54 protein-coding genes are annotated in these 52438 nt (G+C 73.0%); 36 read left to right on the top strand and 18 right to left on the bottom strand.

Annotated features, from left to right (window positions below):
- Positions 1-143 precede the first annotated feature (143 nt).
- On the bottom strand, positions 144-503 hold the full coding sequence (locus QYM41_RS15700) for a hypothetical protein (RefSeq protein ID WP_368800721.1): 360 nt from the start codon (positions 501-503) through the stop codon (positions 144-146).
- A gap of 175 nt (positions 504-678) precedes the next feature.
- Here QYM41_RS15700 and QYM41_RS15695 point away from each other — a divergent pair, with 175 nt between their 5' ends.
- The 3 genes from QYM41_RS15695 (at position 679) to QYM41_RS15685 (ending at position 1958) form a co-directional block, all read left to right on the top strand.
- Positions 679-828, top strand: a complete 150-nt coding sequence (locus QYM41_RS15695; protein WP_368800720.1) for a hypothetical protein — start codon at positions 679-681, stop codon at positions 826-828.
- A gap of 133 nt (positions 829-961) precedes the next feature.
- Entirely contained in the window at positions 962-1261 is a 300-nt protein-coding gene (locus tag QYM41_RS15690) for a hypothetical protein (protein ID WP_368800718.1), read from the top strand.
- A 133-nt stretch (positions 1262-1394) separates the two neighbouring features.
- Positions 1395-1958, top strand: a complete 564-nt coding sequence (locus QYM41_RS15685; RefSeq protein WP_368800717.1) for a DinB family protein — start codon at positions 1395-1397, stop codon at positions 1956-1958.
- A gap of 230 nt (positions 1959-2188) precedes the next feature.
- Here QYM41_RS15685 and QYM41_RS15680 read toward each other — a convergent pair whose 3' ends face one another.
- Both QYM41_RS15680 and QYM41_RS15675 read right to left on the bottom strand, forming a co-directional pair.
- Positions 2189-2386, bottom strand: a complete 198-nt coding sequence (locus QYM41_RS15680) for a hypothetical protein (RefSeq protein ID WP_368800716.1) — start codon at positions 2384-2386, stop codon at positions 2189-2191.
- Between the two features lie 117 nt (positions 2387-2503).
- Positions 2504-3235, bottom strand: coding sequence for a DUF72 domain-containing protein (locus QYM41_RS15675; RefSeq protein ID WP_368800715.1), 732 nt, complete (start codon positions 3233-3235; stop codon positions 2504-2506).
- 161 nt (positions 3236-3396) lie between these two features.
- On the opposite strand from QYM41_RS15675, the gene QYM41_RS15670 reads away from it, so the two are divergent.
- Positions 3397-3987, top strand: coding sequence for a thymidine kinase (locus QYM41_RS15670; RefSeq protein ID WP_368800714.1), 591 nt, complete (start codon positions 3397-3399; stop codon positions 3985-3987).
- A 32-nt stretch (positions 3988-4019) separates the two neighbouring features.
- On the opposite strand, the gene QYM41_RS15665 is transcribed toward QYM41_RS15670, so the two are convergent.
- The 3 genes from QYM41_RS15665 to QYM41_RS15655 all read right to left on the bottom strand — a co-directional run bounded on the left by QYM41_RS15665 (position 4020) and on the right by QYM41_RS15655 (position 7423).
- A complete protein-coding gene (locus tag QYM41_RS15665; protein ID WP_368800713.1) occupies positions 4020-4511 on the bottom strand; it encodes a hypothetical protein in 492 nt (163 codons plus the stop codon).
- A gap of 438 nt (positions 4512-4949) precedes the next feature.
- Positions 4950-6662, bottom strand: a complete 1713-nt coding sequence (locus tag QYM41_RS15660) for an MDR family MFS transporter (protein WP_368800712.1) — start codon at positions 6660-6662, stop codon at positions 4950-4952.
- Positions 6659-7423: a TetR/AcrR family transcriptional regulator gene (locus QYM41_RS15655; protein ID WP_368800711.1), complete on the bottom strand. Its 765-nt coding sequence runs from the start codon at positions 7421-7423 to the stop codon at positions 6659-6661. The genes QYM41_RS15660 and QYM41_RS15655 overlap by 4 nt, the downstream gene beginning before the upstream one ends.
- Before the next feature lie 101 nt (positions 7424-7524).
- Between QYM41_RS15655 and QYM41_RS15650 the strand changes: the two genes are divergently transcribed.
- Positions 7525-8136: a deoxynucleotide monophosphate kinase family protein gene (locus QYM41_RS15650; RefSeq protein WP_368800710.1), complete on the top strand. Its 612-nt coding sequence runs from the start codon at positions 7525-7527 to the stop codon at positions 8134-8136.
- On the opposite strand, the gene QYM41_RS15645 is transcribed toward QYM41_RS15650, so the two are convergent.
- A complete protein-coding gene (locus tag QYM41_RS15645) occupies positions 8111-9031 on the bottom strand; it encodes an SDR family NAD(P)-dependent oxidoreductase (protein ID WP_368800709.1) in 921 nt (306 codons plus the stop codon). The two genes, QYM41_RS15650 and QYM41_RS15645, sit on opposite strands and share 26 nt — an antisense overlap.
- Before the next feature lie 196 nt (positions 9032-9227).
- Between QYM41_RS15645 and QYM41_RS15640 the strand changes: the two genes are divergently transcribed.
- Complete coding sequence (locus QYM41_RS15640; RefSeq protein ID WP_368800708.1) at positions 9228-9926, top strand: type 1 glutamine amidotransferase domain-containing protein; 699 nt, start codon at positions 9228-9230, stop codon at positions 9924-9926.
- Positions 9927-9970: 44 nt separating this feature from the next.
- On the opposite strand, the gene QYM41_RS15635 is transcribed toward QYM41_RS15640, so the two are convergent.
- Positions 9971-10174: a hypothetical protein gene (locus QYM41_RS15635; protein WP_368800706.1), complete on the bottom strand. Its 204-nt coding sequence runs from the start codon at positions 10172-10174 to the stop codon at positions 9971-9973.
- Positions 10175-10360: 186 nt separating this feature from the next.
- Between QYM41_RS15635 and QYM41_RS15630 the strand changes: the two genes are divergently transcribed.
- Together QYM41_RS15630 and QYM41_RS15625 are read left to right on the top strand one after the other, a co-directional pair.
- Positions 10361-11104: an MBL fold metallo-hydrolase gene (locus QYM41_RS15630; RefSeq protein WP_368800705.1), complete on the top strand. Its 744-nt coding sequence runs from the start codon at positions 10361-10363 to the stop codon at positions 11102-11104.
- A 145-nt stretch (positions 11105-11249) separates the two neighbouring features.
- Positions 11250-12257: a zinc-dependent alcohol dehydrogenase family protein gene (locus tag QYM41_RS15625; protein ID WP_368800704.1), complete on the top strand. Its 1008-nt coding sequence runs from the start codon at positions 11250-11252 to the stop codon at positions 12255-12257.
- 41 nt (positions 12258-12298) lie between these two features.
- On the opposite strand, the gene QYM41_RS15620 is transcribed toward QYM41_RS15625, so the two are convergent.
- A complete protein-coding gene (locus tag QYM41_RS15620; protein ID WP_368800703.1) occupies positions 12299-13477 on the bottom strand; it encodes a CAP domain-containing protein in 1179 nt (392 codons plus the stop codon).
- A 425-nt stretch (positions 13478-13902) separates the two neighbouring features.
- Between QYM41_RS15620 and QYM41_RS15615 the strand changes: the two genes are divergently transcribed.
- Entirely contained in the window at positions 13903-14340 is a 438-nt protein-coding gene (locus tag QYM41_RS15615; protein ID WP_368800702.1) for a hypothetical protein, read from the top strand.
- A gap of 44 nt (positions 14341-14384) precedes the next feature.
- A complete protein-coding gene (locus QYM41_RS15610; RefSeq protein ID WP_368800701.1) occupies positions 14385-15719 on the top strand; it encodes a M20/M25/M40 family metallo-hydrolase in 1335 nt (444 codons plus the stop codon).
- Between the two features lie 36 nt (positions 15720-15755).
- On the opposite strand, the gene QYM41_RS15605 is transcribed toward QYM41_RS15610, so the two are convergent.
- Positions 15756-15989 carry a DUF5703 family protein gene (locus QYM41_RS15605; RefSeq protein WP_298590098.1) on the bottom strand — a complete coding sequence of 78 codons (234 nt, stop codon included), beginning with the start codon at positions 15987-15989 and terminating at the stop codon, positions 15756-15758.
- Positions 15990-16029: 40 nt separating this feature from the next.
- Between QYM41_RS15605 and QYM41_RS15600 the strand changes: the two genes are divergently transcribed.
- The 3 genes from QYM41_RS15600 (at position 16030) to mshC (ending at position 18726) form a co-directional block, all read left to right on the top strand.
- The gene (locus QYM41_RS15600; RefSeq protein ID WP_368800700.1) at positions 16030-16392 is read left to right on the top strand and encodes a primosomal protein; all 363 of its coding nucleotides are present in this window, start codon (positions 16030-16032) and stop codon (positions 16390-16392) included.
- A 105-nt stretch (positions 16393-16497) separates the two neighbouring features.
- Positions 16498-17328: an undecaprenyl-diphosphate phosphatase gene (locus tag QYM41_RS15595; protein WP_368800699.1), complete on the top strand. Its 831-nt coding sequence runs from the start codon at positions 16498-16500 to the stop codon at positions 17326-17328.
- Between the two features lie 114 nt (positions 17329-17442).
- On the top strand, positions 17443-18726 hold the full coding sequence (gene mshC / locus QYM41_RS15590) for a cysteine--1-D-myo-inosityl 2-amino-2-deoxy-alpha-D-glucopyranoside ligase (RefSeq protein WP_368800698.1): 1284 nt from the start codon (positions 17443-17445) through the stop codon (positions 18724-18726).
- 94 nt (positions 18727-18820) lie between these two features.
- Here the strand turns inward: mshC and QYM41_RS15585 are convergent, their stop codons facing one another.
- A complete protein-coding gene (locus tag QYM41_RS15585) occupies positions 18821-19720 on the bottom strand; it encodes a PAC2 family protein (protein WP_438612607.1) in 900 nt (299 codons plus the stop codon).
- Between the two features lie 83 nt (positions 19721-19803).
- On the opposite strand from QYM41_RS15585, the gene QYM41_RS15580 reads away from it, so the two are divergent.
- From QYM41_RS15580 to QYM41_RS15505, 16 genes are all read left to right on the top strand, one after another.
- Positions 19804-20514 carry an HAD family hydrolase gene (locus tag QYM41_RS15580; RefSeq protein ID WP_368800697.1) on the top strand — a complete coding sequence of 237 codons (711 nt, stop codon included), beginning with the start codon at positions 19804-19806 and terminating at the stop codon, positions 20512-20514.
- On the top strand, positions 20511-21638 hold the full coding sequence (locus QYM41_RS15575; protein WP_368800696.1) for a site-2 protease family protein: 1128 nt from the start codon (positions 20511-20513) through the stop codon (positions 21636-21638). Before QYM41_RS15580 ends, QYM41_RS15575 begins: the two co-directional genes overlap by 4 nt.
- 130 nt (positions 21639-21768) lie before the next feature.
- Entirely contained in the window at positions 21769-22926 is a 1158-nt protein-coding gene (locus QYM41_RS15570) for a tRNA (adenine-N1)-methyltransferase (protein WP_368800695.1), read from the top strand.
- Complete coding sequence (arc, locus tag QYM41_RS15565) at positions 22923-24704, top strand: proteasome ATPase (RefSeq protein WP_438612606.1); 1782 nt, start codon at positions 22923-22925, stop codon at positions 24702-24704. Before QYM41_RS15570 ends, arc begins: the two co-directional genes overlap by 4 nt.
- On the top strand, positions 24701-26338 hold the full coding sequence (gene dop, locus QYM41_RS15560) for a depupylase/deamidase Dop (protein ID WP_368800694.1): 1638 nt from the start codon (positions 24701-24703) through the stop codon (positions 26336-26338). Before arc ends, dop begins: the two co-directional genes overlap by 4 nt.
- Before the next feature lie 34 nt (positions 26339-26372).
- The gene (locus QYM41_RS15555; protein ID WP_368800693.1) at positions 26373-26582 is read left to right on the top strand and encodes a ubiquitin-like protein Pup; all 210 of its coding nucleotides are present in this window, start codon (positions 26373-26375) and stop codon (positions 26580-26582) included.
- A 5-nt stretch (positions 26583-26587) separates the two neighbouring features.
- The gene (pafA, locus tag QYM41_RS15550) at positions 26588-28033 is read left to right on the top strand and encodes a Pup--protein ligase (RefSeq protein WP_368800692.1); all 1446 of its coding nucleotides are present in this window, start codon (positions 26588-26590) and stop codon (positions 28031-28033) included.
- A gap of 114 nt (positions 28034-28147) precedes the next feature.
- Positions 28148-29107 (top strand): FKBP-type peptidyl-prolyl cis-trans isomerase, encoded by a 960-nt coding sequence (locus QYM41_RS15545; protein WP_368800691.1) that lies wholly within the window; start codon positions 28148-28150, stop codon positions 29105-29107.
- A 106-nt stretch (positions 29108-29213) separates the two neighbouring features.
- Entirely contained in the window at positions 29214-29609 is a 396-nt protein-coding gene (locus QYM41_RS15540; RefSeq protein ID WP_368800690.1) for an FKBP-type peptidyl-prolyl cis-trans isomerase, read from the top strand.
- An 11-nt stretch (positions 29610-29620) separates the two neighbouring features.
- Positions 29621-31690: a WYL domain-containing transcriptional regulator gene (locus QYM41_RS15535; protein WP_368800689.1), complete on the top strand. Its 2070-nt coding sequence runs from the start codon at positions 29621-29623 to the stop codon at positions 31688-31690.
- Between the two features lie 23 nt (positions 31691-31713).
- On the top strand, positions 31714-32082 hold the full coding sequence (locus QYM41_RS15530) for a hypothetical protein (protein ID WP_368800688.1): 369 nt from the start codon (positions 31714-31716) through the stop codon (positions 32080-32082).
- Positions 32075-32371, top strand: a complete 297-nt coding sequence (tatA, locus tag QYM41_RS15525) for a Sec-independent protein translocase subunit TatA (RefSeq protein ID WP_368800687.1) — start codon at positions 32075-32077, stop codon at positions 32369-32371. Before QYM41_RS15530 ends, tatA begins: the two co-directional genes overlap by 8 nt.
- Positions 32372-32487: 116 nt before the next feature.
- Positions 32488-33381 carry a twin-arginine translocase subunit TatC gene (gene tatC, locus QYM41_RS15520; RefSeq protein ID WP_368800686.1) on the top strand — a complete coding sequence of 298 codons (894 nt, stop codon included), beginning with the start codon at positions 32488-32490 and terminating at the stop codon, positions 33379-33381.
- A gap of 71 nt (positions 33382-33452) precedes the next feature.
- A complete protein-coding gene (locus tag QYM41_RS15515) occupies positions 33453-36290 on the top strand; it encodes a DEAD/DEAH box helicase (protein WP_368800685.1) in 2838 nt (945 codons plus the stop codon).
- 84 nt (positions 36291-36374) lie between these two features.
- Complete coding sequence (locus QYM41_RS15510) at positions 36375-38063, top strand: amidohydrolase (RefSeq protein ID WP_368800684.1); 1689 nt, start codon at positions 36375-36377, stop codon at positions 38061-38063.
- Between the two features lie 195 nt (positions 38064-38258).
- Positions 38259-38996: a polyprenol monophosphomannose synthase gene (locus QYM41_RS15505; RefSeq protein WP_368800683.1), complete on the top strand. Its 738-nt coding sequence runs from the start codon at positions 38259-38261 to the stop codon at positions 38994-38996.
- An 87-nt stretch (positions 38997-39083) separates the two neighbouring features.
- On the opposite strand, the gene QYM41_RS15500 is transcribed toward QYM41_RS15505, so the two are convergent.
- The 3 genes from QYM41_RS15500 to QYM41_RS15490 all read right to left on the bottom strand — a co-directional run bounded on the left by QYM41_RS15500 (position 39084) and on the right by QYM41_RS15490 (position 41359).
- Positions 39084-39419, bottom strand: a complete 336-nt coding sequence (locus QYM41_RS15500; RefSeq protein ID WP_368800682.1) for an RNA polymerase-binding protein RbpA — start codon at positions 39417-39419, stop codon at positions 39084-39086.
- A gap of 134 nt (positions 39420-39553) precedes the next feature.
- Complete coding sequence (locus QYM41_RS15495; RefSeq protein ID WP_368800681.1) at positions 39554-40678, bottom strand: SPFH domain-containing protein; 1125 nt, start codon at positions 40676-40678, stop codon at positions 39554-39556.
- A 189-nt stretch (positions 40679-40867) separates the two neighbouring features.
- Positions 40868-41359, bottom strand: coding sequence for an NfeD family protein (locus QYM41_RS15490; RefSeq protein ID WP_368800680.1), 492 nt, complete (start codon positions 41357-41359; stop codon positions 40868-40870).
- Between the two features lie 261 nt (positions 41360-41620).
- Here QYM41_RS15490 and QYM41_RS15485 point away from each other — a divergent pair, with 261 nt between their 5' ends.
- Entirely contained in the window at positions 41621-41995 is a 375-nt protein-coding gene (locus QYM41_RS15485; protein WP_368800679.1) for a hypothetical protein, read from the top strand.
- Between the two features lie 11 nt (positions 41996-42006).
- Here the strand turns inward: QYM41_RS15485 and QYM41_RS15480 are convergent, their stop codons facing one another.
- Both QYM41_RS15480 and QYM41_RS15475 read right to left on the bottom strand, forming a co-directional pair.
- Entirely contained in the window at positions 42007-43452 is a 1446-nt protein-coding gene (locus tag QYM41_RS15480) for an alanine racemase (protein WP_368800678.1), read from the bottom strand.
- Between the two features lie 255 nt (positions 43453-43707).
- Complete coding sequence (locus QYM41_RS15475) at positions 43708-43863, bottom strand: hypothetical protein (RefSeq protein ID WP_368800677.1); 156 nt, start codon at positions 43861-43863, stop codon at positions 43708-43710.
- 473 nt (positions 43864-44336) lie between these two features.
- On the opposite strand from QYM41_RS15475, the gene QYM41_RS15470 reads away from it, so the two are divergent.
- Together QYM41_RS15470 and QYM41_RS15465 are read left to right on the top strand one after the other, a co-directional pair.
- The gene (locus tag QYM41_RS15470; protein ID WP_368800676.1) at positions 44337-44753 is read left to right on the top strand and encodes a DUF3054 domain-containing protein; all 417 of its coding nucleotides are present in this window, start codon (positions 44337-44339) and stop codon (positions 44751-44753) included.
- 63 nt (positions 44754-44816) lie between these two features.
- Positions 44817-45095, top strand: a complete 279-nt coding sequence (locus QYM41_RS15465; RefSeq protein WP_017833527.1) for an Lrp/AsnC family transcriptional regulator — start codon at positions 44817-44819, stop codon at positions 45093-45095.
- Positions 45096-45196: 101 nt separating this feature from the next.
- Here QYM41_RS15465 and trpD read toward each other — a convergent pair whose 3' ends face one another.
- Positions 45197-46255 carry an anthranilate phosphoribosyltransferase gene (gene trpD / locus QYM41_RS15460; protein ID WP_368800675.1) on the bottom strand — a complete coding sequence of 353 codons (1059 nt, stop codon included), beginning with the start codon at positions 46253-46255 and terminating at the stop codon, positions 45197-45199.
- Positions 46256-46507: 252 nt separating this feature from the next.
- On the opposite strand from trpD, the gene ctaE reads away from it, so the two are divergent.
- From ctaE to qcrB, 4 genes are all read left to right on the top strand, one after another.
- The gene (gene ctaE / locus QYM41_RS15455; RefSeq protein WP_368800674.1) at positions 46508-47146 is read left to right on the top strand and encodes an aa3-type cytochrome oxidase subunit III; all 639 of its coding nucleotides are present in this window, start codon (positions 46508-46510) and stop codon (positions 47144-47146) included.
- Positions 47147-47206: 60 nt separating this feature from the next.
- On the top strand, positions 47207-47998 hold the full coding sequence (gene qcrC, locus QYM41_RS15450; protein ID WP_368800673.1) for a cytochrome bc1 complex diheme cytochrome c subunit: 792 nt from the start codon (positions 47207-47209) through the stop codon (positions 47996-47998).
- 73 nt (positions 47999-48071) lie between these two features.
- Positions 48072-49166: a cytochrome bc1 complex Rieske iron-sulfur subunit gene (qcrA, locus tag QYM41_RS15445; protein WP_368800671.1), complete on the top strand. Its 1095-nt coding sequence runs from the start codon at positions 48072-48074 to the stop codon at positions 49164-49166.
- Positions 49166-50827 (top strand): cytochrome bc1 complex cytochrome b subunit, encoded by a 1662-nt coding sequence (gene qcrB / locus QYM41_RS15440; RefSeq protein WP_368800670.1) that lies wholly within the window; start codon positions 49166-49168, stop codon positions 50825-50827. The genes qcrA and qcrB overlap by 1 nt, the downstream gene beginning before the upstream one ends.
- Before the next feature lie 1114 nt (positions 50828-51941).
- Here the strand turns inward: qcrB and QYM41_RS15435 are convergent.
- Entirely contained in the window at positions 51942-52346 is a 405-nt protein-coding gene (locus QYM41_RS15435; protein WP_368800669.1) for a cytochrome c oxidase subunit 4, read from the bottom strand.
- Between the last annotated feature and the right edge of the window lie 92 nt (positions 52347-52438).

Genomic DNA, 52438 nt, shown 5'->3' with positions numbered 1-52438 from the left:
GCCCGGACCCGGTCACGGACCGCGACCTCCTCCGGACCGAGCTCGTCGTCGAGCCGGAAGTAGTCGGAGGTGATGGCGGACGTGGCTGCTGTCGTGGTCATGGCAGTTCTCTCTGTGTCGGTGCGTCGGGGACAGGGCGCCGGTCAGGCGTGCTGGGGGCGGGCGTCGAGCCAGGCGAGGACCGCGTCCCGGTCGGCGTCGAGGCCCGGGGGGACGAGGTCGTCGCCGGCCGGGGTCGCGGAGAAGCCGATGGGACGGCGGTGCCCGGCATCCGCCATCCCGCCTTCGCCGACGCCGACGACCGGTTCCAGGCCGAGGCGCTCGGCGAGCAGCATGGTGCAGGAGGGCCCTGCGAGCACCCGGCTGAAGTCCGCGACGACGATCCCGGCCAGTGGGCCCGTGGCGTTCCGGCCGAAGCCGTCCTGGTGGGCAGTCCTGGGTCCTGCCGCTTCGTGGCCGGACGTGCCGGGGTGGTCTGCCCGGAGATCGCTCTGCAGTGTCATCGGTCCTCCTCCGTCCGGTGGTCCATCTCACCCTGGCAGGCAGGATTACTGTCCGTCCAATACCTATTGACCATCTCGGTGATGCTCGTGAAGCAATAATGAGCTGGACTGGATCACGGGGCGGCACGGGCCGTGGAAGGCGTGACGTGCGGCGCGTTCCCCGGCGGGCGAGTCCGTGATCAGTCGCGTCGTGCGGCTCATGCACGCCCTCGACCGCGACGTGCCGTCGAGGTCGCGCACGGAGCTCGTCCGCCGCGCCTCGCTGCCCCTGACCCCGCGCGGGATCGCCCTGCCGGTCGTCGGCGCTGCGTCGGCGCCGCGCTGATCGTCGTCGTGTCCTGGGGCGTCTTTTCGGGGCCTTCCGAGCCGCGTGCCGAGCCGGGCCCGGGGCCGCGGCTGCTGGCGCGCGCTCCCGGCCGGTGCGTACCCTGTTCGCACCGACCGGGGGGAGACGGACGATGTACGCACGGGTCAGCACGTACGAGGGCGGCTATCCGGAGGACTACGACGACGGGCTGGCCGCGCTGCGCTCCGAGGTGATGCCGGACGTCCAGCGGCTGGGCGGCTACCGCGGAGCGCTGAGCCTGGTCGACCGCGCCTCCGGGCGGTCCGTCTCGATCACCTTCTGGGCGGACGAGGAGGCCCTGGCCGCCACCCGGTCCACCGTGGAGGCGGTCCGCGAGCGCGCCGCGGCCACCTCGGGCTCACGCGTCCTGGACGTGACCGAGTACGAGGTCGGCTACCAGGACCTGCCCTAGCGACCGCGGGCACGGTGGGGGCCTGATCGCCTCGTCGGGGTCCACGGAAGGGGGGCAGGTGCCTGCTCCGGGGCGCACACTGGTCCCGTCCCCGCACGACCGTCCGGGGCGTCCCGAGCGGGAAGGAACCGCCATGACCGACCTCGACGTCGCCGCCTGCGCCATCGACCAGATCGACCGGCACTGGACCCAGCAGCTGCGGCCCCGCCTCGCCGGCCTGAGCGACACGGAGTACGTCTACGACCCCACCGGCGGGTCCGCGTGGACGGTCCACGACCGGACCCGGCGGCTGACGCCCCTGCAGACGGGCGGGGCGGAGCTCGTGGTCGACTTCGCGTACCCCGAACCGGTCCCCGCGCCGTTCACGACCATCGCGTGGCGGCTCGCGCACCTCGTGGTCGGTGTGCTCGCGGTCCGCAGCCACGGTCACTTCGCCGGCCCGGAGGCGTCCTACGGGACCTGGGTCTACGCGGGGACCGCCGACGCGGCGCTGGCCCAGCTCGACCGCGAGTACGACCGCTGGATGACCGGGGTGCGCGCGCTCTCGGAGTCCGACCTGGCCCGCCCGTGCGGCCCGGTGGAGGGCCCGTACGGCGAACTGCCGATGCTCGCGCTCGTGCTGCACGTCAACCGGGAGCTGATCCACCACGGCGCCGAGATCGCCCTGCTGCGCGACCTGTACGCGCACCGGCGCTGAGCAGTGCGGGCCAGGACGTTCCCGCCCCCGTGGGCCGGCCGGCGGCCTCCGCGGCCGGCCTCCCGGCCCGGCTGCGGGCGTCCCGAGCACTGCGAAGGCCCGGGACCTCCGTCCACCGGAGGTCCCGGGCCCTCAACACGTTCCGCCTCCCGGTGCCGGGGGCAGGCCTTCCATGGTGGGAGACACCGCCGGGACAGTGCAAGCCCGGGCGGCGGCCGGCGCGGGTCGCGCTACTCCTCGTCCGCGGGGAGCCCGGTCTCGAGGTCCTCCGGCGGCACGGTGTCCTCCTGCTCGTCCCGCGGGTCCGCGCGCCTGTTGCTGCCGTCCGTGGTGGCGGTCAGCCAGTCCTCGTCGCGGATCCCCAGCCTCTCCTGGCTCGTCTCCGCCCAGGCCTCGTCGCGGTCCGCGGGTTCCGGGTAGCGGTCCATCTCCGGCTCCTGTCCTGTTCGGCCGTCCTGCTCGACGGGGTGGCCACATCCTAAGCCCCGGGAGCCCGTGCCCGGCAGGTCCCGGTGCCGGCGGGGGCCCTCGGCCCGGGACGCGGCTCATCCGTGCTCGAGGAGACCGCGCAGCGTCAGGGCGTTGCGCACGGCGTGGCCGTCACCGTCGTTGTTGAAGTAGGCGTACACCTCCCGCCCGTCGTGGTGCCACTCCCGGATCCGGTCCGCCCACCAGGCCAGGTCCTCGTCCGGGTAGGAGCCCGCGTACAGGTGGTCGTGGTCGGGGCCGTGGAGGCGGACGTAGACGACCGGGGCCGTGGCCTCCAGCACGCAGGGCAGCCCGGCCCCGCTCATCACCACGTACGCCGCGCCGTGGCGCCGGAGCAGCTCGAACACCTCCGGGTGCACCCAGCTGTCGTGCCGGAACTCCACCGCGACCGGCAGCCAGTCCGGCAGCCCCGCCAGGAACCAGTCGAGCCGCGCGTCGTCGCGGCCCAGCGCCGGCGGGAGCTGGACGAGCAGCACCCCGCGCCGGTCGCGCAGCTCGTGCCAGGACTCCGCGATCCGCCGGCTCCAGGTCTCGGGCGCGTAGAGCTTCTTCGCGTGCGTGAGCCCGCGCGGAGCCTTGACCGTCATCCGAAAGCCCTCCGGCAGGCGCCGGTTCCAGCCGGCGAAGGTGGCGCCGCGCGGCCAGCGGTAGAAGCTGGCGTTGAGCTCCACGGTGGAGAAGGCCCGGGTGTAGAGCTCCAGGCGCTTCGCGGGGGCGGTGCCCGGGGGATAGAGGACGTGCTCCCAGTGGTCGTAGCTCCACCCGGAGGTGCCGATGTGCCAACCCATGGGCTCCAGGCTAGCGGGCGTCCCGGCCGTGCCCGCCACCGGCGGGTCCGACGTAGGGTGTTCACCGGCACGCACGGCCCCCCGCCGGCCACCCGGCACGACCCCCCCCCAGGAGAGACCGCCATGACCACCCCCGGCCTCCGGCCCGCCGGCACCCGCTGATGGCGAAGCTCTACTTCCGGCACGGGGCGATGAACTCCGGCAAGTCCACGGTGCTGATCCAGGCCGCCCACAACTACGAGGAGCGCGACCAGACGGTCCTCGTCGCCAAGCCCTCGATCGACTCCAAGGGCGCGGACACCGTGGTCTCCCGGCTGGGGGAGTCCCGGCGGGTCGACCTGCTGCTGGCCGCCGGCGACGCGGCGCGCGAGCGCTTCCGGTCCGCCGTCGCGCACCGCGGCCCCGTGCACTGCCTGCTGGTCGACGAGGCGCAGTTCCTCGAACCGGCGCAGGTCGACGACCTGCTGCGCATCGCGGTGCTCGACGACGTGCCGGTGCTCGCCTACGGGCTGCGCACGGACTTCCGCACCGAGGCGTTCCCGGGCGCCGCCCGTCTGCTGGCCGTGGCCCACACGGTCGAGGAGCTGCGCACGATCTGCCGCTGCGGGTCCAAGGCGATGTTCAACGCCCGCACCGTGGACGGGCAGCCTGTCCTCGAGGGCGACCAGGTGGCCATCGACGGCGTGGCGGTGTCCTACGAGTCGATGTGCGCCCGCTGCTACCTGCGGCACTCCGGCGGGCGCCTGGGCTGAGGCGGGATCCGGTGGGCCGTCCCGGGGCGGCGTCAGGCCGTGGTGTCCCGGTCGTCCTCGCGGCCGTGCCGGTCGACGACCGCCCAGAACAGGTCCTCGGGGATCGCCTCGAGATCGGGGTGCAGGGCGGCCAGCTCGTCGATGATGGCGGCCACGTCGTAGTGGGCGTGCACGTCGCCGCGCCGCGCCAGCCGGTTCGAGGCGATCAGGCCCTCCACGTAGGCGGCGTGGTCCTGGTCGGTGAACGTGCTGAGGACCGCGTCGGCCCACAGCTGCTCGAACGCCGGGTGTCCCTCCGTCACGAGCCGGACCGGGGCGGGCGCGCCGTCCGGCTCGGCGGTCTCCGGGTCGTTCCGCACCGGCCCGGAGGCCTTGGCGAACCGGGTGCCGTCGTCGACCGTGACGGTCCGGTCGGTCTCGTCGACGACGGTGCGCCGTTCGGTGCGCAGGACGGGGCCGCCGCGGACCACCACGGCGCGGGTGCCGACGCCGGTGGCTCCGCCGACGTGGAGGTGCTGGCTCACGGAGACCTCCCGGGGTCTGCGCGGCGGGGCGGACGCTCCGCCGGGTGCCTGGTGCGCCGAACCTAGCAGTCGGCGCGGGGCGCCGGAAGCCTCCGGGAACGCGGTCGGCGCCGCCGGAGGAGCTCCGGCGGCGCCGAGGGCGCGGGGCGGACCGGGGCTCAGCCGCCGAGCAGCAGCGCGCGGACCAGGTCGAAGAACATGCCGAGGATGGCCGTGACATTGGGGTTGAAGAACGCGTCGAACTCGCCGACCAGTCTGATCATGACGATTCCTTCCGGAGGGGGGAGAAGGGCAGTGCAGCCCGGACCGGTCGCGGAGCCGGTCCGGGCCTCAATCTACCGGGGGCGTTCACTGAAGCACATGGCCTTTCGGTCAGTTCCTGCCCCGGCCCGGCCTTCCCGGACCGGCCTCCCCGGACCGGTCCGGCGCCGCGGCCCGTCAGGGGGCGGGGTGGCGCGGGAGGGTTGCTCGGCGCGTCCCGCCGTGCGCCGCGGCCCCGGTCGGCTCCTCCGTCGGAGCCCCTGTCGCAGCCGCCGTCGCGGCCTCCTTGGCCGCGGCCTCGTGGGCCGCGGCCTCCGCGCCGCCGATGGCCTCGCCGCGGGCCACCATGCCGGCGGTGTCCGAGAGCGGGATCTGCCGGAGGAACACCGCCAGCACGAAGGCCAGCAGCATGAAGGGGATGAGGTACCAGAACACCGGGGCGAGGGAGTCGGCGTACGCGGTGACGACGCCCTCGCGGACGGTCTCGGGCAGCTGCGCCAGGGTCCGCGGGTCCAGCGTGGCGGTCGCCTCCCCGGCACGGTCGGCGGAGGCGCCGGCGCCCGTGAAGACCGCCGTGAGCCGCTCCGAGAGGTTGTTGGTGAAGATCGCGCCGAAGATCGCCACGCCGAGGGCAGCGCCGACCTCGCGGAAGTAGTTGGTGGTGCTCGTGGCGGTGCCCACCAGGGACGGGTCCACGGCGTTCTGCACCACGAGGACGATGACCTGCATGATCAGGCCCAGGCCCGCGCCGAACACGAAGAGGTACACGCAGATCAACCAGATCGGCGTCTCGGCGGCCAGTGTGGTCATGGCGAGCATGGCCGCCGCCGTGATGAGCGTGCCCGCCGGCGGGTAGCCCTTGTACCGACCGGTGCGGGAGATCCTGATGCCGGACCAGATCGAGGTGCCCATGAGCCCGACCATCATGGGGACCATGAGCAGCCCGGACTCCGCCGCCGAGGTGCCGGAGGACATCTGCAGGAACGTGGGCACGAACGCGATGGCGGCGAACATCCCCAGCCCCAGGGTGAGGCCGATCGCGGTGGCGTTGACGAACACCGGGTTGCGGAACAGGCCGAGAGGGATGATCGGGTCCTCGGCCCGCGTTTCGTTCCACGTGAACAGCCCCGCGGCCACGAGCATGCCGCCCGCCCAGGCCCAGGTGGCGGCCGCGCCCCAGCCGTGCTCGGCACTGCCGCCGAACTCGGTGAAGAGGATGAGACAGGTCGTCGCCACGGACAGCAGGAGCACGCCGGCCACGTCGATCCTGCGGGTCGCGCGCCGGTGCGGGAGGGTCAGGGTGAACCACGCGATGGCGAAGGCGGCGACGCCGATGGGGATGTTGACGTAGAAGGCCCACTGCCAGCTGAGGTGGTCCACGAAGTAGCCGCCGAGCAGCGGCCCCGCCACGGCGGAGAGCCCGAAGATGCCGCCGAGCGGGCCCATGTACTTGCCGCGCTCGGAGGCCGGGACGATGTCCGCGATGATCGCCTGGGAGAGGATCATCAGTCCACCGCCGCCGAGCCCCTGCATCGCGCGGAAGGTCACGAACTGCCAGAACCCGGTGGCCAGGGCGCAGCCCACCGACGCGAGGGTGAACAGCGCGATGGCGACGAGGAAAAGGTTGCGCCGGCCCAGGACGTCGCCGAACTTGCCGTAGACCGGCATCACGACGGTCGTGGCCAGCAGGTAGGCCGTGGTGATCCAGGCCTGGTGCTCCACGCCGCCGAGCTCGCCGACGATGGTCGGCATGGCGGTGGAGACGATCGTCTGGTCGAGGCTGGCGAGCATCATCCCGGCGATGAGGGCGGAGAAGATGATCCAGATCCGCTTCTGGGTCAGCACCAGCAGCGGGGTGTCCGGCGCGACCGCGGGCGGGGTGGTGGTCATGGGTGTCCTTCGGTGTCCGGGACCGTGTCAGGGGTGTCCGGGGAGGTGGTGGAGGAGGTGTCCGCGGCGGCGTCCGGCGTCGCCGGCGGGGCGTCGGAGACGGGGGAGAGCAGGATCCCGGCGAGGCGGACGTTGCGGGCCAGCAGCTCCGCGAACTCCTCCAGGGGCGGGGAGTCGTCCGGGTCCGCGCCGGCCGGCCGGGTCGCGAGGAGCTCGTGGACGGTGTGCCCGGCGAGGTGGGAGACGACGGCGGCGGCCACACCGGGGAACGGGTCCTGGTCCCCGCAGCCCTCCCGGCGCGCGATGAGCTCCGTCAGCTCGGCGAGCCGGCGTTCCATGGTCTCGGTGAGCCGCTGGAGGAGCACGGGCTCCCGGCGCAGGACGTCGAGCAGCAGAATCCGGTCGTGGGGTCCCTCCACGAGGGCGAAGGAGCGCACGACGAGCTCCTGCAGGGCCGTCAGCAGCGGCGCGCCGTCCGGCGCGGAACCCCCGGCCACGAACTCCTCGCCGAAGGCCTCGAGCGGGTCCCGGACCGGGGTGCCCAGCACGGCGTCGTCCTTGGAGGCGAAGTAGTTGAAGAAGCTCCGCCGCGAGATCCCGGCCTCCGCGCAGAGCTCGTCCACGGTGAACCCGGCCAGCCCGCGCTCGGCGGTCAGCCGGCGTGCGCCGGCGACGAGGGAGCGGCGGGTCCTGCGCATGCGCTGCTCCCGGGCGCCCGCCGTCATCGAGGACGCCCGGGGATCGAATGGGTTTGCACTCAAGCCATCATAGTGCAAGTCGGGGCCGGGTGAATCCCGGGTGCACGGGGGCATCACCGGCCGTACGCTGGACCACGTCGGCGCACGACCGGAGGAGACCCGTCATGGCGCAGGAACCGGATCCCCGCCCGCGGCTGATCGGGCTGCACGGGCGCAAGCAGTCCGGCAAGGACACGTGCGGTGACCGTCTCGTGGCCGCGCACGGCTACGCCCGGGTGGCCTTCGCCGACCCGCTGCGGCTGTTCCTGAGCGAGCTGGACCCCCTCGTGGGCGTCCGGGACGGCACGCCCCTGCGGCTCGCCACGGTCCTGGCGGAGGTCGGCGGGGACTGGGGTCGGCTCAAGGACGAGGCGCGGGACCCGGTGCACCGGGAGATCCGGACGCTGCTGCAGAAGGTCGGCAACGAGGCGGGCAAGGCCGTCTTCGGGGAGAGGGTCTGGGCGGACCGCGGCCTGGAGACCGCCCGGCGCCTGGGCGGGCCGGTCGTGTTCACGGACGTGCGCTTCGACGTCGAGGCCGAGGCCATCGCGGCCGCCGGGGGCCGGGTGGTGCACGTGGTGCGCCCGGGAGCCGCCGCCCCGGACGACCCGCACCCCTCGGAGGCCGGCATCGACCCGCGCTGGATCACCGCCGTCATCGTCAACGACGGGACGGTCGAGCAGCTCTGGGCGAAGGTCGACGCGCTGGTGCTCAGCCGGCCGGACGTCCCGGGCTGAGCCCCACGAGCTCGGCGCTGCGCCGCCACAGGGCGTCCGCGAGCGCGTCGTCGGCCGCGCGGGACGGGGCGCGGGCCGGCCGCTTCTTCTCGAAGTAGCCCCCGGAGCGCCAGTCCTCGCCGGGGGTGCCGTCGGCCAGCCACACCAGCGTCTCCGCGCCCTGTTCGGGGGTGATCATGAGCCGGCGGCCCAGGCGCGTGCGGTAGAGGAACCGCAGGGCCGTGGTGGTGCCCGAGGCGAAGTTCGTCGCGACGCCCCCGGGGTGGAACGCCGCGGCGGCGAGGCCGTCCGGCCCGTGCCGGCGGTCGAGACCGCGGGTGACGAGGATGTTGGCGAGCTTCGTGTCCCCGTAGGCGCCCTGCGGGGACCAGCGCCGGTCGTCGACGAGGACCTCCGGTGAGAGCCGGCCGATGCGGGCGGCGATGCTGGACGTGCTGAGCACGGCCGCGCGGTCCGCCACGAGCCGGTCGAGCAGCAGGTGGGTGAGCAGGAAGGGCGCCAGGTGGTTGACCTGCCACGTCATCTCGTGCCCGTCGGGCGTCAGCTCTCGGCGGTCGAAGATCCCGCCGGCGTTGTTGACCAGGACGTCGATCCGCGGGACGGACTCCTGCAGCTCCCGGGCGAGCCGGCGCACGTCCTCGAGCCGGGCGAAGTCCGCGGTGAAGTGGCGGAGCCCGAGGGGCCCGGCCACCGCCGCGGTCTTCTCGCCCGATCGTCCCACCACGACGACGTCGTGGCCCCGACCGGCCAGCTCGCGGGCGGCCGACGCCCCGATGCCGTCGCTGCCGCCGGTGATGACGACCGTGCGCCGGCCGGGTCGCGGACCCGCGTGCCGGTCGGCACGCTGCTCGGGGTGTCGTGGCCCGTCCTGCCGGTCCGCGTCGCGCTCGTCCATGGAGACCTCCTCGGTCGTGCCGGAATCCCGGTCAGCATAGCGACGCCGCCTGGGCGGCGGGCGGAATAAGCGCCCGGGCGGAGCCGTTGCGGCACGCACGAGGGAAAACACCCGGACCGCCTCCGTGCCGCTCCCGGCACGGGTCGGCACGACGGGCACCACCCGGACGGACTGCACAGTGGAGGAGCAACCCATCATGGCCCGTGTTCTCATGATCGTCTCGGCGGCCGACTCCCTCACCCTGCGGGACGGCACCGAGCATCCCACCGGCTTCTGGGCCGAGGAGCTCGTCGTCGCCCACCGTGCCCTGCGCGGGGCGGGGCACACGGTCGACCTCGCCACCCCGGGCGCGCGCCGGCCCACCGTGGACCCCGCCAGCCTCACCCCGGACGCGGCCGGCGGCCGGGAGCGGGCCGACGAGTTCCGCGCCTACCTCGAGCAGATCGGCGCGGAGCTCGCCGCGCCCCGCGTCCTGGCCGAGGTGGACGAGACCGACTACGACGCCGTGGTCCTGCCCGGCGGCCACGGCCCCATGGCGGACCTCGTCCGGGACCCCTCGCTCGGCCGGATCCTCGCCGCCTCGGACCGGGCCGGCCGGTTCATCGCCCCGTTCTGCCACGGCCCCGCCGCGCTGCTCAGCGCCCAGGACGACGGCACGTTCCTCTTCGCCGGCCGCAGGCTCACCGCCTTCAGCAACGAGGAGGAGCTCGGCGGCGGCACCGGGCAGAACTCCCCCTGGTTCCTCGAGACCGTGCTGCGGGAGAAGGGGGCGGTCGTGGAGACGGGTCCCGCCTGGTCCAGTCACGTCATCCGCGACGCCAACCTGATCACCGGGCAGAACCCCCGGTCGAGCCAGGCCGTCGCCGACGTCCTCCTGGAGGCCCTCACCGAGTAGGGACGGGACGCCCGGGGAGCGGCGCGGGCCGGCCCCGGACGGGATCAGACGCCGACGGGTGCGCGGTGCTCCAGCGCCAGGGCGCGTGCCGCGACCACGGCCTCCCGGAAGTCCGTGAACGTGCGCCGGACGGAACGGCCGCCGTCGGCGGGGGAGAAGGTCATGGCCCAGGGCCGCCGGCGGAACCGGTGGAAGGGGACGGCGACGATCTCCACGGTGGGCAGGGCATCGGGACGCTGATCGTGCACAGCGGGACCTTTCGGGGGGCAGGCCGGGGGAGCCAGGGCCCGTGCCGGGGACCGGGGGGATCCGCCGGGTCCTGGTGCGCCCCATCCTACCGGGATGCGGCCGTGTCGGGGCCGTCCGCGGGCCGGTGTCGTGACCGGCGCCGGGGTCGGCGATATGATCAGCACACTGATCGAGTGAGGAGAGCCATGTTCACGCCCGAAGTGGCCGACGGTGTGCACCGCATCGCCCACGCCCACGTCAACTGCTACCTGATCGAGGACGAGGACGGCATCACGCTCGTGGATGCCGGGCTGCCCAGCATGTGGCCCATGCTGCTCGCGGCCCTCGAGCAGCGGGGCCGGCGCCCGGACGAGGTCAGGGCTCTGCTGCTCACGCACGCGCACTTCGACCACGTGGGCTTCGCCCGCCGCGCCCAGGAGCAGTGGGGGCTTCCCGTGCTGGGCCACCCGGACGACGCCCGCCTGGCCGCCCACCCGTACCGGTACCGCACGGAGCGCAACCGGTTCCTCTACCCCCTGGCCCACCCCCGGTCCCTGCCCCTGCTCGGACGGATGGCGGCGGCCGGGGCGCTCACGGTCCGGGGAGTCCGGGAGATGCGCCCGCTGAGCACCGGCGTGGCACTGCCGGTGCCGGGCCGGCCCGTGGCGGTGCACACCCCGGGCCACACGGACGGGCACTGCGTCCTGGACCTGCCGGACCGGGCGGCCGTCCTGAGCGGGGACGCCCTCGTGACGCTGGACCCCTACACCGGCCGTCGGGGCCCGCAGATCATCGCGGGCGCGGCCACCCGCGACTCCGCCGCGGCCCTGCGCTCCCTCGACGCGGTCGCCGCGACCGGGGCGCGCACCGTGCTGCCCGGCCACGGGGAGCGCTGGACGCAGGGTGCCGAGGCCGCGGCACGGCAGGCCCGTGGGGTGGGCGCCCACTAGAGCGAGGCCCGTCCGCCCGGGCCCACGGCCACGGCACCGGCGGGCCGGTCCCCGAGCGCTGACCAGGGCGCTCATGACAGCTCCGGGGGCGGCGGCTATCGTGGGCGGCGACCACCGACCGCCGACGCCCGCCGGAGGAGCCACCATGAAGCAGCTGACCGTCCCCGCCCCCGGCGGCCTCGACCGGCTCACGGTCGAGGACGTGCCGGAACCCGGGGCGCCCGGGCCCGGCGAGGTCCGTGTCCGCGTGCGCGCCAGCTCCCTGAACTACCACGACTACCTCGTGGTCGCGGGCCGGACGCGCACCCAGGACGGGAGGATCCCGCTGGCGGACGGCGCCGGCGTCGTCGAGGCCGTCGGGGAGGGCGTCGAGGACCTCGCGGAGGGCGACGCCGTGGTCTCCTGCTTCTTCCCGCTGTGGCAGGACGGGCCCCCCGTGGACGGCGACTTCCGGCGCGTCCCGGGCGACGGCCTCGACGGCTACGGCCGGGAGGCCGTGGTGCGTCCGGCCACCTGGTTCACCCGCGCCCCGGCCGGGTGGACCCATGCCGAGGCCGCGACCATCACCACGGCCGGTGTCACCGCCTGGCGGGCCCTCGTGGTCGACGGGGGACTGCGGCCGGGGGACGTGGTCCTGGCCCTCGGCACCGGCGGGGTCTCGATCTTCGCCGTGCAGCTCGCCAAGGCCATGGGCGCCACCGTCGTGGTCACGTCCTCCTCCGACGCCAAGCTCGACCGGGTCCGGGAGCTCGGCGCCGACCACGTCGTCAACTACCGGCAGACCCCCGAGTGGGGGCGCACCGTCCAGGAGCTCACGGACGGCCGCGGCGCGGACCACGTCGTGGAGGTCGGCGGGCCGGGCACGCTGGCCCAGTCCGCCCGGGCCGTGCGGGTCGGCGGCCACATCTCCCTGATCGGGGTCCTCACCGGTGCCGCCGGCGACGTCCCCACGGCGCTGCTCATGGCCCGGCAGGTCAGGCTCCAGGGGCTGCTGGTGGGCAGCCGGCGGGACCAGGCCGATTTCGTGCGCGCGCTCGACGCGACCGGGCTGCGCCCGCTGATCGACCGGCGGCACCCGCTCGCCGACGCCGCCGACGCCTTCCGCGAGCTGGAGTCCGCCCGGCACGTCGGCAAGATCGTGCTCGAGCACTGAGTCCACGGGTGCCCCGGGGCACCGGCCCCGGGGCACCGCGGTCACCAGCCGGTGACCCAGACCTGCCCGCTGGTGGAGGACCAGTTCACCTTGTAGCCGTTGGAGAAGCGCTGGTACACGGTGGTGCCGTAGCGGATCGGGTCGGTGACCGGGTAGCCGTAGCCCCGCTCGAAGTCGGCGGCCTTCCAGGCGCGGCCGATGGCGCCGGTCTCGTTGACCGCGCGCGCTCCGTAAGCACGGGTCCACATGACCTTGGTGAGGACCCCGTCCCGGGAGAAGACCTGGTAGGAGGACCCGTCGGCCAGGCGCCGCTCGTCCGTGGTCGGGAAGCCGTAGCCGTTCTCCCGTCCCGCCGCCACGAACTTCTGGCCGATGGCGGTGGGGTTCTCGACCCAGTGCGCGCCGGTGGCGGGGCTCCAGTACAGGGTGGTCTTGCGCCCGTTGAGGGAGAACTCCTGGTAGACGCCCCCGGCGCGCAGGCCGCCGAGCTCCGCGGTCACGGGCTGCCCGAGGACGGGAGCCCCGCCCAGGGCGTGGTACTTCGCGCCGATCGCACCGGCCACGCCGTAGCCGGCCGGGGTCTGGACGGGCTGCGACGTCTCGTAGCCGTAGGCGGGGGCTCCGTCCACGCGCGTGGACGCGTCCGCGGGCGCGCCGCCATTGGCGTACCCGTAGAGGTTGACGGTGGAGAGCACCTGCCAGGGCTTCCCGGTGTTCTCGAGCCGGCCGTCGGCGTACGTGAGGCCGATCCCGATCACCTCGTGCCGGGGGTCCTTGAGCGCCTTGTCGTGGGCGGCCGAGGACTTCCACCACCGGACCAGGGCGCTCACGTCCCGGTGGTACTCCAGGGCGATGACCTCGTTGGCGCTGGTCCACGGGCCGGTCCGCGGATCCGTCAGGAAGGAGGTGCTGTGCGAGAACTCCTCCTCGACCACCTGACGGTCGGACTCCTTCTGCACCACCTGGGACAGCGTCGCCGAGTACTTCAGGGGCTTCACGCCGAGGGACTCGCGGTAGCGGTTGATCTCGTCGAGGATCAGCTGGGCGTCGGACTGACGGGTGGCCGCGTCCACCGTGACGATGTCCTGCGCGGCCGCGTGGGCCGCGGTGCCGGTCAGCAGGGAGGTGCCGGTCAGTGTGGTGGCGCCGATGCCGGCGGAGAGGGCCAGGGCGGCCATGCGGCCGTGACGGCGCGCGGGGGCGCAGCGGTGTTTCGCCATGGGTGCTTCTGCTTCCTGGTCTGTCTGCACGCACGGACGAATGGGGGGTTCCGTGCGGCGGGGGGCTATCGCCGTCCGGCCGGACGACGAGACAGATTGGGCTGGGGAAGTCGCCCAGGGAAATGCTAGGGAATTCCCATTGCAAATACGAAATGTGTGAAATTGTTTCGCCTATCACGGAACAATAACGGCGACATCACGGAATGTCCCCGCCGGGCGGTATTCCCGTGGTTAGAGTGATCTGTTCCCGTGCCGTCGGTCCTGCCCTGCCGGGGGTCCGGACGCCGGTCGCCGACACCGTGTCCCGGCCGCCGCCGGCAGGCACGCCCCGCTCCTTGCGGCGCGCCGCCGGCGGCGTCCGGGCGCCGGCCGGTCCCGGGGACGGAGGACGATAGGCTGGGGACGCACCCCCGGAGAGGAGCCCGATGACCGTCCACGCCAGCCGCGCCACCGGCATCCGGCGACCGCCGGTGCTGGGCACGATCGCCGCCGCCGTCGCCGTGGGGCTGAGCGGGTGCGGTCCGGACCTCGGCACGCCCGAGGGCGTCACCACGGCCTTCGTCGACGCGATGGCCGAGCGCGACTGGGAGACCGCCTGCGGTCTGCTGTCCCACGACCTCGTGCACCGGGCCACGGACGGCAACTCGCAGTACTGCCCCGGCTACCTCGAGCGCCGGCACCCCGACACCTCCCGCTATGGGACGCTCGCCGTCCAGGGCGACGCCGTCACGACGCCGGACGGCCACCGGCTCGAAGTCGCACCCGAGGACGCGCCCGGCAGGGCGGAGGAGGTCCTCGTGGTCGAGGAGTCCGGACGCCTCGTGCTGAGGCACTACCCCGGCCGCGACGCCTTCGTCCGCTGAGCGCCGCCCGCCCCCGCCCACCAGGCACCACAGGAAGGACCGCCATGACCGATCCTCAGACCGTCGCCGCCGCGGCGGCCGCGTCCTCGCCCGAGGCCGAGACCGTCGAGATCTGCCGCAATCTCATCCGCATCGACACCTCCAACTACGGCAGCGGTGACGCCAAGGGGGAGCGGCGGGCCGCCGAGTACGTCGCGGGGCTGATCGAGGAGGTCGGGATCGCCACGACCGTCCTCGAGTCGGCGCCCGGCCGGGCCAACGTCTTCGCCCGGATCGAGGGCACCGACCCGTCCGCCGACGCCCTGCTGGTGCACGGCCACCTGGACGTGGTGCCCGCGATCGCCGCCGACTGGTCGGTGGACCCGTTCGGCGGCGAGCTCAAGGACGGCATGATCTGGGGCCGCGGGGCCGTGGACATGAAGGACATGGACGCCATGATGATCTCGGTGCTGCGCCACATGGTGCGCACGGGTGAGCGCCCGCGCCGGGACATCGTCTTCGGTTTCTTCGCCGACGAGGAGGCCGGCATGGTGTACGGCTCCCACTGGATCGCCGAGCACCACCGGGAGCTCTTCGACGGCGTCACGGACGCCATCAGCGAGGTGGGCGGGTACTCGGCCACCATCGGCGGCCGCCGGGCCTACCTGCTGCAGACGGCGGAGAAGGGCCTCATGTGGCTGCGCCTCAACGCGCAGGGCACGGCCGGTCACGGGTCCCAGATCAACGACGACAACCCGGTCACCCGGCTCTCCCGGGCGCTGGCCGACATCGGCGAGCACCGGTGGCCGATCGAGCTCACCAAGACCACCCGGGCGTTCCTGGACTCGGTCACCGAGCTGACGGGCGTGGAGTTCGACCCGCAGAACCCCCAGCGGCTGCTCGCCGAGCTGGGCTCGGTGGCGCGGTTCGTGGGCGCCACCCTGCAGACCACCGCGAACCCGACCATGCTCGAGGCCGGCTACAAGGTCAACGTGATCCCCGGCTCGGCCCAGGCCGGGCTGGACGTGCGCTACCTGCCCGGGCAGCGGGAGGTCGTGCTGGCCAAGCTCGCGGAGCTCGCCGGGGACGGGGTGTCCTTCGAGTTCGAGTCCGACGACATCGCCCTCGAGGTGCCCTTCTCCGGGACCGTGGTCGACGCCATGGTCGACGCCCTGCACGCCGAGGACCCCGGAGCGGTCGTGCTGCCGTACATGCTCTCCGGCGGGACGGACAACAAGTCCCTGGACCCGCTCGGCATCACCGGCTACGGCTTCGTGCCGCTGCGCCTGCCGGACGAGCTGGACTTCCCGTCCATGTTCCACGGCGTGGACGAGCGCGTGCCCACGGACTCCCTGGAGTTCGGCTCCCGCGTGCTGCACCGGTTGCTGACCCGGTACTGACCCGGCCCCGCCGATCCCGCCGCGGGGCCTCCGGGCTCAGACGGTGCGCTCCACGCGCATGACGCGGCGGCGCAGCCAGTACTTGCGGGTGCCGCCGTAGAGCAGGACGGAGCGGGTCAGCTCCCACTTGCCGTACTCGGCGTGCTCGCTGAGCCGGGCCCGCGCGTCGCTGAGCAGTTCGTGCGGCGCGACGGTCAGCAGGAGGTACTCGTAGCGCTGGTCGGCGTCCCTCGTGAGGGTCGCCGTGCTGGTCCGGACTTGTTCTCTCATCGGTCCCCATTCTGCACGGAATAGCGCTAACGTCTACTCCATGAGCAATGATCCTCGGGCCGCGCTGCAGGCTCTCGTGAGCGCCTTCGAAGAACACCTCGTCGCCGCGTCGAACCGGCGCAGCGACGACGACCCCGCCGTGGACGGCGCCTACATCGCCATCGCGGACGCCTTCGACGCCTACGAGGAGGCGCTCTACGACGCCTACGACGAGGTCACCCCGCTGACCGTCTTCGCGGAGGACGACTCCGACGACGACTCGGACGACGACGACGAGGACTCGGACGACGACGAGGACGACGAGGAGCTGCTGGAGGACAACGAGATGCTCGACGAGGACCTCGTCGACGAGGAGGACTACGAGGACCTCGACGACACCGACGGGGCGCGCTCCGGCCGCTGAGCCCCGCCACCGCATCGGCAGGAGCGGCCCGCACCGCGGGCCGCTCCTGCCGCGCCCGGGCCTGTCCCGCCCGCCGCGGCGCGGGAGGTGCCGTAGGGTGGCCGGGTGAATTGGATCGAAACCATCATTCTGGGCCTGGTCCAGGGCCTGACCGAGTTCCTCCCGGTGTCCTCCTCGGCGCACCTGCGCATCGTGGGGGAGCTCCTGCCCAACAGCGCCGACCCGGGGGCCGCGTTCACGGCCATCACGCAGCTGGGCACCGAGACCGCCGTCATCATCTACTTCTGGCGCGACATCGCCCGCATCGTCTCGCGCTGGAGCCTGTCCCTGGTGGGCCGCGTGGAGCGCTCGGACCCCGACGCCCGGATGGGGTGGCTGATCATCCTGGGGTCCCTGCCCATCGGCGTGCTCGGGCTGCTGCTGGAGGACTACATCGACACGGAGTTCCGGTCCCTGTGGATCACGGCCACGATGCTCGTGGTCTTCGGCGTGATCCTGGCGGTGGCGGACCGGGTCGGCCGGCAGGCCCGCCACCTCGACGACCTCACCGTCAAGCACGGCGTGCTCTACGGCCTGGCCCAGGCGCTGGCCCTGATCCCGGGCGTCTCGCGCTCCGGGGGCACGATCACCGCGGGACTGCTCATGGGCTACACCCGGGAGGCGGCCGCCCGCTACGCCTTCCTGCTGGCCATCCCGGCCGTCTTCGCCTCGGGTCTGTACAAGCTGGCCCAGACCGTGGGGCAGCCGCAGGAGGGTCCCTACGGGATGACGGAGACGCTCGTGGCCACGGGCATCGCGTTCGTGGTGGCGTACGTGATCATCGGCTGGTTCATGCACTACATCTCCAACCGCAGCTACACGATCTTCGTGTGGTACCGCATCGCGCTGGGCCTGGCCATCTTCGTGCTCCTGGGGCTCGGGGTCATCAGCGCCTGAGTCCCGCACGCCCCGGACCGCTCAGCCCCGGGGGCCGGGGGAGCCGGCCGGTCCGGTAGGTTGGACGAGGCCCCGCGCCGCCGTCGTCCCGTCCCCGAACCACCCGAGGTGAGCATGAAAGCCTGGTCCGCCCGTCCCGTCCCCGACCTCCCCGGCGAGGCGTCCCTGCCCGTCGTCCAGGACACCCGGCTGCGGCGGCTGACGGAGCTTCCCCGGCAGGACCGGGCGAGCCTGTACGTCTGCGGGATCACCCCCTACGACGCCACGCACATGGGCCACGCCGCCACCTACGTGGCCTTCGACCTGCTGCACCGGGCCTGGCTGGACGCGGGGACCCCGGTGGACTACGTCCAGAACGTCACCGACGTGGACGACCCGCTGCTCGAGCGGGCCACCGCGACGGGCGTGGACTGGCGGGAGCTGGCCGAGGAGCAGACCGAGCTGTTCCGCACGGACATGAGCGCGCTCAACGTCCTCCCGCCCCAGCACTACGTGGGCGCGACCGAGTCCGTCGACTGGATCGTGCCCGCCGTCGAGGGCCTCGTGGCCCGGGGCATCGCCTACCGGGTGCCTGGCCGGGACGGGGAGCCGGACGGGGACGTGTACTTCGACGTGGAGGCCGCGGGCGCGCTGCCCAGCGAGGACCCGGACGCGTGGGTGCTCGGCGACGTCTCCCACCTGAGTCCCGAGCAGATGCTGCCCCTGTTCGCCGAGCGCGGCGGGGACCCGGAGCGCCCCGGCAAGCGGAACCGGCTGGATCCGCTGCTGTGGCGCGCGGAGCGCCCCGGCGAACCGGCCTGGGACGGGGCGTCCCTGGGAGCGGGCCGCCCGGGCTGGCACATCGAGTGCTCGCTCATCGCCCTCCAGCACCTGCCCGCGCCGTTCACCGTCCAGGGCGGCGGCTCGGACCTCGTCTTCCCGCACCACGAGATGGGCGCCGGCCACTGCTGGGCCCTGACCGGACGGCCCATGGCCCAGCACTTCCTGCACACCGGGATGGTCGGGCTCGACGGGGAGAAGATGTCCAAGTCCAAGGGCAACCTCGTGCTCGTGTCCGCGCTGCGGGCGCAGGGGGTGGACCCGGCGGTGATCCGCACCGCGATCCTCGCCCACCGCTACCGCGACGACTGGTTCTGGACCGACCAGGTGCTCGCCGGCGCCGTGGCCCGTGTGGACACCTGGCGCCGTGCCCTCACCGTGGCCCCCGAGGGCAGCGCCGCCCCGCTCGTGGAGACCGTGCGCACCGCCCTGGCCGACGACCTGGACGCCCCCGCGGCGCTGGCGGCCGTGGACGAGTGGGCCGCCGCGGCCCTGGCCGGCGGCACCCCGGGGACCTGCGGGGCGGACGCCCGGCTGGTCCGTGACCTCGTGGACGCCCGGCTGGGCATCGAGCTCTGACCACGCCGCGGGACGTCTCCCGCGGCACGGCGAGGGGCGGCACCCCGGTGCGGGTGCCGCCCCTGACCGCGCCGTGCCCGGGCGCGGGGCCGGCTCACTTCTCGTCGCGACGCCGGCGCAGGTAGCGCTCGAACTCCTTGGCGATGGCGTCCCCCGTGGCCTCGGGCAGGTCCGTGGTGTCCTTGGCCTCCTCGAGCTGCTGGACGTAGGCGGCGATCTCGGGGTCGTCCGAGGCCAGCTCGTTGACCCCCCGCTCCCAGGCCTCGGCGTCCTCGGCGATCTCGTCCAGGGGCAGCGTGATGCTCAGCAGCTCCTCGAGCTCCCGCAGCAGGGCCAGCTCGGCCTTCGGGGAGGGGGACTGCGCGACGTAGTGGGGCACCGCGGCCCACAGGCTCACCGTGGGGAACCCGCCCAGGGAGGCCATGTGGGAGAGCAGCCCCACGATGCCCGTGGGCCCCTCGTACTGGGAGGAGTCGATGCCGAGCTCCTCCTGGAGCTCGGCGGTGTCGGAGGTCTTGGTCACCGGGATGGGCCGGGTGTGCGGGACGTCGGCGAGCAGCGCCCCGACCATGACCACGAAGTCGACGTCGAGCAGGGTCGCCTGCTCCAGCAGCTCGGCGGTGAAGGAGCGCCACCGGTAGGAGGGCTCCCAGCCGTGCAGCAGCACGAGGTCGAGGTTCGTGCCGGGCACGGTGGCCGTGGACAGCCGGGTCGTGGGCCAGACGATCTTCACCTCGCCGGTCGCCGAGCGGCGCACGATGGGCCGGGAGAACTGGTAGTCGTAGTAGTCGTCCGACGTGACCTCGAACACGTCCTTCGCCCCGTACTGGCTCGCGAGGAACTTGACCGCGTCCGTGGCGGCGTCCCCGGCGTCGTTCCAGCCCTCGAACGCCGCCACGAGCACGGTCACGCGCTCCCGGTCACCGTCCTCGCGGACCACGCCGAACGGGCCGGCCTGGGGGCGGGGGAACGTCTCGTCGAAGTCGTTGCTCACGGCACCACACTACGCGCCGGGACTTCGACGGCAAGAGCTCCCGGCAGCGGGGGGCCCGTGTTGCGGCCACTACGATGGAGGCCATGTCCCGCCTCCTGTCCACGCCCCCGGGCGTGCCCCTGCCCACCGCCGTGCTGTTCGACATGGACGGAACCCTCGTGGACACCGAGCCGTACTGGATCGAGGCCGAGATCGACCTGGTCCGCTCCCACGGGGGGACCTGGACCGAGGCCGACGCCCTGGCCATGGTCGGCACCGGGCTCGAGGACGCCGCCGCGGTGTTCCAGCGCCAGGGGGTCGCCCTCGGCATCCGGGAGATCGTGGACCGGCTCGTCGCCCGCGTCGCGGCCCGCACCCGGGAACGGGTCGTGTACAAGGACGGGGCGCCGGAGCTGGTGGCGGCCCTGCGCGAGTGCGGCGTGCCCCTGGCCCTGGTCACCAGCAGCGAGGCACCCCTGGCCGAGGTCGTCCTGGAGGCCTTCGGCGGCCCGGGCGTCTTCGACGTCGTCGTCACCGGGGACCTCGGCCACCCGGCCAAGCCCGCCCCCGACCCCTACCGGATCGGCGCCGCCGGGCTCGCCGAGCGCGCCCGCCGCCCGCTCGGGCTCGGCGGCATGGTCGCGGTGGAGGACTCACGCACGGGCATCCGCTCGGCCACCGCGGCGGGGATCTTCACCGTGGGGGTGCCCAACATGGTCCCGCTCGACGACGCCGGCGCGGACCTCGTGCTGCCCAGCCTCGCCGGTGTGGGCCCGGCGGACCTCGGCCGGCTCGTGGCCGGGGCCCGCGCGTGAGGCGCGCCCGCACCGAGGGCATCCCCCTCGGCCGGATCGGCGGGGTGCCCGTGACCCTGTCCTGGTCCTGGTTCCTGATCGCCGCGGTCACCGTCCTGCTCTACACCCCCGTGCTCATGGAGGCCTATCCCCGCCTGGGGGCGCTCAACTACGCGGCCTCCCTGGGCTTCGCCCTGACCCTGGCCCTGTCCGTGCTGCTGCACGAGCTCGCCCACGCCTGGACGGGCCGGGCCTTCGGGTGGCCCACGAGCCGCATCGTGCTGAGCCTGCTCGGGGGGCACACCCACTTCGGGGAGGTGCGCAGCACCCCGTGGGCCTCCGCGGCGGTCTCCCTGGCCGGGCCCGCCGTCAACCTCGCGCTCGGCCTCGCCGGCTGGGTGCTGCTGCGCACCGGGGAGCCGTCCCCCACGCTCGGCTGGGTGCTGCTCGACCTCACCACGTGGGCGAACCTCATCGTGGGCGTCTTCAACGTGCTGCCGGGTCTGCCGCTGGACGGCGGCCGGGTGGTCGAGGCCCTGGTCTGGGCGGTCACGGGCCGGGAGCAGCGCGGCACGGTGGTCGCGGCCTGGACCGGCCGGCTGCTCGCCGCGGGGCTCGTGGCCGGGGCCGCCCTCACCGGCCTGTGGCGCCAGCCCGTGGCGCTCGTGCTCGTGGTCCTCGTGGCCGGCTTCATGTGGCAGGGCGCCGGCGCCTCCCTGCGCGCGGCCGCCGTCCTGGCCCGCGTGCACGGGGTCAGCGCCGCCACCCTGGCCGAGCCCGCCGTGGCGGTGCCCTCGAGCGCCTCCCTGGCCCACGCCGACCGGCTGGTCACCGACCACCTCGCCCGCGCCGCGGGCGGAGCGGTTCCGCACGTGCTGGCCCTGGACCCGGACCGCCGGGTGCTGGGTCTGCTGGTGCCCGCCGCCGCGGACGCGGTGCCCGCCGGCCGGCGGGCGGAGACCCCGCTGACCTCGGTGCTGCAGCAGCTGCCGGCCGACGCCGTGCTCGACGCGGGTCTGCGGGAGGAGGCGCTGCTGCGGGCGGTCGCGGCCCGGGAGTACCCCCACTACGTGGTCACGGGACCCGGCGGCGTCCTCGTGGGGGTGCTGCGCAGCGCGGTCCTCGAGCGCCTGCTCGCCGGCTGAGCCCCGGGCCCCCGCCTGCGGGAGGCCGCGAGCACGGGGACACGCCCGCGGTGACACAATGGGGGAGGACCCCGGGCCGGCGCCGCCGGACCCGCACGAGATGACCATGCCCTGCCCCGAGAGTGAGCCGATGACCGGAACCGCTGACCAGACCGCCGCCCCCTCGCCCGCGTCCCCGCGCGGCGCCGCCAACCGGCGCGGGCCCTTCCGGGCCGGGGAGCGCGTGCAGCTGACCGACGAGCGCGGGCGGATGAACACGGTCACGCTCGCCGAGGACGGCGCGTTCCACTCCCACCGCGGGGTGCTCGGCCACGGCGAGCTCATCGGCCGGCCGGAGGGCACCGTGGTGCAGAACTCCGCCGGGTTCCGCTACCAGGCCCTGCGCCCGCTGCTCAAGGACTTCGTGCTGTCCATGCCCCGCGGCGCCGCCGTGGTCTACCCCAAGGACGCCGGCCAGATCGTCACGATGGCCGACATCTTCCCGGGTGCCCGGGTGGTCGAGGCGGGGGTGGGCTCCGGCGCCCTGTCCATCTCGCTGCTGCGCGCGGTGGGCGACGAGGGGCACCTGCACTCCTTCGAGCGCCGCGCGGAGTTCGCCGACATCGCCCGCGGCAACGTCGAGACGATGTTCGGCGGGCCCCATCCCGCCTGGCGGCTGAGCATCGGGGACCTCGCCGAGGAGCTCGGCGAGCTCGAGGCGCCCGGCTCCGTGGACCGCGTGGTCCTCGACATGCTCGCCCCCTGGGAGTGCCTCGACGCCGTGGCCACGGCCCTCGCCCCGGGCGGGGTGGTCATGTGCTACGTCGCGACGGTCACCCAGCTCTCCCGCACCGCCGAGGCCATGCGCGCCGACGGCCGCTACACCGAGCCCGACGCCTCCGAGACCATGGTGCGCGGCTGGCACGTCGAGGGCCTGGCGGTGCGCCCCGACCACCGCATGGTCGCCCACACCGGGTTCCTGCTCTCCGCCCGCCGGCTCGCCGACGGCTCCGAGCGGCTGGCCCCCAAGCGGCGGGCCTCCAAGTCCGAGTACAGCGAGGACGACCTCCAGGCCTGGACCCCCGTGGCCCTCGGCGAGCGCGACGTCACCGACAAGAAGCTGCGCCGGGCCGGCCGCGAGGCCATGGGCCTCGCGGAGCAGGCCGCCCGCGCGACCGCGCCCGCCGGCGACCCGGCCGCGACGCCGCCCGCGGTCTCCGCGGGGACCGCTCCGCGCACGGCGCCCGAGGGACCGGGGGAGACGGCACCCGGCGCCGTCCCCGAGCACCCCCACGAGGAGCGCCCGTGAACGAGAGCTCCCCCCAGCAGGCCACCGGTCCCGCGGGCACCGGAGCGGCCGACGCCGAGCAGACCCGCCGCGCCCTCGTCAACGCCCAGCGGCAGGTCAACATCCTGCGCGACCAGAAGCGCGCCCTGGACAAGCAGCTGGCCGCCGCCGGGACCCAGAACCAGAAGCTCGTCCGGCTCCTCGACGCCACCCGCACCGAGATCGCCCAGCTCAAGCGCGCCCTGGAGAACGACCTCGTCCCGCCCCTGAGCCAGGGCACCGTCCTGCAGGTCAATCCCGGACGCGCCCCCGTGGGCGAGCAGACGGGCACCGGTCCGGCCGTCACCGACCGCACCCTCGACGTGCTCGTGGCCGGCCGGCGGATGCGGGTGGCCCTGAGCCCCCTCGTGAGCTTCGCCGCCTGCGAGCCCGGCCGCCAGGTCCTCCTCGACCAGAACTACACCGTCGGCGCCGTCCTCGACTACGAGCAGACCGGGGAGATCGCCACCGTCAAGGAGATCGTGGACCACGACCGCGTGCTCACCGTGGGGCGCTCCGACGAGGAGCGCGTCCTGCTGCTCTCCGGGCTGCTGCGCCGCAGCCGCCCGGAGATCGGCGACGCCGTGTCCATCGACCACCGCACCGGCTTCGCGCTCGAGCCCATCGAGCGCACCGACGTGGAGCAGCTCGTCCTCGAGGAGGTCCCCGACGTCTCCTACGACGACATCGGCGGCCTCGGTCCCCAGATCGAGCAGATCCGCGACGCCGTGGAGCTGCCCTTCGTGCACCCGGAGCTCTACCGCGAGCACGGGCTCACCCCGCCCAAGGGGATCCTGCTCTACGGGCCCCCCGGCAACGGCAAGACCCTCATCGCCAAGGCCGTGGCCCGCTCCCTCGCCGAGCGCGCCGCCGACCGCGCCGGGCGAGGGACCGCCCTGGGCTACTTCCTGAACATCAAGGGCCCCGAGCTGCTGGACAAGTACGTGGGGGAGACGGAGCGGCAGATCCGCTCCATCTTCCTGCGCGCCCGCGAGCAGGCCGCCCGCGGCATCCCCGTGGTCGTGTTCTTCGACGAGATGGACTCCCTGTTCCGCACCCGCGGCTCCGGGCTCTCCTCGGACGTGGAGACCACCATCGTCCCCCAGCTGCTCACCGAGATCGACGGCGTGGAGCGCCTCGACAACGTCATCGTCATCGGCGCCACCAACCGGGAGGACATGATCGACCCCGCGGTGCTGCGACCGGGACGCCTCGACGTCAAGATCCGCATCGACCGCCCGGACGCCGAGGGCGCCGCCGAGATCCTCCGCCTCTACGTCACCGAGGACCTGCCCCTGCGCCAGGACGAGGTCGAGGCCGCCGGCTCCCGCGCGGGGGCCGTCACCGCCCTCGTCGACGCCGCCGTCGCCCGGATGTACCAGAAGAGCCCCGGCACGCAGTTCCTGCACCTGAGCTACCGCGACGGCACCGAGGAGACCCTGTACTTCAGCGACTTCACCTCCGGCGCCGTCATCCGCAACGTGGTGGACCGGGCCAAGAAGCAGGCCATCAAGGACCTGCTCACCACCGGGGTCCGGGGACTGGGCCGGGAGCACCTGGTCCGCGCCGTGGACGAGGAGTTCCACGAGCAGCAGGACCTGCCCAACACCTCCAACCCCGAGGACTGGGCCCGGATCTCCGGGCGCCGCGGCGACACGATCACCGACCTGCGCGTGGCCCTGCACCGCGACCCGCACCCGGCCGGCCCCGGCGCGCGCCACACCCCCGCCGGGGCGGACCCGGGGGAGGGGCCCGCATGAGCGTCCGCCGCGTCATGGGCGCCGAGACCGAGTTCGGGGTGCTCGCCGCCGGCAACCCCCAGGCCAACGCGACCGTGCTCTCCACCCAAGTGGTCACCACCTACGCCGCCCTCGTCCGCCGCCGCCTCGGCGCGTCCCGCACCACCACCGGCTGGGACTACCACGGGGAGACCCCGCTGCAGGACGCCCGCGGCTTCGCCGTGCCCCGCGAGCAGGCCGACCCCTCCCAGCTCACCGACGTCGCCCCCGTGCTCACCGCCGAGGAGGTCGCCGCCGAGGTCCTCCGGGAGAGCGGCCCCCACGCCGAGACCCTGGACTGGCGCCAGGTCGTGATGAACACGGTCCTGCCCAACGGCGCCCGCCTCTACGTGGACCACTCCCACCCCGAGTACTCCTCCCCGGAGGTCACGACCCCCCGGGACGCCGTCCTCTGGGACGCCGCCGGGGACCGGGTCGCCCTCGACGCGGTCCGGGCGATCGCCGCGAGCGCCCCGGACACCGGCCTCGACGTCGTGAACCTCTACAAGAACAACACCGACAACAAGTCCGTGTCCTACGGCGCGCACGAGAACTACCTCGTGCCCCGCTCCGTGCCGTTCGAGGCCCTCGCCGCCGGCCTGCTGCCCTTCTTCGCCTCCCGCCAGGTCGTGTGCGGCGCCGGCCGCGTGGGACTGGGGGACCGCGGGCAGCGCCCGGGCTTCCAGATCAGCCAGCGCGCCGACTTCTTCGAGCGCGAGGTGGGCCTCGAGACCACCGTCCACCGCCCCGTGGTCAACACCCGGGACGAGCCCCACGCCGAGCGCGCCCACCACCGGCGTCTGCACGTCATCATCGGCGACGCCAACCTCTCCCACACCTCGAACCTCCTGAAGTTCGGCACGACCTCCCTGGTCCTCGGTCTCATCGAGGCCGGCGCCGCCCCCGACATCGCGCTCGCGGACCCCGTGGCGGCCCTGCAGGCGATCAGCCACGACCCGGGCCTGAGCACCACCGTGACGCTGCGGGACGGGCGGGAGCTCACGGGCGTCCAGCTGCAGCGGCTCTACCTCGAGGCCGCCCGGGCGCACGAGCGGACCGCCGGGGGCCCCGACCCGGAGACCCGCGAGGTGCTGGAGCTGTGGGCGGAGGTCCTCGACGCCCTCGAGACCGACCCCCTGTCGCTGGCCGACCGCCTGGACTGGGTCGCCAAGCACGCCCTGCTGCTGGGCTACCGCGAGCGCGACGGCCTCGGGTGGGAGGACCCGCGCCTGACGCTGATCGACCTGCAGTACGCGGACGTGCGCCCGGAGAAGGGGCTGTACCACCGGCTGGTCGCGGCCGGGCGGATGCGCACCCTCTTCGGCCCGGAGGAGCTCGAGCAGGCGGTGCGGCTGCCGCCCGCCGACACCCGGGCGTGGCTGCGGGGCGGGCTGGTGACGCGCTTCCCCGACGACGTCCTCACGGCCAACTGGGACTCCGTCTCGCTCACCCTGCCCGGGGTGCGCCGCGGCGCGCGGATCACGATGCCGGAGCCCCTCGAGCTGACCCGGGCGGACGTCGGCGACCTGCTGTCCGCGGCGCCCGACGCCGAGCACCTCGTCCGTGCCCTCGCCGCCGCCCGACCCGCCCGCGTGCACACCGGCTCCCTCGGCTGAGCACCCCGACCACCGACCCCAGGAGGACCCCGACATGGCCCAGGAACGCATCTTCGGCACCGGCGCCCAGCGCCGCGAGGAGAACGAGCTGCCCGATCCCGGAGCACCCGCTCCCAGCGCCCCCGCCGCCCAGTCGCAGACCGGCACGTCCGGTGCCGACGACCTGCTCGCCGAGATCGACGGCGTGCTCGAGGCCAACGCCGAGGAGTTCGTGAAGGGCTTCGTCCAGAAGGGCGGCCAGTAGCCCCCATGGACCGCAGGATCTACGGGGTCGAGACCGAGTTCGGCATCACCCACAGCGCTCCCGGGACCCGCCCGTTCAGCCCGGAGGAGGCCGCGCGCGCCCTCTTCCGGCCCGTGGTGGCCTGGGGCCGGTCCTCGAACGTGTTCCTGCCCAACGGCGGGCGCCTCTACCTGGACGTCGGCTCCCACCCCGAGTACGCCACCGCGGAGTGCGCCACGCTCGAGGACCTCGTCGCCCAGGACAAGGCCGGCGAGCTCATCGTCGACGACCTCCGGAGGCAGGCCCAGGAGGCGATGGCGGAGCAGGGGGTGGCCGGGCAGCTGTACCTGTTCAAGAACAACGTGGACTCGCGCGGCAACTCGTACGGCTCCCACGAGAACTACCTGATCGCCCGGCGCACCGAGTTCGCCCGCCTCGTGCAGATCCTCATCCCGTTCCTCGTCACCCGCCAGCTGCTGGTCGGCGCCGGCAAGGTGCACCCCGCCGGGCCCGAGGACTTCGGGGCCGTGCGGGTGGCGGACGCGGCCGGGACGCCGAGCTACTCGTTCTCCCAGCGCGCCGACCACATCTGGGAGGGCTCGTCCTCGGCCACGACACGCTCCCGGCCCCTCATCAACACCCGGGACGAGCCGCACGCCGACGCCGAGCACTACCGTCGGCTGCACGTCATCGTGGGCGACTCGACCATGTCCCAGACCACCACCGCGCTGCGCATCGGCACCACCGACCTGGTGCTGCGGATGATCGAGGCCGGCCAGATCCTGCCCGACCGCACCATGGTGGACCCCGTGCGGGCTCTGCGGGAGGTCTCCCACGACCTCACCGGCACCCGGCCGGTGGCCCTCGCCGACGGCACCCGGCGCTCCGCGCTGGACCTGCAGCGCGAGCACCTCGAGGCGGTGCGCCGGTTCGTGGACCGCGAGGGCGCCCACCACGACCGGGTGCCGTGGGTGCTGGAGCTCTGGGAGCGGACCCTCGACGCCGTGGCCCGGCAGGACGCCTCCGGGATCGACACGGAGATCGACTGGGCGATCAAGAAGAAGCTGCTCGACGGCTACGCCGCCCGGGACGGCCTGGACCTCTCGGCGCCCCGGATGGCGCAGCTGGACCTCGCCTACCATGACACGGCCCCCGAGCGGGGGCTGTTCAACCTGCTGCAACGCCGGGGACGGGCGGCCGCCTTCGTCCCGGAGGAGCGGGTCCGGGAGGCCGCCGGCACCCCGCCGCCCACCCGTGCGGCCGTGCGCGGCCGGTTCATCGACGCGGTGGTCGCCTCCGGGCACCACTACACCGTGGACTGGGTGCACCTGAAGGTCAACGAGCGCAGCCAGCGCACGGTGCTGTGCAAGGACCCGTTCGCCGAGCGCAACGCCGAGGCCGACGCCCTGGTGGCCTCCCTCGGCGGGACGGGCGCCGCCGGCCGCGCCCACGGGGACGCCCCCGTGGTGTGACCCGCGCGGGACGTCACCGTCCAGTCAACGTCCAGCGCCCTGCACTAGGCTGACCGCCGTCCCGACCCGTGCCCTCCCACCGCCCCACCGGCCCGACCCCTGAGGAAGCTACCTGTGCGAAAGACCCTGACCACCTCCGGTGCCGCCCTGACCCTGGCGCTCGTCCTCGCGGGCTGCTCCGGGCCCGGCGTCGACTCCGTGGAGCTCAGCAACGACCCGGAACCCGGCACGGCCCCGTCGGTGACCTTCGAGACCCCCCTCAACGCCGAGGAGGCCGGTGCGAAGGAGCTGCGCGAGGGCGAGGGCGAGGAGATCGCCGAGGGCGACACGATCCTCCTCCAGGCGGCGCTCTTCAAGGGCTCCGACGGCACCTCGATCGGCGAGACCTACTCCCGCGGCGCCGGCCAGGTGCTCCAGCTCGAGCAGGAGCTCAAGGACCAGATCCCGGAGATGTACGACGCGCTGGTGGGCGCGAAGGAGGGCGCGATCATCGCCTACTCCTCCCCGGAGACCTCCGGGGCCGCCGGTGACGAGTCGACCTCCGTGGAGGTCTACGAGGTCGTCCGCAAGATCCCCACCGAGATCGAGGGGGAGATGCAGGACAGCCCCCGCGGCCTGCCCGAGGTCACCGAGAACGAGGAGGGCGTGCCGGCCCTGGCGGAGCCGGAGGGCAAGGCCCCGGGCAAGCTCGTCTCCGAGTACCTCATCGAGGGCGACGGCGAGGAGGTCGCGGAGGGCGACACCGTGATCGCGCACTACGTCGGCGTGAAGTGGTCGGACGGCGAGACCTTCGACTCCTCCTACGAGAACGGCGCCCCGGCGTCCTTCCCCCTCGACAACGTCATCGAGGGCTGGCAGAAGGGCCTCGAGGGCAAGAAGGAGGGCTCCCGGGTGATCCTGTCCGTGCCCGTGGGGCAGGCCTACGGCACGGAGAAGGAGCTGGGCGAGGACTCCGACTACCCGGCCGGCAGCCTGCTCTTCGTGGTCGACATCCTGGCGGCCGTCGACACTCCCGAGGCGCCGGCCGAGGCGGAGCCCTCCGCCTCCCCGTCGCCCTCCGCGACCGGGGAGTAGCTCCCGGTCGGATAGGGTGGCCCGGTGGGGCGGGAGACCCCTCCGGGCCCGCCGTCCCACCGATCCCGACGGCCACCCGTCGACGACCCGACGAACAGGAGCACCCATGTCCTTCGGAGAGCGCAAGCTCGACCGCAGCAAGCCCGAGATCGACTTCCCGGAGGGGGAGGCGCCGACCGAGCTCGTCATCACGGACCTCGTGGAGGGCACCGGCGCCGAGGCGACCCCCGGCAAGCAGATCTCCTGCCACTACGTGGGCGTGACGTTCTCCGCCGGCGAGGAGTTCGACGCGTCCTGGAACCGCGGCCAGCCCCTCGACTTCACCGTGGGCGTCGGCCAGGTCATCGAGGGCTGGGACAAGGGCCTGCTCGGCATGAAGGTCGGCGGCCGCCGCCGCCTGGAGATCCCCTCGGACCAGGCCTACGGCTCCCGCGGGGCCGGCGGGGTCATCGGCCCCGACGAGGCCCTGATCTTCGTGGTGGACCTGCTGGACGTGCGCTGAGGACCCACCGAATGGCAGCCCGATCGACGGAGCGGCTTCTCAACCTGCTCATCGCCCTGGTCTCCCGCGAGCGCGGGTACACCCGCGCCGAGCTGCGGGAGGCCGTTCCGTCGTACGCGGAGTCCGCTTCCGACGAGGCGTTCGAGCGCATGTTCGAGCGCGACAAGGCGGAGCTGCGCGACCTCGGGTACCCCATCGAGGAGGTCTCCGAGGACCCCCTGTTCCCGGACGACACGCACGGCCACCGCTACCGGATCCCGCGCGGGTCCTTCACCCTCCCGCCCCTGCGGTTCACGGCCGAGGAGTCCGCGGTGCTGGCCCTGGCGGCCAACGCCTGGACGGACGCCTCCCTCGGCGAGCTCGCCCACCGCGCCCTGCGCAAGCTCGAGCCCGCCATCGACGGCCTGCCGGAGGACGACGCCCCGCCGCTGCTGCAGCCCACCCTGACCGCCCACGAGCCGTCCTTCGAGCCGCTCCTCTCGGCCGTGGTGCGCCACCGCGAGGTGCGCTTCGACTACCTGGCCCGCAGCACGGACCAGCTCACCACCCGGAGGCTGCGGCCGTGGGGGATCGGCTCCCGCTACGGCAACTGGTACGTGGTCGGCTGGGACCTCGACCGTCAGGACTCCCGCACCTTCCGGCTCTCGCGGATCATGTCCGACGTGACGGTCACCCGCAAGGAGTTCGACCCGCCCGAGGGCTTCTCCATGAACGAGGCGCTGTCCCACATGGTCTCGCACGCCCCGGCCCGCACCGTGGAGGTGCTCGCCCGCCCGGGCCACGCGCAGATGCTGCGCCGCATGGCCTCGCGGCAGGAGCCGGGCACCGGGGACGGCGGGCAGCGCTGGGACCGGTTGAACATCCCCTTCGCCGAGACCGAGATCCTGGCCGAGGAGATCGCCGCGGCCGGCCCCGGCGTCCTGGTGCCGCAGGACGGGGACGGCACCGCGCCCACGATGCAGGCCGAGGTGCGCGCCGCGGTGGTGCGGCGGCTGCGCAGCGCCGAGACGGCCGTGGCCCGGTTCCGCGGGGTGACGGTCGACTGGAGCCTCAAGTCCCGCAAGGGCACGCGCAACAAGCTCTCGACCGCGGACCACCTCTCGCGGCTGCTCGAGATCGTCCGCTGGGTCTACGCCCACCAGGGCGCGGAGCTCGAGGAGACGGCCCGCCGGTTCGGGATCACCGACCAGGAGCTCATCGCCGACCTGAACACCCTGTTCGTGTGCGGCAAGCCCGGGCACATGCCCGACCAGCTGATCGACGCGTCCTGGGACGACGGCCACGTCTACCTCTCCAACGCGGACGAGCTCTCCGACCCCGTGCGGCTGACCCAGCCCGAGGCCTCGGCGCTGCTCGTGGGGCTGCAGACGCTGCGCACGGTGCCCGGCGGGGACTCCGAGGCGGTGGCCTCCGCGATCGCGAAGGTCGCCGGCGCGGCCGGGGACGCCGGGGTGCTGGCCAACGCGGTGGGCGCCCGCCCCATCACGGACACCCCCGCGCCCGCCCTCACCGACGTCATGGCGGCGGTGCGCCACGCGGTGGAGCAGCGCCGCCGGATCCGGATCCGCTACGTGGTCCCGTCCCGCGACGAGCTCACGGAGCGGGTCGTCGATCCGATCCAGGTGTTCTCCTCCAACACGCACTGGTACGTGCGGGCCTGGTGCCTCGGGGCCGAGGGGATGCGCAACTTCCGGCTGGACCGGATCTCCGCCGTCGAGGACGCCGGGCCCGCCGGGGAGCGCCCCGCCGCCCAGGAGGCCGCCGCCGCCGCGCCGCCGTCCCCCGGGACCCCGGACACCGTGGAGGTCGTGCTGGTCACCGACCGGCGCAGCCGGTGGATCGCCGACCAGTACCACGCCGGCCGCACCGCCGTGGTGCGGCCGCCCGGAGGTGCCCGCACCGGGGCGGCCGCCGACCACGAGGCCGCGCTGATCGGTTTCCAGACGGTCGAGGCCGTGTGCGCGCTCGTCACCCGCTACGGCGGCCAGCTCGCCGTGGCCGGGCCCGAGGACGTCGTGGCGCAGGTGGAACTCTGGGTGAACTCTGCGCTCGGCGCCTACGGGTCGTCCGAGCCGGACTGATCCGCCCGCCTATACTGGGGAGCATGCTCTGGTGGTCCTGGGTCCTGCTGTGGACGGTTCTCGTCCTGGTCTGCGCGGCGTTCCTGGGACTGCTCCTGTGGCGCCTGGTGCGGACGTTCCTCGTCCTGCTCCGGGACACCGAGGCGGTGGCCGGGGAGTTCGCCCAGCGCTGGGACGACGCGGCCGCCGGCGTCCGCCGGCCGGTCCGGGCCGCCCCGGACCCGGCCCTGTTCACACCGGTGGGGCAAGCCGTGGCCGACTACCGGGTCGGCCGTGACCAACGAGAAACCGCCCGTCTGCGACGCCGCATCGAGCGCAAGGACCGCAGGGGCCAGCCGCAGCGGATCAGCGACATCCGCCGGGCTGAACGGAAAGGAATGTTCCATGGGTAGGCTCTTCGACAGCCCCTTCATGATCCTGATCATCCTGCTGGTGATCCTGCTGCTCTTCGGCGCGCCCAAGCTCCCGGGCATGGCCCGCAGCCTCGGCCAGTCGCTGCGCATCTTCAAGTCCGAGGTCAAGGAGATGAAGAAGGACGACCAGCCGGACGGCTCGGACGTCGTCGTCGACGGCAAGCCCGTGGAGCGGTCCCAGGGCACGGCCCCGGACCGGGCCCCCGGCACCCCCGCCGCCGACGCCCCGCACGACCCCGAGCAGCGCCCCGGCCGCCCCCCGGCCTGACCCCCTCCGTCCCGATCCACCGCGCCGCCGCCGGCCGGCCCGCGTCCCCGGACGCGGCGTCGGATCGCCCGACCGGCCCCGGCGCACCGCGCGGCCCCGACGTCCCGAAGGTCCTCATGTCCCCGCAGTCCACCCGCGGCCCCCGGAAGCCCCGCGCGGCGCGCAAGGCCAACCCCCAGGCGCAGATGGCCCTGGCCGAGCACCTGCGGGAGCTGCGCAACCGGCTCATCAAGTCCGCGGTGGCCACCGTGGCCGGGATGGTCGGCGGCTTCTTCCTGTACATCCCCTTCATGGCGTACATCACGGAGCCCCTGCAGCGACTGGCCGCGGCCGAGGGCAGCGAGGCCTCCATCAACTACTCGGCCGTGGGCTCCTCCTTCAACATCATGGTGGAGGTCTCCCTGGTGCTCGGCCTCGTCCTGGCCAGTCCCGTGTGGCTCTACCAGATCTGGGCGTTCGTCACACCGGCCCTGCACCGGAGCGAGCGCCGCTACGCGATCGGCTTCCTCGCCGCGGCCGTCCCGCTGTTCCTGGGCGGGATCGCGGTGGCCGTGCTCACCCTCCCCACCGCCGTGTACGCCCTCACCGCGTTCACCCCCGCGGGCGGCACCAACTTCATCTCCGCGGACGTGTACCTGCGGTTCTTCCTCCAGCTCATCCTGACCTTCGGCGTGGCCTTCGTGCTGCCGGTGTTCCTGGTGGGCCTGAACATGCTGGGCCTCCTCTCCGGGCGCACCGTGCTCAAGAGCTGGCGGATCGTCGTCGTCCTCGTGATGCTCGTCTCCGCGATGGCGGCCCCGGGCCCCGACCCCATGACCATGTTCTACCTCGCCGTCCCGCTGCTCACGCTGTTCTTCGTGGCCGTGGGGCTGTGCCTGCTCCTGGACCGCGGGAGGGCCCGCAGGCAGGCCCGCGCCGCGGCCGGCACGGGCGCGACGGCCGACCTCGCGACCTCCGCCGACGAGCTCGAGCAGCTCGGGCGCGACGCCGGGGACGGCTCCCGGGCCTGATCCGCTCGGCCGGCCGCGAACGGGGCCCCGGCGGACCCGGTCGCGTCCGGGCCGGGCAGTAGGCTGGATCCATGTCCTCCTACGCCGACCGATACCTGGCCGCCAAGCAGCGGGCCGCCCACGCGAGGACCGAGCTCTCCGTGTTCCAGCACCGGCTCGAGTTCGAGATGGACAACTTCCAGGTGACGGCCTGCGGCGCCCTCGAGGCGGGCCGGGGCGTGCTCGTGGCCGCGCCGACGGGCGCCGGCAAGACCGTGGTGGGGGAGTTCGCCGTCCATCTGGCCCTGTCCCGCGGCCAGAAGGCCTTCTACACCACGCCCATCAAGGCGCTGAGCAACCAGAAGTTCCACGAGTTCTCCCGGGCCTTCGGCGCGGAACGGGTCGGGCTGCTCACCGGCGACACCTCCGTGAACTCCGAGGCGGACATCGTGGTGATGACCACGGAGGTCCTGCGGAACATGCTCTACGCGGACTCGCCGACCCTGCTGAACCTCGGGTTCGTGATCATGGACGAGGTGCACTACCTCGCCGACCGCTTCCGCGGCGCCGTGTGGGAGGAGGTCATCATCCACCTGCCGGACAGCGTGCAGCTGGTGTCCCTGTCCGCGACCGTCTCCAACGCCGAGGAGTTCGGGGCCTGGCTGGACACCGTGCGCGGGGACACGGACGTGGTCGTCTCCGAGCACCGGCCCGTCCCGCTGTGGCAGCACGTCCAGGTGGGCGGGCGCCTGCTGGACCTCTTCGTGGACGACACCACGGTCGAGGAGGCCGCCGAGCGGCTCGGCGGCCCCGGGCGCGACGAGCCCGAGGTCAACCCCGAGCTGCTCCAGCTCGCCCGCGCGGAGCACCCGCGCGGCGGCCGCCGGGGCGGCCGCGGCCCGGGCGGTCGGTCCCGGGACCGGTTCTCGCGCCGCAACGGCGGCGAGGGCTTCCGTCCCGGCCCCGAGACGCGTCGCGTGTCCCGCCCGCAGCTGGTCCGGCGCCTCGACGCCGAGGGGCTGCTGCCCGTCATCACCTTCATCTTCTCCCGCGCCGGGTGCGACGCCGCCGTGCAGCAGTGCGTGACCGCGGACATCCGGCTGACCTCCGACAAGGAGCAGCAGACCATCCGCGCCCGGGTGGCCGAGACCGCCGCCTCGCTCGAGGCCGCGGACCTCAACGTGCTCGGCTTCTACGAGTGGCGCGACGGCCTGCTGCGCGGCGTGGCCGCCCACCACGCGGGCATGCTGCCCGCGTTCAAGGAGCTCGTGGAGCAGCTGTTCGCCGACGGGCTCGTCAAGGCGGTCTTCGCCACGGAGACCCTGGCGCTGGGCATCAACATGCCGGCCCGCTCCGTGGTGCTCGAGAAGCTCGACAAGTTCAACGGCGAGTCCCGGGTGGACATCACGCCGGGGGAGTACACCCAGCTCACCGGGCGCGCCGGCCGCCGCGGGATCGACGTGGAGGGCCACGCGGTGGTGCTGTGGCAGCCCGGGATGGACCCGCACGCCGTCGCCGGCCTCGCCTCCAAGCGCACCTACCCGCTGAACTCCAGCTTCCGGCCCACCTACAACATGTCGGTGAACCTCGTGGCCCAGTTCGGCGCCCTGCGCTCCCGGAAGATCCTCGAGTCCTCCTTCGCCCAGTTCCAGGCCGACCGCTCCGTGGTGGGCCTGGCCCGCAGGGTCCGCGCCCAGGAGGAGTCCCTGCAGGGCTACCAGGAGGCCATGACCTGCCACCTCGGGGACTTCTCCGAGTACGCCGCCCTGCGCCGTGAGCTCAAGGACCTCGAGCGGGCCGAGGAGAAGGCCGGCTCCCGGCGGCGCCGCTCGGACGCCGTCGCGTCCCTGCACGACCTGCTGCCCGGCGACGTCGTGGAGATCCCGCGCGGACGCAACGCCGGCTACGCCGTGATCCTGTCCACCGACCCCAACCGGGACGACCCCCGCCCCTCGATCCTCACCCTGGACCACCAGCTGCGCCGGGTGGGGGCCCAGGACCTGGACGGACCGCTCGAGCCGGTCTCGCGGATCCGCATCCCCAAGCACTTCACCGGCAGGACGCCGAAGGAGCGCCGCGACCTCGCCTCCTCCGTGCGCAACGCCCTGCACGAGCACCGGCCCCCGCGCGGCGGCGGACGCGGGCACACCATCCAGTTCGACCGCGGCACCAGCGCGGCCGAGCGGCGCATCACGGAGGTCCGCAAGGCCCTGCGCGGACACCCCTGCCACGGCTGCTCGGACCGCGAGAGCCACGCCCGCTGGTCCGAGCGCTGGTGGACCCTGCGCCGGGACACCGACGGGCTGCTGCGCCAGATCGAGGGGCGCACCAACACGATCGCCAAGACCTTCGACCGCGTCTCCCAGGTCCTGGGCTCCTTCGGCTACCTCGAGACCCTCCCGGACGGCGAGGTCCGCCCGACCCGCGCCGGCGAGCAGCTGCGCCGGATCTACGGGGACCGCGACCTCCTGCTGGCGCTGAGCCTGCGCGACGGCGTCCTCGACGGACTCGACCCCGCCGCCACCGCGGGGCTCGTCACGCTGCTCGTCTACCAGGCCAAGCGCGAGGAGCAGGGGATCCAGCCCGTCCTGCCCTCCGCCGCCATGGACCGTGCCGCCCAGACCGTGGTGCGCAACTGGTCCCGGCTCACCGACCGGGAGCAGGAGCACCACCTGCCGGCCACCGCGGAGCCCGAGTTCGGGCTGGTGGAACCGATGTACCTCTGGGCGCGCGGCGCCACGCTGAGCACCGCCCTGTCCGGCACCGAGCTCGCCGCCGGGGACTTCGTGCGCTGGGCGAAGCAGGTCATCGACATGCTCGACCAGCTCGCGGGGATCGACCTCCTCGACGCCGGCACGAGGACCCAGTGCCAGCGGGCGATCGCCCTGGTCCGCCGCGGCGTCGTGGCCCACTCGGCCTTCGAGGACTGACCGGCGCCCCGTCCCCGCGCCGCCGATCTGCCCCGCCGGTCCGCGCCGCTGTCCGCCCGCACCACCGCCCCGAACAGGAGACCTGTGAGCACCACCGCCCCCGCACGCCCCGTCCTCTACCGCAACGGCTCGGTCTACAGCCCCGCCGACCCGTTCGCCACGGCCCTGCTCGTCGACGGCGACAGGGTCGCCTGGGTCGGCTCCGAGGAGGCCGCGCGGTCCCTGCAGGACGCCTCCATGGACGTGGTCGACCTCGACGGCCGGCTGCTGGCGCCCGGGTTCGTGGACTCCCACGTGCACGTGACGGAGACGGCGCTGGCGCTGTCCACCCTCGACCTCACCGCGGCCGGCTCCCTGCACGAGGTGCTCGAGGCCGTGGCCGCCGCCGCGCGCACGGGCACCGGCCCCGTCCTCGGCTCCGGCTGGGACGAGTCCGTGTGGCCGGAGCGCCGGGCGCCGACGGCGGAGGAGCTCGACCGGGCCGCCGGGGGCCGCGAGGTGTACCTGACGCGGATCGACGTCCACTCGGGAGTCGTGTCCGCCGCGCTGTCCCGGCGTCTGGGGCTCGCCGGCGTGGCGGGCTGGCTCGGCGACGGCCGGGTGGAGCACCGCGCCCACGACCTCGTCCGCGCCGCGGCCCTCGGCTTCGACACCGGGCGCCGGGCCGAGCTGCACCGTCTGGCGCTGCGGCACGCCGCGTCCCAGGGCTACGTGGCCCTCGTGGAGGCCAATGCCGAGCAGGTCGCCCCCTTCGAGGACCTCGTGCGGCTCACGGCCCTCGCCAACCACGGGGTCGGGGCCGAGGCCCCCGGTCCCCGCGTGCTGCCCTACCGGGGCGAGCTCGTCGCCACGGCCCAGGAGGCGAGAGCCGTGGCCGACCGGTTCGACACCGCCCTCGCCGATCTGCTCGGCCGACCCGTGCAGCGGCGGGAGTCGCTCGTGGGACTGGCGGGGGACCTGTGCGTCGACGGCGCCCTGGGCTCCCGCACCGCCGCCCTGCGCACCCCCTACGCCGACGCCCCGGGGGACCGGGGGGACCGGTACCTCGACGTCGAGGCGGTCGCCGCCCATCTCGCGGCCACCACGGAGGCCGGGCTGCAGGGCGGGTTCCACGTCATCGGGGACGCCGGGATGGACACCGTCCTCGACGGCCTCGACCGCGCCGGCGAGCTCGTGGGCGACCGGGCGCTGCACAGCGCCGGCCATCGTCTCGAGCACGCCGAGATGATCGACCCCGAGGGCATCGAGCGGCTGGCCCGCCACGCCGTGACCGTCTCCGTGCAGCCGGGCTTCGACGCCGCCTGGGGCGGCCCGGGCGGGCTCTACGAGCAGCGGCTCGGGGCCGAGCGCGCCGCGGCGATGAATCCTCTCGCCTCGTTCTACCGCGCCGGGGTGCCCGTGGCCCTCGGCAGCGACGCCCCCGTGGTGCCTTTGTCGCCGTGGGAGACCGTCCGGGCCTGCCTCCAGCACCACGACCCCGCCCAGCGGATCTCGGCGCGGGCAGCCTTCCTCGCCTCCACCCGGGGCGCGTGGCGGGCGGCCCGGCACCCCGACCCCATGCAGGGCCAGCTCGCCCCCGGCACCCCCGCCACGTTCGCCGTGTGGGACGTCGAGGCGCTGATGGTGCAGCAGGCCGAGGGGACCGGCTCCGCCTGGAGCACGGACCCGCGGGCCCGCACCCCGCTGCTGCCCGCGCTGGACGGCACGGCCCTGCCCGTGTGCCGCCAGACGGTGCTCGACGGCGTGGAGCTGTACCGCTCCGCGGACCTCTGAGTTCCGCCCTCGCGCCGCGCGCGCCCCGCGGATCTTGGTCACGGGCACGGGGCAGGATAGGCTGGGCAACTGCTGCCGGGTGGGCTCGCTCGTCCTTAGAAAACAGGCCGGCATCCCCTCAGGGCCGGACTGGTCCGAAGGCGAGGGAGCCTGCCCCGTGGTGTGGCAGGTGAGACCTCGAAAGGAACGACACCGGTGCGCGTACTGACCGTCATCCCCACCTACAACGAACGCGAGTCGTTGCCGACCGTGATGGACCGGCTCCGCCAGGCCGTCCCGGACGGCCATGTGCTGGTGGTGGACGACAACAGCCCGGACGGCACCGGCCGCCTGGCCGACGACATGGCCGCCGCGGACGGGAACATCCACGTCCTGCACCGGACGAGCAAGGAGGGCCTCGGCGCCGCGTACATCGCCGGGTTCCGCTGGGGCCTCGCACGGGACTACGACGTGCTGGTCGAGATGGACGCCGACTGCTCCCACCAGCCCGAGCAGCTCCCGCTGCTCCTGGATGCCGTCGAGCGCGGGGCGGACCTCGCCATCGGTTCCCGCTACGTCCCGGGCGGGCGCACCGTCAACTGGCCGGTGCAGCGCCAGCTCCTCTCCCGCGGCGGCAACCTCTACGCCCGCACCCTCCTGGGCTCCCGCATCCGCGACATCACGGCCGGCTACCGGGCCTTCCGCCGCGAGACCCTCGAGCGGATCGGGCTCGACACGGTCGACTCCAAGGGCTACTGCTTCCAGATCGACCTCGGCTGGCGCACCGAGCGGGCCGGTCTGAACGTCGTCGAGGTGCCGATCACGTTCGTGGAGCGTGCCGAGGGGGAGTCCAAGATGAGCCCGGACGTGACCCGGGAGGCCGTCGTGCGCGTCGCCCAGTGGGGCCTCACCGCCCGCGCGAAGACCCTGGCGGGCAAGCTCACCGGGCGCTGACCCCTCTCCGGCCGGACCGCGGGCCGGCACGCGCAGGACCCCGACCCGGCTCGGGTCGGGGTCCTGCGCACACCGCGGGCGCGGGGATCAGAGCGCGTGCTTCTCCCGGTAGAACTCCACGCGCTGGGCGAGGATCTCCTCCAGCTCCTCCACGCTGCGCCGCTCCAGGAGCATGTCCCAGTGCGTGCGCTGGTGCTTCTCGTTGGGGTTCTCCGGCTTCTCACCGTTGACGATGATCGCTTCCTTGCCGGTCTTCGACACCCACACCGGCGGGATCTCGGCCTCCGCCGCGAAGGTGACCGTGACCTTCTCGCCGTCCGCGGTGCGGTACTCGACCCGCTGGCGCGGGGCCGGCTCGACACCGGCCTCCGTCTCCATGGACTGGGAGCCCAGACGCATTCCCCTGAGGCTGCGATCGCTCATTGTGGTGGTTCCTCCATAACTGACGGTGGCCACGGCAGTGGCGCACGCTCGGGCTGACGGCGGGTCCGGGACCCGGGATCCGTTGGGTGCAACGCACGGGCCTCCGGGGATGTTCCCACCGGGCCCGCCCTGGGTCAGCGGGACCCGGGACCGTCCTGCGGGGGCATCGGGTCGTCGAGCCGCACGGGCGCCTCCGGGTCGATGCTCGAGGGCCGGGGGATCGTGAACTCGTCCGGGTCCACCGTGGTGCGCTCGAGGTTCGGCTGGAGGTCCTCCTCGGTCACCCGGACCTCCTCGGGGGTGACGAGGGGCTCGTCCGCCGGCTCCGGGCCGGGCTCCGGCTCGTCGGCGTCGGACCAGGTCCCGCGCGGACCCTGTCCGTCCCCGTCCGGGCGGGAGAGGAACTCGCCCACGCCGCGCAGCGCGTCGCCGAGCTCGGCGGGGATCATCCACACCTTGTTGGCGCTGCCCTCGGCCACCTTCGGCAGGGTCTGGATGTACTGGTAGGCCAGCAGCTTCTGCGTCGGCCGGGCCCGGTGGATGGAGTCGAAGACCTTGCGGATGGCCTGGGCCTCGCCGTCGGCGCGGAGGATCGCCGCCTTCGCCTCACCCTCGGCGGAGAGGATGGCCGCCTGCCGCTGGCCCTCGGCCATCAGGATCCGCGACTGCTTGTCGCCCTCGGCCGTGAGGATCACCGCCCGGCGTTCCCGTTCGGCGCGCATCTGCTTCTCCATCGAGTCCTGGATGGACGGCGGGGGAGTGATCTCCTTGATGTCCACCCGGGACACCCGGATGCCCCAGCGTCCCGTGGTGGAGTCCAGGACCCCGCGCAGCTCCGCATTGATCTTGTCCCGGGAGGTCAGGGCCTCCTCGAGGTTCAGCCCGCCGACCACGTTGCGCAGCGTGGCCGACGTCAGCTGGTCGGCGGCCTGGATGTAGTCGACGATCTCGTAGGTCGCGGCCCGCGGGTCCGTGACCTGGAAGTAGACCACGGTGTCGATGCCCACCACGAGGTTGTCCTCGGTGATCACGGACTGGGCCGGGAAGGACTGGACCTGTTCGCGCAGGTCGATCAGGGGCAGCAGCCGGTCCACGAACGGGATGAGGAAGTGCAGCCCCGGGCTGAGGGTGCTCTGGTACTTGCCGAGGCGCTCGACGATGCCGGCCCGCGCCTGCGGGACGATCCGCACGGACCGCACGAGGATGATGACGACCAGGACGACCAGGACGGCGAGCAGGACGATGACGGCGAGGTCCACGGGTGCCTCTCTCAGAGGGTCTCGATGGTGCGGGATGTCGATGGTGCGGGATGTCGGTGGAGCGGCTTGTCGGGGATGCAGGGTCTGGATGGTGCGCACGAGGTTCGGTGGTGCTGGGGGAGTCGCTGCGGGTGAGGGGGTGGATCCGGTCGTGGCGGCGGGGACGCCGGGGCGGGTGCGGTCGGAGGGTCAGAAGGACGGTCGCGGTGCGGGCCCGCCGTCGGCGGCCGGCGCGGGGTACGGGGCCACGAGCACCGTGGCGCCCTCGATGCCGTGGACGTAGACGTCGGACCCGGCCGGCAGCGGCTCCCCGGTGACGGAGCGGGCGCTCCAGGTGTCGCCCTCCAGCCGGACGAGACCGCTGCGTCCGGTCACCGGGTCCAGCACCTGGCAGGGCAGGCCGATGAGCCGGGCGGCGTTGGAGACGGTCCCGGGCGTGGAGCGGTTCAGCCGGCGCAGGGCGATCGGGCGGACCAGGAAGATCAGCAGCACCGAGGCCAGAGCGAACGTGACGACCTGGAGCACCACGTTGTCCGTCACCCAGCTCACCGCGAACGCCAGCAGCGCGGCGGCGGACATCATCAGGAACAGGAAGTCGAGGGTGAGCATCTCGATGGCGGCGAGCGCGATCACGGCGATCAGCCACATGACCCACGCGTTCTCGACGAGCCACTCCCACATGATCGTCCCGGCCTTTCCTGCATCCGGCGGGAACGGCCCCGCCGTCCTCCCATTGTGCCCCACGGCCCCGACACGGAGCCGGACCGGCGCGGCCGCGGGACGCCGGCGGGCGTCCCCGGAATAGGCACTGTCCGAGCGGCGTTGACGTCTCTACGGTGGTGCCACCGGAGACCGCGGGTCCCGGGCGGCGCCACTGTCCGTCCGCCCGTTCCGGTGCCCGGAACGGGTCCGCCCCACCCGGTCCGCGGGAGGAGGAGATCCATGAAGCTCATCACCTCGGTGGCGGTCTCCGCCGCCGGCGCCTGGCTGGCGGGCACGGCGACCGCCGTGGTCGGCCTCTCCGCCGTCCAGTCCCGCCTGCCCGCCGTGCTGTCGAGGGGCATACCCGCGGAGCTGGACGTCGAGCAGGCGTTCGTCCTGCTCGGCACGGGCCGCTGCGCTCCCGGCGACGACCGGGCCGAGGCGCTGCGCACCCGGCTCGAGGCGGCGCACGGCCGGCCCGTCGTCTACGTGGATCTCACCGTTCCGCCCGGAGCCTCCGCGCGCCGCGCGAGCCGCACCCGTGAGCTGGCCCGGACCTTCCACGCCGACCTCGTGCTGGACCACGACGCCGGGCCTCCCGGCGGGACTGCCTGACCGGCCGCCGGTCACCCGCCGGTGGTCGTCACCGGCAGCGGGGCCGTCGCGTCGAGGATGTGGAAGGCCTCCTCGGCGAAGTCGATGACCACCTCGTCCCCGGCGGCCGCCTCCGGGACCTCGGACAGGTCCAGAGTGAGGACGGTGCCGTGGTCGAGCAGCACCGGCACCTTCTTGCCGCCGACCGTGTACGTCAGCTCGTTCTCCCGGGACGGGATGTGGTTGATCAGGCCCACCTTCTTCGGGGACGTGGTCGGTTCGGTGCACCCGTAGTCGATGCACCAGCCCGCGGGCAGCGTCTTGACCTGGCTCAGCTCCGTGGTCCAGGAGTAGAGACGCTCCTCCGGCGGGCTGCTGGTGAAGAACATCCCGCCGATGCGCAGCAGGTCGTAGTACAGGGAATCGATCTCCAGGTCGAGCACGTCGCTGGCCCCGGCGTGGATCAGCGCGTCCTTGCCGAGACCGGCGTCCCGGATCGCGCTCACCGCGTCGTCGAAGCGGCTCTTCTGGGCCGCCGTGGTGTTGGCCGTGTCGTTGCGCTCGATGGCGTCCTTGTCGGCCTCGGTGACGGTGGAGAAGTGCGTGGCGATGCCCGCGAGCTCCAGGTGGGGTGCCTCCTCGATGGCCCGGGCCAGGGGGAGTGCCTCCTCCGGCACCACGCCCTCGCGCCCCATGCCGGTGTCGACCCACAGGTGGACCTTGAGTGCTCCGCCCGTGGTGGACAGCACCTTCTCCGCGGCCTCGACCCACGCCGGGTCCGTGGCCGCGACCTCGACGTCGTAGTGCATCAGCAGGGGGATGTCCTCGACCTGGGCGACGTAGAGCACGGCGATCTTCGCCTCGACGCCGGCCTCGCGCAGGGCGATGGCGTCGCTGAGCTTCGGCACGAAGAAGTAGTCGACGTCGGCCGCGTCCTCGATGACCTTGCCGAACACGTCGACGGGCTCACCGTTCTTGAGCACCGCTCCCAGCTGAACGCCGGAGGGGAAGTCGGCGCGGATCTCCTCGGCGTTGCGCCGCACCGTCTCCGTGTCGACGCTGAGCATGGGGATGTCCTGCGTGCCGGGCGTCGTGTAGGTGTAGGCCGTCTTCTCCCCGAGAGCGTTGCCGCCGGCGGCGAAGGAGACCTCGACCGTGCCGGGCGTCCCGCGGGCCGGTGCCACACAGGCGTGCCGGGCGGAGCGCTCGTCGAACTCGCACTCGACCTCCTCCTCGCCGAAGCGCACCGTGACCGGCCCGTCCGTGTTCCCGCCGGTGTCCGCGAGCACCAGGTTGCCGCCCCGGAGTCCGCCGTGCGAGGGGGAGAGGGTGGTCGAACCGGAGGCCACCGCGGGGGGCGCGTCGGCACCCGCGTCCTGTGCGCAGCCCGCCAGGGCCAGGACGGAGAGGGCCAGCACGGACGTGACCAGCCGGCGCCCCCGGCCGTCGGGCGCGATCACACAGTTCTGTCGTCCCACGGATGTCCTTCCTTCGAGCATGTGTTTGCCGACGCGAATCCATGTCGGCCACAGCGAGCGTACCGGTGGGCGGGGCGGGGGGTCCGGTCGGCGGGAGGATCTCCCCACAAGTGGCCACAGATCGGGTGCGCGACGGCGCAACAATGCGAGACGAACGCACCGGCATCGGATCCGCTCATGCCCTCCGGGGCGCATCGGTCGCCCCGGAGGGCGCGCAGGCGGGTGGTCCGCGACGCCGCGCTCCGGACGGCATCCTCACCGGGACGGTCGCCGAGTCCGGCGCGCGGTGCCCACACCGAGCAGACCCGGTGCAGCGGCCACGGGAACGGGCTCGGTGCCGTTGCCGTGCAGGACCGAGGCCGGAACGGGCACGACGAGCAGGAAGGCGATCCCGGCGGTCGTCAGTCCCACGGACCCCGGCCCGTTCCTCCCACGTCCCGCATCAGGCTGCAGGTGCAGGCGCTGACCTTCGTCGGCACGGCGGGACGAGTTCACGCATCTGTTTCTACTCGTCCTCCCTGATGTCCGATAATCGACATTATGTAAAGTAGCGGCGACCGAGTGCTCCCCTCGGGTCACGTCGACGTCTCTGTACCAGGCCTGCCCCACTGACATTCCTGAGGCCTCGGAGACCGTCGTGGACTCCGCGGCGGCCGAAGCCGCCGGCAATCGGATGAGCCTCCACGGCCGGCACTCGCCGTGCCCCCGACAGGCCCTCCGGCACTGCTGGCGGTTCCGCCCGCACCCCGGCGCCCCGGACGGAACACTCGATCCCTGGTAGAAGGTTGAGACTTCGTCGGTCCGGGGTCGGAACTCTCACGGTTCACCTGAAGGTTGGAATGTCCGAGGATCCCGCTCCGCCGGCTCCGCACTAGACTGCGATCATGCACACCTCGTCCCCCACCGCGGCTCCACCGGCGCGCCGGGCCACCGGCTCCGGTCCGTGGGCTCCCGTGCTGGTCGTCGACGTGCTGGTCGTCCTGCTGTTCGCGGGCCTCGGCCGGAGGACGCACGCCCTGGACGCCGCAGGGCTCCTGAGCACGGCCTGGCCCTTCCTGGCGGGTCTCCTGCTGGGCTGGCTCGTGTGGCGGGTGCACCGGGCGCCGTCCGTGATCCGGCCCCGCGGCGTCGCCCTGTGGCTGACGACCGTGGCGGTGGGCATGGCCCTGCGCCTCACCGTCGGCGAGGGCACGGCGCCGAGCTTCGTCCTCGTCACGCTCGTGGTGCTCGGGGTCTTCCTGCTCGTTCCCCGGGCCCTGGTCACGGCGCTGCGCGGGGCCCGCACCCGCCGCCCGGGCTGAACCGCCCCGGCCCACCGGTCCCACCGGGACCACCCCCGTCCTCGTTCCCGAGAAAGGTGCTCCATGCTCACCGCGATCGTCCTCATCAAGACCTCCGCCGACCGGATCCCCGAGGTCGCCGAGCAGATCTCCGACATCCCCGGCATCAGCGAGGTCTACTCCGTGACCGGCGACTGGGACCTGATCGCGATGGTGCGCGTGCACCGCCACGAGGACCTCGCGGACGTCATCGCGGACCGGCTCTCCAAGGTCGAGGGCGTCGTGGGCACCAACACCAACATCGCGTTCCGCACCTACAGCAAGCACGACCTGGAGGCCGCGTTCTCCCTCGGCATCGACTGACCGGGCAGGCGCCCGTGCCGCACACGGGCGAACGGCGTGCGGGGCCGGTGAGGGAGCACCTCACCGGCCCCGTCGTCGTCCGGCCGCGGCCGGACGGGTCCTCAGCGGGTGGTGTGGGCGATCCAGCGGTCCAGGACGGCGCGGGCCGCCCCGCTGTCCACGGACTCTTCCGCGCGGCGGACGGCCGCCGCCATCCGGTCCGGAAAGGGCTCCTCGGCGGTGCGGTCGAAGGCGACCAGGCCTGCGGCGGAGTTCAGCAGCACCGCGTTGCGCACGTGCCCCTCCTCCCCCGCCAGGACCCGTTCGACCACGCCGGCGTTGTACCGGGCGTCCTGGCCCCGGAGGTCCTCGATGGTGGCCCGTGGCATGCCGAGGTCGAGCGGCTCGAGATCGTGCTGCTCGACCCGCCCGTCGCGCACCTCCCACACCTGGGACGGTGCCGTCACGGTGAGCTCGTCGAGACCGTCGGCCCCCCGGAAGACGAGGGCGCGGTCCCCGCGGGCCGCGAAGACCCCCGCGATCAGGGGTGCCAGGGCGGGGTCGGCCACGCCGACGGCCGAGGCCTCGACCCGCGCCGGATTGGTCATGGGCCCGAGGAAGTTGAACGCCGTGGCCACGCGCAGCTGCGCACGGGCCGCGGCGGCGAAGCGCATCGACGGGTGGAAGGTCTGGGCGAAGAGGAACGTCATGCCCACGTGCCGGGCCGCGGACTCCACCATCTCGACCGGCTGGTCCAGCCGGACCCCGAGCGCCTCCAGGACGTCGGCGGAGCCCGACTTCGACGACGACGCGCGGTTGCCGTGCTTCACGACCTTCGCCCCGGCGCCCGCGCACACGAGGGCCGACATCGTGGAGATGTTGACGCTGGAGAGCCGGTCGCCGCCGGTGCCGACGATGTCGAGGGCCGGGCCGGGGATGTCGACGGGCCGCGCGTTGCCGACCATGGCGTCGGCGAGACCGGTCAGCTCCTCGACCGTCTCCCCCTTCGCCCGCAGGGCGACCAGGAAACCCGCGATCACGACGTCGGAGACCTCCCCCGACATGATCGTGTCCATGGCCCAGAAGGCCTGGTCGCGGGTCAGGTCGGTCCGGGAGATCAGCGCGGTGATCAGGTCCGGCCACTCGGAGGTCGGTGCGGTCGTCGGTGTCGTCGTGTTCACGCTCCCGATCGTATCGTCCGCCGCCGGGCGGCCCGGAGCGGGCCCCTGCCACACTAGGAGCGTGCGCACCGAGGTCGTGTGACAGGGTTCACAGTCGGGGGCCGGAGGCTCCCTCGGCGGCGGCACTGCAGGCCCCGGTGCCGCGGGCGCGCCGGACCGCCCCGCCGCGGACGGCGGCGGGCGGTCGGACACGCGAACCGCCCGACCTGCTCCTGGTTGGTCCACCGGGAGTTTTGGCGACATAATGTCTCTGTGACGACTGCAACCCATACCCCAGCCAAGCCGGTAGGCGGGTCGATCAATCGGCCCAACCTGACCTCAGTGGGCACCATCGTGTGGCTCTCCTCCGAGGTGATGTTCTTCGCCGGCCTCTTTGCCATGTACTTCACCCTGCGCTCCACCGCACCGGAGCTGTGGGCGGAGGAGTCCGCCAAGCTGAACATCCCCCTGGCCCTCGCCAACACCATCGTGCTGGTGCTGAGCTCCGTGACCTGCCAGTTCGGCGTGTTCGCCGCCGAGCGGCTCCAGCCCCGCCGCACCGGCGGCGTCCTCGATCTCCGCCGGTGGGGAATGATCGAGTGGTTCGCCCTGACCTTCATCATGGGTGCGGTCTTCGTGGCGGTGCAGTCCTTCGAGTACGCGGAGCTGGTCGCCCACGGCATCAGCATCCCGGCGAACTCCTACGGCTCCGCCTTCTACATCACCACGGGCTTCCACGCGCTGCACGTGACCGGTGGCCTGATCGCGTTCCTGTTCATCATGGGCCGGGCCTTCATCGCCAAGCGCTTCGGGCACTTCGAGGCCACCTCCGCGATCGTCGTGTCCTACTACTGGCACTTCGTGGACGTCGTCTGGATCGTGCTGTTCCTGGTGGTCTACTTCCTCAAGTAGGACGCGCCGTCCCCGGGGACGCACCAAGCAAACCAACACCGAGTTAAAGGAACGTTTGACGTGAAGGCACTTTCGCAGCAGCGGCGCCACCCTCTCGCAGTCCTCGTACTGATGGTCCTGGCCCTGCTCCTCAGCGGTGGGCTCTACGCAGTCGCCACCACCACCAACGAGGCCAAGGCACAGACCGAGTCCTACACGGCGCAGGACATCGAGGAGGGCGAGAAGCTGTTCATCGCGAACTGCTCGACCTGCCACGGTCTCGACGGCGCCGGGACCCCGTCCGGTCCCTCGCTCATCGGCGTCGGTGCCGCCGCGGTCGACTTCCAGGTCGGCACGGGCCGCATGCCCATGCAGGCCAACGGCCCGCAGGCCGCGGACAAGGCGGTCCAGTTCAGCGACGAAGAGGTCCGTCAGTTCGCCGCCTACGTGGCCACGTTCGGCCCCGGCCCCGGCATTCCGGAGGAGCAGTACCTGGACGTCACCCAGGGCAACGCCGCCAACGGGGCGAAGGTCTTCCTCGCGAACTGCGCCATGTGCCACAACGCCGCCGGTGCCGGTGGCGCGCTGACCCGCGGGAAGTACGCCCCCTCGGTGATGGACGTCGAGGAGAAGCACATCTATGAGGCCATGCAGACCGGCCCGCAGAACATGCCCGTCTTCAACGACGCGAACATCACCCCCGAGGAGAAGCGCGACGTCATCACCTATCTGAAGACCCTCGAGGACAGCCCGAACCCCGGTGGCTTCGGACTCGGCGCCCTCGGCCCCGTGTCGGAGGGACTGTTCGTCTGGACCATCGGACTCGCCGTCATCATCGGGTTCACCGTCTGGCTCACCTCGCGTTCCGCCTGACGCCGCACGCCGGCAGCGGATGTCGGACCCCGAAGCTACGATCAACTGCACCAAGAGAAGAATGAGGGACCACATGGGAAGCCACAGTGACGGCACTCCCCACCAGTCGGGAACCGTTGCCACCACGGGCACCACGGCAATGGAGCGTTTCCCCGACCCCGGACTGCCCCCGCACAGCCCCCGCCTGACGGACGTCGACTCCTCCGCCGCCAAGCGCGCCGAACGGCAGGTCGTGCTGCTGTTCCTGCTCTCGATCGTCGGATCGATCCTGTTCTTCGTGGGCTACTTCGGCATCCGCGTCGAGGGTCCGATTTACGACGTCACGAACACCGCGCCCACGCAGGCCCTGCAGCTGCAGAACCTGCTCCTCGGCCTGGGCGTGGCCCTCGGCATGTTCGGGATCGGCCTCGGCGTCGTGCACTGGGCCCGCACCCTCATGCCGGACCACGAGCTGGTCGAGAGCCGGCACGCGGTGCGGACCGAGGAGCAGCGCGCCGAGGCACAGAGCATCCTCACCACCATCTACGACGAGTCGGGGATCAAGCGCCGTCCGCTGCTGCGCAACACCCTCATCGGTGCGGCGGTGCTCGCTCCCCTGCCGTTCGTCGGCCTCCTCCGGGACCTCGGTCCGACGAACCTCGACGTCCTCAAGGAGACCCTGTGGGACGAGGGGATCCGCCTGGTGCGCGACCCCTCCGGCACGCCCATCAAGGCCTCGGACGTCACCCTCGGGTCCACCTTCCACGTGGTCCCCGAGAACCTGAACTCGATCGGGCACAACGAGGGCTATCTCGACGAGAAGGCCAAGGCCGTGGTCCTGCTCATGCGCCTGGACCCGGAGACGGTCAACGTGTCCCCCGAGAAGGCCGACTGGAACGTCGACGGCATCTTCGCCTACTCGAAGGTCTGCACGCACGTCGGCTGCCCGGTCGCGCTCTACGAGCAGCAGACGCACCACCTGCTGTGCCCGTGCCACCAGTCCACGTTCGATCTCGCCAACGAGTGCGAGGTCATCTTCGGGCCGGCCGCCCGGCCCCTTCCCCAGCTGCCGATCACCGTGGACGACGAGGGCTACCTCGTGGCCCGCAGCGATTTCCAGGAGCCGGTCGGTCCGACCTACTCGCAGCGCGGTACCCATGTCGAGGAGATGCAGGGTGAGGCGAACTGATGTCCACGTCCACTGATTACGAGTACAAGCCCCAGACGGGCACCGGCCGGATCGCGAACTTCGTCGACACCCGCGTGGGCATGTCGCCGATCGTCAAGGAGTTCGGCCGGAAGATCTTCCCGGACCACTGGTCCTTCATGTTCGGCGAGGTGGCGCTGTACACCTTCGTCATCCTCCTGCTCTCGGGCACGTTCCTCGCCCTCTGGTTCGAGCCGTCGATGGCGGCCCTGGAGTACGAGGGCTCCTACGTCCCGATGCAGGGCGTGGAGATGTCCGCGGCCTACGCGTCGTCCCTCGACATCTCCTTCGACATCCGCGGCGGGCTCTTCCTGCGCCAGATCCACCACTGGTCGGCGCTGGTCTTCGCCGCCGCCGTGTCCGTGCACATGCTGCGCGTGTTCTTCACCGGCGCGTTCCGCCGGCCGCGCGAGCTCAACTGGCTCGTCGGTGTCGCGCTGTTCCTGCTCGCGATCGTCGCCGGCTTCACCGGCTACTCGCTGCCCGACGACGTGCTCTCCGGCAACGGCCTGCGCATCGCGGACGCGATCCTCAAGGCCCTGCCGATCGTGGGCGCGTACCTGTCGATGTTCCTCTTCGGCGGGGAGTTCCCCGGCCACGACATCATCGCGCGGCTCTACATCCTCCACGTGCTCGTCATCCCGGCGATCATCCTGATGCTGATCGTGGTGCACCTGTTCATGGTCGTGGTGCACAAGCACACCCAGTTCCCCGGCCCGGGTCGCACCGAGAACAACGTCGTCGGCTTCCCCGTGGGTCCGATCTACGCGGCCAAGGCCGGCGGGTTCTTCTTCATCGTGTTCGGCATCATGGCCCTGATGGCGGGAACCACCACCATCAACGCCATCTGGAACTACGGCCCGTACGACCCCTCGCCGGTCCAGGCCGGGTCCCAGCCCGACTGGTACATGGGCTTCACCGACGGCGCCGTGCGCCTGATGCCCGGCACCTGGCCGTTCAACTGGGAGTGGACGTTCTGGGGAATGTCGATCCCGATGAACGTGCTGCTGCCCATGGCGCCGCTCGCGGTGCTCTTCGGCCTGATGGCCGCGTGGCCGTGGATCGAGCGCTGGGTGACCAAGGACGACCGGGAGCACCACATCCTCGACCGTCCCCGGAACGCGCCGTTCCGCACGGCCATGGGCGCCGCCGGCGTGACGTTCTACACGGTCATGCTCGTGGCCGCCAGCGGTGACCTCATCGCCACGCACTTCCGGCTGGCCGTGAACGACGTCCTGTACTGGCTGCGCGCCCTGTACTTCCTCGGGCCGATCCTGGCGTTCATGATCACCCGCCGGATCTGCCTCGCGCTGCAGCGCAAGGACCGGGAGATCGTCCTGCACGGGCGTGAGACCGGACGGGTCCAGCAGCTCCCCCACGGCGAGTTCATCGAGGTGCACGAGCCGCTGGACGAGTTCAAGCGCTACCGGCTGGTCAACATGCCCGACTACCAGGTCGAGCCGGCGCAGCCGAACGCCAAGGGCAAGATCACCCGTGCGGAGAAGACCCGGGAGCGGATCAGCCGCTTCTTCTTCGAGGACCGGGTCGCACCGGTGACGCCCGCGGAGCTCCAGGCGGCGCACCACCACCACGAGGCCGACGCCCTCACCACGGGTTCCCAGGACCGGGAGCTCGTGCGCTGACCGCCGGACACGCGTGACGGGGCCCCGAGAGGACTGTTCCTCTCGGGGCCCCGTCACATCCGGATCCGGGGTTCTCCTCCGTAGCGGATCCGCCTCACCCGGTCCGCGGTCGACTCCCGGCGCCCGGGAGAGCACCTCTCGCCCCGTTTCCTGCCCCTCTGGCTCGCCAGGAACACGCACGCGTCTGCCCGGACCATCAGGCCCTCCAGTGGCCCCTCCAGCGCCTCCTGCGACCCGCCCCCGGTCCTACTGCGAACGCCGAGCGAATACCGGCCCCTGATCGAATCCATCCGGCACGCGACGCCAAGGATCCAGAAGGCATCGACGCCCTCCCCGGTGGTTTCGGCGACGCGCCGGGGCCCGTCCACGGATCCAGGAGCGGACCTCGACCGAACTGCGTGACCCGTTGCTCCGTGGGAGTCGTCGTCCGACCAAGGGTTCAGTGCTGCGTGGTCCAGCGCCACGCGACTGGCCACGAGGATGACGATCTCGACGTACCGTCCCGCCTGCCCCTCCACGGCCACCACATCGACCGTGTCAACGCCGAGCGAATATTGACCCCTCAGCGCCGTTGAATCCGCCCGGCGCCCGAGGGTCAGTATTCGGACGGCATCGACAGACCGCTTGCTGGACCTGTCGCATCCTCGAGGACCACGGCGGAGTCCGGACCCAAGGGGCTGTCCGTGGACAACACGTCCCGACCGCCATGGTGGCAGCGGCCCTGCGCGCAGACGATGCCGGGGCGGCGGTGGTGACCCGCTCGGCCGGACAGCAGCCTGGGCGCGGCCCCGGACCGGCAGACAGGAGGATGCCGTCCGAATTCGGCTTTTTGCACAGGCGCCCTGTTGCCTCTGGTCGACGGTGGGGGTGGCGGCTCGGGCGCTGCTGTGGCGCTCGATCCACCGGCTGCGCGCGGACCGCGGCCCGGGACGTCATCCACCGCAGTCCGCGGCACGAGGAGGGCTCCGCGTACGGCGATGACGCGAACGGGCACGACGGTGGGTGTACGGGGCCGGTCCGGAGGGCGCGTCGTGGCGGCCGAGCGGCACGGGAAAGGCCCCGGACACCAGGGGTGTCCGGGGCCTTCCCAGGGGTCGGCGCGGGGCCGTCCGTGTCAGTGGGCGTGGTCGCCGCGGGAGTACTCGAAGATGAGGCCCACCAGGCCGAGCACCGCCAGCGGGGCGGCGAGGCCGAGGATCCACCAGCCCATGGCCAGGGCGGTGAACGCCAGGGCGCAGCCGGTGCCCAGCAGGAGGGGCCACCAGCTCCACGGGGAGAAGTGACCGTACTCGCCGGCCGACTCGACGATCTCCCCGTCCAGCTTGTCCTCCGGCAGGACGCCACCGGTGTTGCGGTTCACGAGCCACAGGTAGACCGCGAGCATGAACGACATGGCGCCGACCGCGAGCAGGGCCGGGAACCCGACGAGCTCGTCGAAGCGGGTCATGAAGCCGTAGACCACGCCGACCAGGACGCTGAAGAGACCCAGGATGATGAACAGTTTGATGGAGAGTTTCATGCTCAGCCCTTCCGCGTGGCCATGGCGCCGTCGTCGACCGGGGACTGCTGCGGGGACTCCGCCGCCAGCTCCGGGTGGTGCAGGTCCAGCGC

It is taken from the genome of Kocuria oxytropis, from assembly GCF_040981195.1.
Lineage (GTDB): Bacteria > Actinomycetota > Actinomycetes > Actinomycetales > Micrococcaceae > Kocuria > Kocuria oxytropis.
The sequence above is the reverse complement of the archived record's forward strand: the minus strand, read 5'-3'. Positions and strand labels throughout refer to the sequence as shown.

Coding starts and splice junctions, on each gene's coding strand:
- QYM41_RS15700 (WP_368800721.1), bottom strand. CDS start 503: ATGACACTGCAGAGCGATCTCCGGGCAGACCACCCCGGCACGTCCGGC.
- QYM41_RS15690 (WP_368800718.1), top strand. CDS start 962: ATGTACGCACGGGTCAGCACGTACGAGGGCGGCTATCCGGAGGACTAC.
- QYM41_RS15685 (WP_368800717.1), top strand. CDS start 1,395: ATGACCGACCTCGACGTCGCCGCCTGCGCCATCGACCAGATCGACCGG.
- QYM41_RS15680 (WP_368800716.1), bottom strand. CDS start 2,386: ATGGACCGCTACCCGGAACCCGCGGACCGCGACGAGGCCTGGGCGGAG.
- QYM41_RS15675 (WP_368800715.1), bottom strand. CDS start 3,235: ATGGGTTGGCACATCGGCACCTCCGGGTGGAGCTACGACCACTGGGAG.
- QYM41_RS15670 (WP_368800714.1), top strand. CDS start 3,397: ATGGCGAAGCTCTACTTCCGGCACGGGGCGATGAACTCCGGCAAGTCC.
- QYM41_RS15660 (WP_368800712.1), bottom strand. CDS start 6,662: ATGACCACCACCCCGCCCGCGGTCGCGCCGGACACCCCGCTGCTGGTG.
- QYM41_RS15650 (WP_368800710.1), top strand. CDS start 7,525: ATGGCGCAGGAACCGGATCCCCGCCCGCGGCTGATCGGGCTGCACGGG.
- QYM41_RS15645 (WP_368800709.1), bottom strand. CDS start 9,031: ATGGACGAGCGCGACGCGGACCGGCAGGACGGGCCACGACACCCCGAG.
- QYM41_RS15640 (WP_368800708.1), top strand. CDS start 9,228: ATGGCCCGTGTTCTCATGATCGTCTCGGCGGCCGACTCCCTCACCCTG.
- QYM41_RS15630 (WP_368800705.1), top strand. CDS start 10,361: ATGTTCACGCCCGAAGTGGCCGACGGTGTGCACCGCATCGCCCACGCC.
- QYM41_RS15625 (WP_368800704.1), top strand. CDS start 11,250: ATGAAGCAGCTGACCGTCCCCGCCCCCGGCGGCCTCGACCGGCTCACG.
- QYM41_RS15620 (WP_368800703.1), bottom strand. CDS start 13,477: ATGGCGAAACACCGCTGCGCCCCCGCGCGCCGTCACGGCCGCATGGCC.
- QYM41_RS15615 (WP_368800702.1), top strand. CDS start 13,903: ATGACCGTCCACGCCAGCCGCGCCACCGGCATCCGGCGACCGCCGGTG.
- QYM41_RS15610 (WP_368800701.1), top strand. CDS start 14,385: ATGACCGATCCTCAGACCGTCGCCGCCGCGGCGGCCGCGTCCTCGCCC.
- QYM41_RS15605 (WP_298590098.1), bottom strand. CDS start 15,989: ATGAGAGAACAAGTCCGGACCAGCACGGCGACCCTCACGAGGGACGCC.
- QYM41_RS15600 (WP_368800700.1), top strand. CDS start 16,030: ATGAGCAATGATCCTCGGGCCGCGCTGCAGGCTCTCGTGAGCGCCTTC.
- mshC (WP_368800698.1), top strand. CDS start 17,443: ATGAAAGCCTGGTCCGCCCGTCCCGTCCCCGACCTCCCCGGCGAGGCG.
- QYM41_RS15580 (WP_368800697.1), top strand. CDS start 19,804: ATGTCCCGCCTCCTGTCCACGCCCCCGGGCGTGCCCCTGCCCACCGCC.
- QYM41_RS15570 (WP_368800695.1), top strand. CDS start 21,769: ATGACCGGAACCGCTGACCAGACCGCCGCCCCCTCGCCCGCGTCCCCG.
- dop (WP_368800694.1), top strand. CDS start 24,701: ATGAGCGTCCGCCGCGTCATGGGCGCCGAGACCGAGTTCGGGGTGCTC.
- QYM41_RS15555 (WP_368800693.1), top strand. CDS start 26,373: ATGGCCCAGGAACGCATCTTCGGCACCGGCGCCCAGCGCCGCGAGGAG.
- pafA (WP_368800692.1), top strand. CDS start 26,588: ATGGACCGCAGGATCTACGGGGTCGAGACCGAGTTCGGCATCACCCAC.
- QYM41_RS15540 (WP_368800690.1), top strand. CDS start 29,214: ATGTCCTTCGGAGAGCGCAAGCTCGACCGCAGCAAGCCCGAGATCGAC.
- QYM41_RS15535 (WP_368800689.1), top strand. CDS start 29,621: ATGGCAGCCCGATCGACGGAGCGGCTTCTCAACCTGCTCATCGCCCTG.
- QYM41_RS15530 (WP_368800688.1), top strand. CDS start 31,714: ATGCTCTGGTGGTCCTGGGTCCTGCTGTGGACGGTTCTCGTCCTGGTC.
- tatA (WP_368800687.1), top strand. CDS start 32,075: ATGGGTAGGCTCTTCGACAGCCCCTTCATGATCCTGATCATCCTGCTG.
- tatC (WP_368800686.1), top strand. CDS start 32,488: ATGTCCCCGCAGTCCACCCGCGGCCCCCGGAAGCCCCGCGCGGCGCGC.
- QYM41_RS15515 (WP_368800685.1), top strand. CDS start 33,453: ATGTCCTCCTACGCCGACCGATACCTGGCCGCCAAGCAGCGGGCCGCC.
- QYM41_RS15500 (WP_368800682.1), bottom strand. CDS start 39,419: ATGAGCGATCGCAGCCTCAGGGGAATGCGTCTGGGCTCCCAGTCCATG.
- QYM41_RS15490 (WP_368800680.1), bottom strand. CDS start 41,359: ATGTGGGAGTGGCTCGTCGAGAACGCGTGGGTCATGTGGCTGATCGCC.
- QYM41_RS15485 (WP_368800679.1), top strand. CDS start 41,621: ATGAAGCTCATCACCTCGGTGGCGGTCTCCGCCGCCGGCGCCTGGCTG.
- QYM41_RS15470 (WP_368800676.1), top strand. CDS start 44,337: ATGCACACCTCGTCCCCCACCGCGGCTCCACCGGCGCGCCGGGCCACC.
- QYM41_RS15465 (WP_017833527.1), top strand. CDS start 44,817: ATGCTCACCGCGATCGTCCTCATCAAGACCTCCGCCGACCGGATCCCC.
- qcrA (WP_368800671.1), top strand. CDS start 48,072: ATGGGAAGCCACAGTGACGGCACTCCCCACCAGTCGGGAACCGTTGCC.
- qcrB (WP_368800670.1), top strand. CDS start 49,166: ATGTCCACGTCCACTGATTACGAGTACAAGCCCCAGACGGGCACCGGC.
- QYM41_RS15435 (WP_368800669.1), bottom strand. CDS start 52,346: ATGAAACTCTCCATCAAACTGTTCATCATCCTGGGTCTCTTCAGCGTC.